Here is a 45,693-nt window from a genome sequence, read left to right as displayed (position 1 = left end):
TTTTTTGATCTCTGGATCAGGTCAATAAAATATTTAGTCTCTGTTTTTACATCGTCACTGCATACGACTGCAGAAATTGCGACCAGGCTGTCAGCTCCATTTTGAATTACCTTCTCACAGTTTTCTTTATTTATCCCACCAATAGCGACTACGGGAATCTTTATTTCCTCTTTAACGTCTCTTATCTCGTGTAAACCGATTCCGTCTCCTGCGTCTTTTTTTGTAGCAGTATCAAATATGGGACCAAGACCCACATAGTCAGCCCCGGCTTTTTCTGCCCGGATTGCTTCCTCCCTATCACGTACGCTAAGACCGATTATCTTGTCTTCGCCAAGAAGCTTTCTTGCCATTTCAATAGGCATGTCGTCCTGGCCTATATGAACCCCATCCGCATCGACCGCTAAAGCAACATCAATTCTGTCGTTTACAAGAAATATTGCCCTGCTACTGCATATACTCTTGATTTCCGAGGCTTCGTCGACCATCTCTTTAGTACTTTTATCCTTTTCCCGGTATTGAACAATTCTGCAGCCTGCCTCTACTGCCTCTCTGACATCGGATAAAGTCCCTTTCTTCGAAAGTCCGGAATCTGTTACGAGGTAGAAATCAATTTCTTTTAAAAGGGAACTTTTCCAGCTGAAGCCTTTCTGGTTCATAATGCTTATTCCATCCAGTAAACACGTTTTTTAAAAACGCTTTTTGTACTCCATATTCTTCGAGCTTAAGGTTCTTTTTACCGAATATATCATTTTCCTCTTCTGAACTCACTATTCTTCTCTTTTTCTTCGGAACTTATCGCTTTCCTTTTATTCTGAACTCACATTTTCTCAAAGTTAATCATGCTTTTTACTTTCTCATCTGAGAGGTTAAACACTTCATCATAAAGGTTAACCTTGAAACTTCCAGGCCCACTTGATCTCATAGCTGCAAGTTCCCCTGCAATTCCAAAGTAGCATAACGCTTCTCTAGAAGCTTCACAGTAATCCGGATTAACGGCAGCAAACGAACCTATTACCGATGCAGCCATGCAGCCTGTCCCGACAATCGACCCCATCAACTCATGCCCGTTCTTGACAATAAAAACCCTCTCTCCATCGCTTATAATATCTTCTTTTCCTGTCATCACAACAATGGAGGAGCTTGACTTTGCAAACGCTTTCGCGATTTTCGCAGGATCCGCATTAATTGAAGTTGCTTCAACCCCTTTTGTCTCAGCACTTTCGCCTGCCAGTTTTGCAATTTCCGAGTAATTGCCTTTTACAATATTGACACGGACAGAACCAAGGATTTTTGCAGCCATTTCATCCCTGAATTTCGTAGCCCCAACCCCAACTGCGTCAAGCACGACCGGAATTTTCTTTTTATTTGCAGCGGCAGCAGAGAGAAGCATGGAATCAATAATTTCGGATGTAAGAGTTCCTATGTTAAGCACAAGAGCCGATGAAATCCCTGTCATTTCTGCACATTCCTCAGGAGCATGCGCCATCACAGGCAGCGCGCCAAAAGCCCTTGTCATGTTCGCGCAGTCGTATATAGTTACCCAGTTTGTTATATGATGTATGAGGGGTTTTGTTTCTCTTATTGTTTTTAATGGGTTATTCATAAGATTCCTCAAGAGGCGTTTTGAATTCGATATGGTTTGAAATGATGTTGCTTTGAAATGACGAGTGATTAAAATCAGTCATAATATATTGGTTAGCAATATTTATCTGGCAAATAGTTAGAACTCATAAATAAACATTAAGGATCTGAAATTAAACATTAAGGATCTGGAATTAAGCATTAAAAACCCGGAGTTAAGCATAAGAGTCCGGAATTAAACACTAAAACTCCGAATAAGTTTACTCCGGATTTCTTATCCTTTCTGCCCCTATGTAAATGTTCATTTTCTGGCTCCGGACAAAACCAATAATAGTTAGGCCAGCTTGCTTTCCCATACTTATAGCAAGCGTGGTGGTTGCACCTCTGGATGCAATAATAGGAATATTAGCCATAAGACATTTCCTTACCATCTCCGAAGAAAGCCTTCCAGAACAGGTTACGATTGTCCTTGAGAAGTCCACACTATGTTTCAGTCCATAACCTATTGCCCTATCAAGGGCGTTATGCCTGCCTATATCCTCGATTATACAGATCTTTCCTTCAGGCCCGAAAAGCCCGACAATATGTATGCCGCCTGTCCTGGTATGGAGGTCTGAGACGAGCGTTTCTTTCATTATACTCTTTATTGTTGAGACATCAGTGACCAGATCCGACTGGATTTTCGGAAGACTATCCGCATCCACATATGAAGTGTCGCCTCCACACCCTGAAAGGACAGTTTTCCCTGAAAGCATGATTGAAAATGGATCTTTTGTCAGGACACTGGCACTGAGAGGGCTGACACCGTCTACTTTTTCTTTCTTATCTCTGTTTTCTTCTTTACTTTTTTCTATGTGCAGCGATTCGATATCCTCGAGCTTGCGGATAATCCTTTCTGTATATAAAAATCCTATTATAAACTCCTCAAGCATTGTCGGGCTTACCATAGCGGTTAGAGCATGGCGGCCGTTGACAAAGACTGCAAGAGGCAATTCCATTACGACTTCGTGAGATGATGGGACCATTAAACCGTTATCATATTTTATACAGGGGACCGTGATGTACATCCGTATATCATACTCCTTACAGCATACGAGAGATTTCTTCAATTGTTTCGATAAGCAGGTTAACCTCTTCCAAGGTATTATAGAGGTAAAGACTTGCCCTCACAGTGCCGTTTTGGAGTCCCAGGTGTTTAATTAACGGGATACAGCAGTGATCTCCAGAACGGACAAGCACTGCCGCTCTTTCGTCAAGCAAATAGGCTATCTCGTGGGGGTGAATCCTGTCTATGGTAAAAGAGACAACCCCTATTCTGTTTTTAGAGTTCCGTGGCCCATGAACGACTACATTTTCGATTCCGGTAAGCCCTGTGAGAAGATGTTCAGTCAGCTTCTGTTCGTGCCTGAATATGGAATCCATTCCCAGGCTTTCAAGATATTTTACTGCCTGCGCAAGCCCGATTGCACCTGAAATATTCGGGGTGCCTCCTTCAAAGCGCTGGTAACCGCCAGTCAAAGTATATCCTTCAGTTGTGACGTCCTCAACTGTACCTCCACCCAGTATGAGGGGAGAAATTACCTCATCTCGCATCCACAGCACGCCAGTGCCAGTAGGCCCGAGCATTTTATGACCGGAAAAACATAAAAAATCGCATCCCAAAGCCCTGGAATCCACTGAAAAATGGGGAACGGATTGAGCCCCGTCAACCAGAAAATAGGCTCCCTGCGCTTTGCAGATTTTAGCAATCTCCTTGACAGGCTGCAAGGTGCCAAGAACATTTGAGGCATGGTTTACTGCAACCAACTTTGTATCAGCAGTAATTGCTTCTTCAAATGTCTTTATATCAAAAATTCCGTTTTCACCAGGCTGAACAATGACCACCTCAACGCCTTTCTCGCGCAGTCGAAGCCAGGGAAGCAGGTTAGAGTGATGCTCTACAATTGTTGTAACGATTCGATCTCCGGGCTGCCAATCAAGGCCGGCTGCAACCATGTTGATAGCTTCGGTCGTATTTTTAGTAAAGACTGTCGTGCCCTCTTTCCCACCAATGAAGCTGCTGATTAGCTCATGTGCGTCCTGATACCTCTGGGTTGCAACCCTTGTAAGCCTGTGCATCCCCCGACCAACATTGGCACGGTACTGTCGGTCATATTCGTTCATTGCAGCGATTACAGGTTCAGGAACAAGGCTGGTTGCCGCACTGTCCATATAATGGAGGTATCTGGGTATTTGAAAGTCAGCCATGCAATCTTCAATTTTCATAGCACTTCATCCATACTTCTGTATCCTTTAAGATAGGAGGGTAATGTATGAAAAACTACAATCCTGCAATACCTCTAATATTCAACCTCGCATGTTTACTGCCTTCTCGAATTCTTCAGGTATCAACTCAATTCTTGCAATTTTACCATATTATCTTACACACAGATTTGAAAAACCCAGATCGTGCAGCAAATTCTCTGCGTTTTCTATATTTTGCAGCTTTTCAACTGTGATTTCTTCCCCATATGGAATTCGCGATGCAAGACATGAAGCTGACGGTTTGCTTCAGAAATCAAAACCGCAGTCCTGAGCTGGCTGCCGTATCTGTTTCTTTTGAATTTCAAGTGAGATGAAGGGATTAATGTTATGCTTTTTCAGCCTTTCCGGAGTTTGGAAATGTAGCATTTGTCTTTAAAGTAAGGCTGCAGCTTCTTAGGGATACAGGCACAACTATTTCTCCTTTTTAATTCATTCCTGCTACTTCAGGAACTTGAAAACCTGCTTAGGATACAGAAACACTCAGAAAATTCCCAAGGCAGCAGAATACCTCTTAAAACGTCCACAGGTCTTATGGGTCAATTACCCGTTTACCAAAGCACCCGAGTCACAAACTTGCATATAGGTATCTCAAGGCGATTACAGAAGAAGCCATGCAGGATGCAGCTGACAATTATTACTAATTTACTTGTAATTAATATAATACTGGAATGTGTAGCTATTTTTAATGTATTCATACTGGAAGTGACCGAAAAAATTAATACAGTTGAGTTCTGTAGATTTATGAGAAAGTTCTTATTTTCAGGCAAGCTGCGAATTATTCGACTAAAAAGTATGAGTTAAAAGTATTGAGTAGTAGAGATATCTAAATAAAAATAAAAAGAAGGAAAAAAATAAATGGCACGAGTTATGATCGTAGAAGATGCCGAACTTATGCGAATGGCAATTCGGGATACTCTGTTTAAGCACGGGCACGAAGTGGTTGCCGAAGTGGCTGATGAGGAAGAAGCCGTTGAGATATATCTGGAGGTAAAGCCGGATCTCGTATTAATGAATATAATGTTGCCGGATAACGTGCCAGAGAATATGAATTGGAAAAGCTTGCTGAGTAAGTTTCTTATAATAGACCACGAAGCAAAAATGGCAATGTTTTCGTCTCTTGGCCAGCAGATTCTGATAACAGAATCTCTGAAAATAGGATCTATGGGCTTTATAGTAAATCCTTTTGAACCCGGGATGCTGAACGTAATTAGAAAAATTGCCGAACCTAATTAACCTTCTTGAATAATGGGTCTTAACAAGACCTCATCAACAGAAACAGGACCTCAACGAGATCTCAATACATTTGAAGTTTCCAGATCCTTTAATTCTCGAACTTCTCTTCCAGCTTCTGTACAGTTTTATATCCAATCCAGGAAGAAAGGGCAATATTATATTCAGCAGCAGGGATTTTTTCAGATTTTCAAGTGCGTCAACCTCTCTTATAATCAGATTCGGCTTTAAATATTTTTTTATTGAGTTTCTTAATCTAATTTGCCTCGCCCTTCCAGACTATATGATGAGAAGGAACTATTCCGGATACGTTTACAAGTCCTTTTTCATATGGGGCCTTTTCGCTTTCACCTCTCCATTCGTCACTGATGGATATATAAATCTGGAATTCAGCAAAATTGTAAGCCTTTTCATAATCCGAATTTTCGCGGCAAAAACCAATATAGAAGAATTTCAAGAGAATCATTAACCTACGAAAACTAAACCTATAAGAAAGAAGTTAGCGAGGATACATATAAAAAAATTAGAGATGAAATTAGAGATGAAATTGGAGAAGAGATTAGAGAATAAATAGAGAAGAAATTGGCAAGTAAATAAGAGAAGAAATTAGCGGGGAAATAAAATGACTAAGATAACCGACGAATTTGTGATACGTGGGAATCACATTAAAAACCGAATTGTAATGCCTCCTATGGTTACTTTTTCCTTTCATGGGGAGAATGGATCTTATTATGGCAAGCAGCACATTGAACACTATACGAAGCGTGCAAAAGGCGGTGCAGGTCTTATTATTGTGCAGGCCACGAGCGTGTTTGGGGCTGTAGATTCCACAGGCAGTTGGTCAGCAGGTGATATTGCAGCTTTGAAGCAAATTGCAATCAACTGCCATGAGTATGGTGCGACGATAATGATGCAACTCCATTGCGGCAATATTGATATTAACGAGTTGTCAGCCGAAGAAATTCATTCTATGCAGATGAACATGAAACGGGCAGCCATTCGTGCCTGTGAAATGGATTTTGACGGCGTTGAATATCATTTCGCCCACGGATTTACCTTATGCAAGTTTCTTGATGCTTCATATAATCGCCGAACAGACCAGTACGGCGGCGATGCTCTAAACAGGGCAAGAGTTTTAACACAAATTCTACCGGAGATTCGGAACAATACCCGTAGAAATTTTATTGTCAGCGTGCGCATGGGCGAGTATTTACCAGAAAGCAAGGACGGCATTGAAGCAGCCAAAACCTTTGAAAAAGCTGGTATTGATTTACTGCACATTTCATTTGGCATGCAGCCCCCAACAAATCCGGTTCCGGAAGGTTTCATATGTAGTCCTATAACCTATAGCGGCTGTAAGATCAAAAAAGAAGTAAAGATTCCCGTTATTGCAGTCAACGAAATACGCACGGAAGAGCAGGTACGGTTCTTAATAGAAAATGATTATGTGGATTTTGCCGCTGTTGGGAGGGGCATGTTAGCTGATCCTGAGTTTGCCAATCATGTGATAAGCAGCGAGCCTGTAAACATGTGCTCTGGATGTGAGAGGTGTTTCTGGTTTACTGACCATACATTATGCCCTGCAAGAAATGCGGTGTACAGAAAGCTCAGTAAATCCTGATTGACCCTATATATTTTTTACTAATTCACCCGGCAGCTGATTATGAAAAACCAAGTAGTCATAAAGGGTCAAGTGGTCAGAAGGATTAATAAGCTTACTTTTTAATGTTATTTCTTTATTAATTTAATAGAGTTTAAATATTATTTTTAACGTGTTATAATTAATGTTTACATTCGTAGCTAAATGTTTATACTATCAATCAGTATTAATTATTGATAAAAGTTTTAATGTTTACTTAATGTAGGGGGTAAAAATAATGAAAAAAATTAAGAAGGAAATCAAAATGGCAGACACGCTGCCCCGTAAGGAGTCCAAGCAACATGTTATCTCTAAAGCAGAGTTGAACCCGGAATTCAAGCAAGAATTATTGGATGATCCGCAGAAAGCGATCGGACAACTGGGCCTGAAGACTCAGGCAGATGCGAAACTTAAAGCCGTCGAGGAATCTGCTGATGTTATTTACCTGGTACTACCCCAAAAACTGAAGGCAATCAATGGTGGGTGTGTTGGATGCGATGGTGTAGGAGGCTGTGGATTCTGCGAATGTAACAGCAATATAGGAGATCAGCTACAAGTAAGGCAATCAGCTACAGATAAAGCATCAGCTACAAATAAAAGACAATCAGCTGCAAACAAGGCAATCAGCTACAAATAAAGCACCAGCTACAAAACTAGGCAATCATTACGAACATGAAACCATCAATTTATAATTTTGTCTGGTCAACCGATGACCCGGAAAAGGTAATAATTTTTAACAGCCTTACTACGGCACTGGTTGAAGTGAGAAGGAGCCGCATAGATTTATTGAACGTTTCTCAGTTTGACTACGCTCTCCTGCCAGAAAACAAAAGGAAGTTTGTTGATGAGCTACGAAAGGGAGGATTCGTTGTTGATGATTCAGCTGACGAACTGAGAATGGTCAAATTTACCTATAACAGCGATAAGTATGATAGCTCTATGGCCAGATTGGTTATCGCTCCCACTCTGGCTTGCAATTTTGCCTGTTCCTATTGCTTTGAACAGTTAGACAAAAACCAGAGCAGGAATGAGGGTCAAAATGTTTTCATGCCAGATGATGTAAAGCAGGATTTACTAAACTACATCGAAAAAATAGTAAAGACAGGAAAAGATATATTCGTAACCTGGTATGGTGGAGAGCCACTCCTGGCAAAAGAGACAATTTTTGATTTATCGCAAAAAATAATTGACATCGCGGACAAAAATAAAGTTGAATATTCGGCTGGCATGGTCACTAACGGCTACCTGCTTTCAGAGGATTCTGGCATAGTTCAAAACCTTAAGAAAAACAGAATTAAGTTTATCCACGTTACCCTAGATGGACCTCGCGAAGTGCATGATAGTCGCAGAATGCTTAAAGGGAGCAACGGCCCGACATTCGACCGGATTCTTGAAGGAATTAAACTCCTGAAAGCAAACGGTATTGAGATATACGTTCGCGTAAATATTGACCGATCCAACATAGATAACATAAGCAGGCTCCTGAATGTATTAAAGGAAAATAACCTGAGTGAGATATTCATTTACCTGGGCCATGTTATACCTTATACAGCAGGATGTAAGTCGTATGAGAGTTCCTGTATATTGACGGAAGAATTCTCGAGAATAAACCAGGCTTTTTACAAAAACCTGAATCTTATGGGCTTCGAGGCAGGAAGAAAGTCCTTTTACCCAAGATTTGCTCGGGCTTGTGATGCCAATCGGACGAATGCTTTTGTACTTGATCCCGATGGTGACATGTACAAGTGCTGGACAGAAATCGGTAACAAGACCGCAAGCATCGGAAAAATTGGCGACCTGACACGGCAAGACAACGAGAAGGGAAAACACGAAATTCAATGGTTGTCCTGGGAGCCCTTCGAGTATTCGGAATGTGTAGAGTGTAAGATGCTACCTATCTGTATGGGAGGTTGTGCCCATCAGGCCACGTCCCTCAATAAGGGCCAACCCGAATGCAAGGAGTGGAAATATGGTCTGGAACATTACGTTCGGATTATGTTCTCCGATTTGAAAGCTTAGAGAGCAGACATCAATAAGTCTTGCTGATATGGCCGAAAAAAGATTATAGTCAAAAACCGCCTGAGACACGTAAGAACTAAAAATCCCAGATAGCTGATATATTAGTCCTGTAATATATTTTTGTATTCCGTATTTAAAAGTAAGCTAGATTTACTAGTTGCTATAAGATCAAAAAGAAGTAAATTTAATCCAAATTATTTTTAAAACTATTTTATTTGTATTGTACGTTATCAATTTAATTTCTATTTCTGTTATCTGATTATAGAATTTTCTTGCCCTCAGTACTTCTCCAAACTTCTTTTTAGGGTTGCACTTATTTGCTGACTCCGTTTTAGATTCAAACTTTGTTTATTGAAAAAAGTACCAAACACGTATGTAATATGTTTTTAAGACCTGATAACTCTTGAAAAACACTTTTTGATTCTACTTATAAATAGTGTATTTATAGAAAGGAATATTATATAACTAATTAAATAAAAACGTGGGCTAAAAGTCTAAACTGTACATATGGGGGTAGAGAAATTCCACTTGTTGATATCAAACTCATTGAAGGCGTATTATCCGAGGAAGAAATCAAGAAGCTTATCAAAGACGTGACAGACGTTATAGTCTCGTTCATGGGAGAAGATCTCCGTAGCTATACATTGGTAGTAGTCCAGGAAGTAAAAAGCGGAAGCTGGGGGGTAGGTGGACAGGCAATTGGATTGGAGGAAGTAAGGGCCATACAAGCAGGTACTTCAAAGAAGCCCTAAGCCACGCCCAGGAAAAAACGGAGATTAGCTGGCAGGATTTGATGTCTGCTAGCGATCTCACCGTTCTTCTCAGCTTACAGTTACCACTTCCAATTTATTGAGAAATTCAAGAATCTGAATAAGGGAAAGCCCTGGAAAGAGCAGATTAAGCCTTTTAACTTCTTCCTTGTAGGTACTCAGGCAATTAAGGAAAACGGTAAGGTTGTTAAACCTTTAGCTCCTTTCACGAAGAATTATCAGAGTATAGTGCATGAACCATTTATTGATTATGCAACAGGAGAAATTAAACAAGGATCCCAGTACTTTAAGCCTTTGAGTAGAACCATTTTACAGTACATTGAGCATCCAGAAAACAAATTTGATGGAGATATTGGAGTCTTAAAGAGAAAACATATTCAGGCTGACGGCTTGATTTACATTGGGAAGGAAGCAAATAATATTGAAGATCAGCCTTTGGATGTAGAAAAGCCACAGATTTTCCAAGATATGGGAGACATTAAGCAGAAGATTTTGGCTCTAATCCCTGAAGAAGCCAGAAAAATAGGGATTAAACACAGGAGCGAACTGAAGTATTTGAAGGGAAATACAAGGGAGGGAAAGTTAAATTTTAATACATTAGTCATGAAAAAAATAATAAAATATTATAGCTCCTAAGTATTTGAATATTGCTTCATTATTCTGAGAATATCAAACCGTCGTTAGAATTAAAGAAAAAGTTAGAAAGTCCTAGAGTAGCCGACCCGCAAATACTAGGCTTTCAGAAATGGAACTTACTCAGTAAAATATTTCTTAGTATTGAGGGTTTATTTCTGAACTTTCTGTTCAGATTCTTCACAATCTAACACATTCTCTGAAAGGATTTGTCTAACAAAATCTCCAATACGAACCTTTTTTTCTTGGATTATGTTAGATTCAAAATCAGTATTATCTATCGGTAGTTTTTTAGTAATTACTTTAGTTTTGGCTCCAAAAAAAGGAAGTTCAAGCTGATTGACAACAACAGTTTCGTGTTCATCACTTTTTGCAATTGAATACTTTTGACTAACCTGTGTGATTTTTACTTTTCCTTTTGCATATTCAAAAAAACCTAAAGAAACTTTTGAATCAGGATCTAAAATTTGTTTACCTTTTTCATAAATCATAAATCTCATATTTTCTTTAATGCCATCCTCCGATCCTTTATTTAGAACAATTGAATGTTGATTATCAATAATAAAGACGTCAGCAATCTTTCCTTCAATTGGTTGTATCCTCTCATTGTCAGTTTCCATAATTAAATCCCCAGTTTTTGATAAATTACCTACTTAATATTGGTTCTAGTTGTTAAACCTCAAAGTTCTCAATACATTTCTCAATATGTTCTTCGATTATTGGCACAAGTCGATGTTCATCTTGAGGAATATATATTTCAGATTGATTCTTAGAAAGATGAATATATATGTCTTTTAGATAAGTGTTGTTACAGTCTTTTGAATTATAAAATGAAACTTGAGCAAATCCCTTTGGGTTCGTAGAATCTACTTGTAATACCCCGATTTTTTTTTCGAAGTTGCCTTGAGATACATATATTTCAAATATAATACCTTTAAAAAGTTCTTTAGAACCACTAGTTGAGATATTTTTTGAATCGCTAATTATTCCTACTATTGTATTCCGATCCCACACAATTTCATTTATATAATAATTTTTTTCCTTAATAATTGGGAATCTTTTTTTGTAAAGTAAAATCTGTTTTGATATTTCCGCCCACAATTCCTTATCTTGGCTATGTCGGGCTAAATTATCAATGCTTATAAGAGACCTAGTCTGATTTAGTGCCTCAGAGAAACTTTCATAATATTTTTCTTCTTCGATGTTTATGTATTGTATGAATTTGATATCTGACAAAAATTCACGTTTGCCATTTAGTTTCCTAGATAATACAAAAGTAGGTTTGTTAAATCCATAAGCTAAACCTAACTCAAAAGCTACGTTTGATCTTAAAAAAATTTTTCCTTCTTGTTTTTTCGCTTCGTTTATTATATTGTATAATTCTCCGCTGACGTCAACAATACAATATTCTGATGATTTAATTTGAGAACAAATATTACAATAAAGACCTTTTAGATGCGAGTTTCTTAGATCAGATATTGTTAATTTAGGTTCTATACCAAATTTATTGTAATAAGTCTTAAGCGCTTGCCAGATACCGTTTTCTCTTTTCTCTTTTAATTCATCAAAAGGCTCAATTAAAAAATACGAATTAGGCTCTACAGGTATGTACTCATGTGAGCACTTTTCAGAAAGTGGGCAATAACTTTCTCTTCTCTCCATCAAAAGTAAAATAATCTCATTAAATATTAACTTATTTTTTGTTTTAGATTGTCATATTTTAAACCTGTTTTATTTTATATAAGCTACTAGGAATATAGCTACTTTTCTTCCTAGATATTACAATCCTATAAATGAAATTTAGTAAGATTATAAAACTACAAATTATATTAAGCTTGATAACTTTTTAACTAGTGACTTTGCGTAAACCTCGCACTTACGTATAAAAAAATTTGAGTTTATATAAATAGATAATATAAAAGTAAATACTTTCCAAAAATAATATTATAATTTGAAAAAATTAGTTTTTGAATATATAAATTCTAAAAAAACGTTAATGTTGATATTTTGCAGTAGCGTACAAAAAATTTGAGTTACCTATATCCCAAATATCTAGTGCGGGGATATATATAGCAATGAAAAAGTATACGCAACTGTTAAATATTCACAGTACCCATTTTGAAATTTATACGTTCAAAATTTAGTTTTTTTGAAATTATATTTTGTTTAATAAATAGTTAATTTAATTGTATTTATTTAATAAAGAAGTAAAATTTCTTGTACGTAACTGCTTAATACTCACAGTATTGTTTTTTAGAATTTTAATTTTCAAAATTATTCTTTTTTAAATTAAAATATTACTTTGCAGAGCAGTTAATCTTATAGTATTTGTTTAATAAAAAGTTAGATTTTTACACTATTGGTGAGAGTTTTGCACAACAGTTAATTTTCTAGATGTTGTTTAACTTGGTTGTTGTTTAACTTGGTTGTTGTTTAACTCGGTTGTTGTTTAACTTAGTGTTGTTTAACTCAAAAATACAAGGTAATTCTATACATTTATTTGAATAAATACTCAAAACTTGTAATCAGTTGTATATTACGAAATTACTTTTGGGATGTATATAGTTAAAGTTTTAAAATTAATTTTTATATATTTGTTTTCATAACTTAAGTCAAATTCTTTAAAAAATAATAAGGCTGAAACAATTTTTGTCTATTTTTTTAAGTTTTATCTTAAAAGCAAAAGATTTCGTAAATTTTCTCTGCTTTAATATCTTCAAATTTTCTAGCTATTGTAGCTTTGAAAAAGAGATGAGACTAGATAAAAGATTGAAGTTATTTTTTCAACATTATGAAATTTGATAGTCCATCATTATACGGTTGATATTTTCATGATTAATTTTCCAGTGCTAGAAAACGCCTTATGTTTCGTGCGTCAAACACGCTATTAACCTTTCTTAATTGCAAAAAGGTATGATGCGCCATTAAAAATATTTTGGAAATAACATCAACTAACTATAGTTCTCCTCTCAATTAATTACACTTTTAATTTGTGGATAAAATTTTTCTATCCATTTTTTTGCAAATGATAGCGACCCCTCTATCCTGCTAAACTCATTTTTGATTATATTTCTCAAATGTTCTTTTGACTGAATGAATCTAACCGACACTTCTCTTTTAATTGTTTTCCATATAAACTCTACAGGATTAAGATCTGGTGAGTAAGGTGGAAGAAACACAAGTTTAATTCCCAGTTCTTTTGCTTTCATTTTTGTTTTATCTGCTTTATGTGCTTTAAAATTATCAAGTATAAGTACTATGATTTTCTTTTTGTTTTCTTCCACTATTTTTTCAAGAAACTCACATATACTTTCTGCCTTTGAACTCTCTTTAAAATCAATAAGATTACTCCCATTGATTGAATAAAAGGCAAAAGCATTTGCCTTTATGTAATCCGTATTTTTGATCATTAAAGATTTTTTGAATGCCCATAAACGTTGTGTATTTGCTCTTGTTTGTGGTGAAGATTCATCGAGGAAACCTATTACATACTTCTAATGTGGATAAGGATATTTTGGAATTGCTTCACTTAGCTTTTTTTAAAATTTCTTCTGCATCCTTAGGTTTTCTGTAGTCAAGAGAATATGGCTTTGAGTGATGTATTCCAAAATTTTTCAATATAATTCCTATCCTTTTCAGTGAGTACTCTATCCCATATTCTTCCTTTATTAACTCTAAAACTTCTCTGGTAGTCCAGTAATCTCTCTTTTTCAATAAACTCTTTAATTCTATCATTTGTTCATCAGTAAGTTTAGACTTTCTTCCTCCACAAAAATGTGGTTTCAAGGCGGCATAGCCGCCTTTATTCCAAAAATCCTGCCAATAATAGCAACATTTCTTAGTTACTCCAACTTTTGTGGCAGCTTCTTCAACAGAATCTCCTAAATACCTAAATTTAATAAAATAAAGTCTTTTTAAGATTCGAGAGTTATTTTCACGTTTGATTAAGGAGTTTAGATCATCAAGACTTAGTTTCTGATCAATAGCAATTTGTTCCTTCCCCACCATAAAAGGATAATAGGAGTTAATGTGTGTAATACTTTACGTCAAGAACTATAATAGTGCACGACCTGAAATTTAGAATTTACTATAAAGCATGTGGAGATAAGCATGTGGAGATAACGAAAAGTAGAAATTAGAGAAGTAATGAATTTGGTTGGTTTTGTACTTTAAACTTGATTCTCCTTGCATGAGATTGTTTAGTAATTTGGAACTATTCAAGTAAGATAGTTAAATTTCAATTGAAATTGTGGAGTATTTGTATGATATTAAAGTTTAATAAAAACTACAGTTATAAGCAAATTTATGAATTTAAATTGAAATTAGATTCTGAAAACGTTGAAAGTTATTTGGTTAATTATAAAGATAATACAATTATTGTATGTAGTAATAATATAACAGACATACCAGAGTATGTTGAATCGAAGGATATTAAAACTCCTTATAAGCTTGCGAGTAAAGAATTTCAGGATGAAAAAACTATTGTCGATGTCGATGGAGTTAAACTAGGTGGAAAAAAAATAATAATGATAGCAGGTCCATGCGCTGTTGAAAGCCGCGAAAGTTTAATCGAAACAGCTCATTTTGTGAAATCAGCTGGAGCAGATTTTCTGCGAGGAGGAGCATTCAAACCAAGGACATCTCCATATTCATTTAGAGGATTAAAAGAGGAAGGGTTAAAGATTTTAGCTGAGGCAAAAGATGAGACTGGATTAAAGATTGTTACAGAGGTTATGACTCCAACTGATGTTAAACTTGTAGCTGAATATGCTGATGTGCTTCAAATTGGTGCAAGGAATATGCAAAACTATCAGTTATTGGATGAAGTTGGTAAATCAGATAAACCAGTAATGTTAAAACGCGGAATGTCAGCCACAGTTAAAGAGTGGCTTTTATCAGCTGAGTATATTTTGAGTCAGGGCAATCCAGATGTTATACTCTGTGAAAGAGGAATACGTACATATGAAACTGCTCTAAGAAATACGCTTGATTTGAGTGTTGTACCTTTACTTAGCGAATTAACACATTTGCCAGTAATTGTAGATCCAAGTCATGGTACTGGAAAAAGATCCCTAATAAATCCAATGTCTAAAGCAAGTATAGCAGCAGGAACTGATGGTGTAATGGTAGAAGTCCATCCATCACCAGAACACGCTTTGTCTGATGGAGAACAATCTTTAACATTTCAGCAATTTGCCAATTTGATGGAGGAACTGAAAACCGTTACAGGAGCTTTTGGAAGAGTTCTATAATAAATACTAATATTATAATTATCATATAGATTGATCTTGAATCCAAAATCCAGTAATCTTCATCTCTCCTAGTCGAAATTTGAACTAATTAACAAAATTTAGTCTTCAATTGAAGACTTTATAATTTCATTCACCAGTAGCGAATTATCTTCAACGTATTGTTCAAAGGGATTATTTTTAATTCCATTTTTATTCTGGTCCATTTCATTTATAATATTTTGAAGAGATATATGTTCTCCTAAAGATTTTTTCGTTTTTAACCCTGCTACGAAATTAGCAAATAATACACACTCTTCTATGGTATGTCCATTTAGCATTCCAATTATTAGAAAAGCATCAAAAACATCGCCACATCCAACATCTGTCTCAAAATCACGCTTATTTATCAAAAGGGGATTTATTACTCTCGGATAAATCTCTGCATTCTGGGATACTATAACCGCACCTTTTTTAGAAGCTTTAATTACAAAATTCTTACAATTAGGGTAATTTTTAACTAATTTAATATATTCAATATCTTCAAGTTCGTAGTGTATATCCCTATCTAGAATTTTACCGTCTTCTTTATTTATGTCGTATAATGCAGAGGCTGCTTCTTTAATATTTGGTAAGATGGCTTCAATCATCACGCTTCCAAATTTCTCCCAAGCATATTTTGGATCCACATATAGGGGAACTTGGTTATTTTCCGCAATTTCTGCTATTTTATTAATAACCTCTTCTGTAACCATTCCTTTCTGATGATCTTTTATAACAATACAATCTATTTCAGTAACATATTTTTTGATCTTACTAATTAAATTGCTTTGGACATTTTCACTGTAGCAATAACTTGTCATTAACTTAATATCTTCACTATCAAATCTTATAACTTTTTTAGCACCTTTTTCCGTAATGCGATGAATATAAATCTTTGTTGTTGTCTTTACCTCAGATGCCTCAATTGAGTTAAACTGAATATTATGATCATAACCTAACTTTTTTAAAGTTCTCCCTTCACAATCCGAACCGATAACACCTATCAGAGTTACTTTGGATATCTCAGAAAATGCCATAGCTATATCTGCTGCACCACCTAATGCTTTACATTCTTCACTAATCATATATACCTCACCACCTTCTGAGGTTATTTGATGTTTTTGAACGTCTTCATATTTTGCTACAGCAGCCTTTACTTTATAATCCAGCATGACATCACCAACAACTAATATTTTTTTGTCTTTTTTCCTACACTCTTCACATAAAATTTTAAAACAGCGTTTAGTTCTTTTAACAAGAAGTGATTTCTTGTCTTTTGGTTTTGGCTTATTTGTAGGATGAGAAGACTCTAAAATGCGGTCTAACTTTTCACATATAGAAGGAATAGAATCAAATATTGCATCAATTTTAATGCCATATTGGACCAGTAACTGCATAAATAAAATACTTATATCCCGATTATTCTTAATCTCATATGCAAAGTTATTACACATTAATCTTAAAATGCTATTTTCTACACTTTTCCTATAACATTCTGGTGTAGTGTCTTTTCCAATTGCTCTTTCGATAAGTTTAACTTTAAAGTTTTGGAATTTTTCTGTCGCTAAGTCTCCCTGAACTAAAAGGAACTTTATCTCCTCTAACACTTTAGTTGTTGGTTCTTCATAATCTTTCGTTTCTACCTCCTCTAGTTCTTTTTCAATTGATAATTTTTTATTCTCTAGCCACTTACGATTATCTAATAGTTGAGGGTTGCTTTTTTTGTAGGTAATTTCATGCTTTACTTTGCTCAAACAGTCGTTACAGATACTTTTAAGTGATAACTGAAAAGAGCGATTCAATGCTTTTTGTACATCATTATTAATTATCTTTCGATCTTCAAATTGCTGTGCTATTTTCTGTGCAATAGAAACGGCTGTAGCGTCAGCTCTGTTACCTATGAAACCACTAACACACGCGTTAAAAAAATATGGCAAAAATAATTCCAACATACAGATCCCTCTATTTTCATTGAGCTGAATCTAACTCTTAAGTCTATGAGAATCCAGAACATAGAACACTAATCGAATTATAAACAAAGCCTTTCAAATTATTCCAATTTGAGATAATAAGCCAACTCAAAGTTTGTAATAATGTACATAATTATTAAATTAATAATTTTGAATCAAGGAGCCGGTATGGGTATATCTACACTATTGAAAAATAAACCTGCCGAAATATACTCATTAATAAGAAAAGAGAATGAGGAAAATTAACCCATATATTGGAAGAGCCTATACCCAAAACTTCATGAATAGGGGAACATTTACTCTATTTAATTTATTTTTCTAGACTTTTTTGTTTAAATTTCTCTTTTTTCCATGGTTTTTTGCCTCTTTCTTTTCCTCCTGTTTGCCTGGGCTGGTTCCTGTCTTTGCTACCAAATTCCAAAGCTACTTCGCTTTGAGCTTGTATTCTTCGGTCAGTGGCGAGCTGTCGAAAAATCTGACACTTCACGCCTCTGGCTAGAAAGAACGTGATATTTTATGGTAGGCTAATGAACTGGTAGGTTATGCTGGTAAATAAAAACAATCTCAGAGAAACGTTTGTTATATGAGATTTATAAAAGGGAATAGAAGTCAATTACTCAAATAATCCATTATCTTCCGAATCTCCTTCGTATCCAGTTTAAAATCTCCTTCCTTCACTCTTTTTTTCAAGTCGCTCAATGTCTTTCTATACTTTATCCCAATCTCCCTTGCTTTAGCAGGAGTTAAACTAAGAATAAATTCCCTAATTTTTTCAATATCAGGGTACATCTCAACATGGTTACTCTCAAGCTCCTGCATCTCGATTTTGTTTGCTTCTTTTCCAATATACACACATCCTTTAGGCTTCAGATATTTCCTTTGTAAAACACCAATATCCCCTTCAAACTTGGCTTCAGGATGATCTATGTAATCAACAAATATGTCACTTAATGGCTTCCAGTATTCCCTTCCCTGAAGTGTATTCCCTGTATTGTAATCAATGAATTCTTTCTCAACTACGATCTGTGGGTTTTTGTTGAAAGGAGCAACAGGCTTAACCTTCTCTCCGTCTACACTAGCCTTTGCACCATTACCTACAAGCATGAAATTGAAAGGTTTAATCTGTTTATCAAACGGTTTTCCCTTATTCATTTTCTGGAATTTTTTGAGGATTGTTCCTGTCGATACTGCAAGCTTAGAAACACCTGCATAGTCTTTATACTTCTCTAATACATCAGGTAACTCTTCAGGATGGAAATGAACCTTGAGAATGTCTTCCCAAAACAGCTTATGCCATTTATCTCCTTCCTTCAGTTCTCTGCTATATGGATTTGTGATATGTCCCAATCCATGTAGCTTATAGAACAGCTTCTTACCCTCAGGAATTGTTATTTTATTTCCATCTTTGTGGAACAGACAATACCTCTTAGAACTGATCCCATAAAGCCAGATATCTTCCATTCCATCCTCTATTTCCAGAATCGGTTTATTGAAATCATATGGATTTAGAGAATCAAAGAGATGGCTCAATTCATATGCGAGATATGGAGGAACAAATATTGAATCCGTGTCCATGTAAGCATGTACCTCACCCTTATCCATCACAAACTTCTCTGCAATAGCAAGTAAAAACCTAGCTCCTGCTGTAATAATCGCTCCAATAACAGGATTAAAATATCTACCAGGATCTTCATATTTGCCTTCAGACTCGAATTGAACATTACTGAACACGTCCAATTTTTCCTTATCCTTTGGATGCATCTCAATATAGATTCCGTATGTAGTGGAATTATTGAGAATCTTTAAGGCCCTCTGCTGTGAATCCAGAGCATCATACTCATGAGAATCCTTGGGAACTTTCTTCATTTTGTCCTTTATGTCCTTCCTGCGTTCAACAAGGACTTTGATAAGATTGTGTTCCTTTGGATTTACATGAACTCCATAGACCTCAGATTCTTTTAGCCCTTCCTGTATGCCTTTATGAATAAACCGGATAGCCATCTTGATCTTGGGGGACTTGCCTGTAAGCAGCTTTGAGGCTAAAATATCTGGGAGGAAGTAATACAACGGTTCACTGTACGTTATACAGTTAATTCCGATATTGAATGTTCCATCCTCATCTGCATATTTCGCTCTAACTGGGAGAATATCGCCATCAGGCTCGATTTCAACCAAGACGTTTAATTGCTTCCAAATATCACGGTTGAGTGCATCCTCGAGCGTGAACTCATCGATTAATCTCTGTGTATTTTCCGTATCATCAATGTACTCAATTTTGTCTGCTATGACAAATTCCCAGAGACCAAGAAGAAGTGTTACTGTTGGATACATACTGAAAAAATCTAAAACCGTAATCTTAACAGGTGTTTTCCTGATTCTGCATTCACACCTTCCTCCATAGTATGCGCTCATAAGATGACCAAGAATCTCAGGAGGGAAATCAGGATTCTGTTGCATAAAAGGTTTAATGTTGAATTGATTAAGTGCCTGTTTTCCAAGAGAGGCGGCTGAATAAATGCCCGTCATTGGAATGCCCAACTGATACCTTTGATACTCTTGCCTTAATTTTTTAAATAGCTCATAAGTGGACTTTACATCAGTAATATTGTAATCAATATACCTTGGATTTATCACTCCATGCTTCTCTGCCGCTTTCTTCTTTATTGGAGTATCAAAGATCTCACAGGCTTTTTCAAGTGTAAGAGATTTGTTGTCAGTTAAAGTACAGGCTAGATTGCTTAAATCTAGGAAATTGCCTTTAAAGGTTCTCTCCTTTCTGTATTTGCCCTTTGCTCTGGTAAACTCAACATTGTATGATCTCCCATTCAGATGCTTTATACGTAAACGTGGGTAGGTTGTATCTTCAGTAAGTTTGAAGGAAAATCCATCCTTGCCTGAATACCTGCCATGACCATAATCTAGAATAATCCTTGACAGATCGAAGTTGAGATTGTAACCAATACAGAGTGTTTTTCTTTCATAGACTTCCAGATAAAAAATTTTGATAAATTCTTCAAGGGAGAATAAACGTATGTTGTGTTCTTCTGCATACTTCTTCAATTTTCCATACTCTTCTTCTGAAACGTGTCTATTATCCCAGAATAAACCTCCATAAAGGAAAATATCATTCTCATGTACCGTGAAAGAGCCAAATTTTAAATTAAGATACTCATCATCTGTTGTTTCTGTATCAAATGTAAAAACTCTAGGGAAATCTACATTCTCAAATATTCTACTAATAGTTGGTTTAATGACTGAACCCTTTTTGCGTGTAAATATCCTTAGAGCCATTCTTTCCATCTGTTTGCCTCCGTATAGAACTGATTGAGCAATTGCAATTCTGTTTCTGCCATTCTACTCCTGAGGGCTGAATGTGACAGAAAAACGTAAGGAATGCGATACTTCAAATCCATCTGTTTTGACCTAAATTTAGGTGGTATCCCGTTCTGTAATTGTGTTTCAACTGCATGACAATTAAGGCAAAGTAGACAGGTTTCGGATGAAAACCCAACAGTTGAAATATGATGATTTTCAAAAACCTTAAGAGCATAAGGGTTTATCTCTCCACAACATTCACATATCCCATTTTTTACTAGATTAGCAAACTTTGCCTGTTCTTTCAACTTTGCAAGTAAGTCATCATTACTTATCATAAAAAATTCTCCATTAATTTGTAGGGTTAGTTTCTGTCGTCGTATATCTGTAAAAACTCAGGTTCTTCAATTTGGTCAGCCAATTTATACAACTTCTCAAGATTGATTTCAAATGGATACTTCTTTCCATCTACCCCTTTAATCGTGACGTTTTTAAACTGTTCAAGTGACGTTTTTTTTCCTGTACTAAGGGCGATCCTTACAGCATTCAGGTATTTGCTGATAAGAGAAGCATCGCTTGAACTTTTGACAACAACACTAACCTTTTCGCCATTAGAATATAACCATCTACCTCTTTCTATACTGTCTGTTTTTGTAGCAATCCATTTTCCATTCTTTTTCTTTTGATAGACCGCGTTTCCAAGATGCCTCAAAGCATCCTTCATTTTGATTCCTTGCTCCTTTGCTGCCAATGTAAGGTTTTTTCCTTTTCTCAGGTAACTCAATGCGAGGAGAGCTCTCTTTCTCAGATCTTTCTCTTCATCAGAAAGTGCGTCAAACGGTTTTAGAGCAGGAGAAATCTTTGATATCCTCATTTCACGGAGAGTGCTCAGTGTTGCTGAAGGGTCAAGTTTGCGTTTCTTGATGATCTCTTTGCCATACTTGGTATCTCTGGGATAGGCTTTGAGCCATTCTCCATAGGTTCTGTATTTTTTGGAAAAGCGTGACCTGCTCACTTGTCAGCCTCCATCATTCTTATGAAAGCTGTTCTCATAACTTCAGCTTGAGAGCACCCAAATTCTTTTGCTTTCTGTGCAAGTTTCTCCTTGAGATAAGGAGATATAGTTACCAAGATTCTTTTTTTGGATTTCATTTTAATCAAAAAACCAATAGCAAACCAAACTATATATACCAATATTGAGTATACATTTGTATATGAATATGACACAAAAAAAGACAAAGAATAGGCATAAAAAACCCAAAAATGGGGTGACGTTTGAGGATGAAGTCAAGGAGATACTGGATAAAGAACATCACATATCAAAGCCGCAACTTAAGACTTACCTGTTAAAAGTTCATAAAGGAGAACTTGGGTACAGCGAAAAAACTATTGATCGTAAACTATCTCAAATGAAAAAAGAAGATCTTCCCCGCTTGGGGTACGATGATTATGAAAAATACGGAATTATAGAAAAAAATAAAAAAGTTGTAATTTATGTTTCTGAAAAATACAAGAAACTAAAAGAGGATCTTGACAAGATATTTGAGTATATCAAGTCTGATGATCCAGTTGCTCAAAAACTTGCTTTTGAAGAGATCAGAAGGCACGACGGCGAGTATTTTTTTGACCCTGAGCAACTGGATATTCTTGCTTCCCGTCTGGATTCAAAAGATAATGAATTCGTAAATAGTCTAGTGGATACACTTTGCGAATATATCCTTGGAAGAGATACTGAGCCTTCAAATAAGGATAAATTGCTTGAAATTTTAAGAAATTTACTAAATAAGTGTAATATTGGGTCTTTTGAATATCCAAATCTTAGACGGCATGTCTTGTGGTTGCTTGCACATTATAAAGATAGTACTGTTATTGACCAACTCAAAAGGGATGCAGAAAAGCTTGAAGATCCCACAAATATAGTAGCGGAGTACTGCAATGAATACGTTGCTCCTTTGATCGAAGAACATTTGTTTGAACTTTTCGATCTTCAAATCAAACTGAGACAAGAAGGAAAAGAAAAGGCTTCTCAATTTATTTCTCAGATAAAAGATTACGCATGCGACCCAAAAAATAAATTGAGGGCTTTAGAGAGAAATACCAGCCTGTATGAGAGAATAGAGAAACTTCGTGAGGAGAGAACATAAAACTTCTTGGGGAGAAAATAAAATGAAACTTCTATTATTAAATGGGTATGGTATAGATATGCGTGTTGATGGGGGTAAGCTTCACATTAAAGAGGGCAGGTCATCGCCAGATGAGGAGCCTGAAGAATATATCTTTGCCCCAAAGAGGATAGACATTGACAGCATTGTCATTTATGGTAGGAAAGGGAACCTTACTTTAGATTCTATCCGATGGCTGATTAAACACAATGTGCAGATTTCTATTCTTAACTGGGATGGCAAGCTTTTGACAACAATGCTCCCTCCTGAAAGTACCAATGTAAAAACAAAGTTTGCTCAATATCATGCTTTTGAAGACCAGGAAAAAAGAGTTGAGATAGCAAAGAAATTTATTGAAGCTAAGTTTAACAAATCCCAGGCGGTTGTTGATTATCTGAAATTAATGCATCCTGAGATTCACTTTGATGTTTCAGATGAGCTTAAAAAATTAGAAGAGGTCAAAACCATCAAAGAGCTTATGGGGATTGAGGGAGGTTTGGCCTGGAAGTACTGGAACGAATTTTCAAAAGCTATTCCAGAAAAGTATGAGTTTTGCTCGAGAATAGATCAGTACAGGCGGCCTATGGGTTCGGGGGATATGATGAATACAATGCTCAATTATGGGTATGCTCTCCTTGAAGCTGAGTGCCTGAGAGCGATAAATACTGTTGGATTAGATCCTCATGTAGGGTTTTTACATGAAATGAACCCGAGCAAAAATAGTTTAGCCTATGATTTACAGGAGCCTTTTAGGTTTCTTGTTGATTTAGCTGTTATCAACCTGATTGAAAATAACATAATGGAGAAGAAAGATTTTGTTGTAACTGAAAATTACAATTTAAGGTTAAAAGGGCCTGGGGCCAAGAAAATAGTTAATGAGTTTTCTAATATGTTAAACAAAACTGTGGGTTATGGGGATAAACAAACAACCTGGTGGTCTGTTTTACTCTTAAAAACTAGGGAGTTAAGCCATTATTTAACAGAAAAATCTAAAAAACTTGAGTTTGTTAATCCTGAATTTGGGGTTTTTAGAGTTGATTCTCAAGAACTTAGGCAAAAAATTCTTAACATTTCTTATGTTGATTGGAAAAAACTAGGGTTTTCAAAAGGAACTTTACATTATATGAAGCAAAACGCAAAGAGTGATAAACCTTTCACTCTCAACAGCCATGTTTTAGAGAGAGTTAAAGATTGGGAAAACTTGGTTTCTGGGAGTCAAGTTAAGATTTAAGAAGGGTTTTAAGTTTTAATGTTAGGGGGATGTGTTTTAAAATTTGGGAGTCACGTTTTAAGGTTTGGGGTTAAGTTTTAAGGTTAAGGAGTTAAAGAAAATTAATTATTAATATTAGAGGGCTAGGTTTTAAGATTTGGGGGGGGGCATGTTTTAAGTTTGGGGGTTAAGTTTTAATGTTAAGAGGTTAAAGAAAGAAAAAGGCTAAATGTTTTTTTCAAAAAAATCTTTTTAAACTTTTTTTAAGCTTTTTTAAACCTTTTTATTTTTTTAACTTTTTTAGCAACTTTTTTTAAACTGAGTTCTTCATAAAAGCTTTTCTCAAAAAAATCATTTTCCAAAATTTTTAAACAAATATTGTTCATGAATTCCTAAAACCAAAAAGACTACTTTTTTATAAATGAAATAAAGCATTAAGAAAAACAATAATCCTGTAGGTTTGAGTTAAACAACAACCTATAGTCAAGAGGCTAAATAATGCAACATTAGATGAGTTACAAAGTGTTTTTTTTGTTGCAGCAATTATATGCATGACTATAAGTTAAACAACAACCAAAAAAGTTAGGGTTTTCGAGGGGAACTTTGCATTACATGAAGCAAAATGCTCAGGAGTGATAAGTCTTTCACCTTTAATAAGCATCTGAGAACCATGCAGATCAACAGTTGATTGATTAATAACGATTATATCGTAACAATTTTTTTGGCTTTAGTATATATTGCTAATTCTTCATCAGACAATACGTTGTCATATTTTCCTTTGATCTTTCTGAGCTGAAGATCCTCTTCAATATCTTCCATAAACTGTTTAAAATTAGGATTCTCTTCAACTAGACGATTTATTGTGCTCCAATCAAGTTCTGGTTTTACAAAAGATTGGAACAGGATCTCACTTTCATCCGGACTGTCAATATTTATTTTAAGGATTCCAATGCCAAACGCATTATTTAAACGCCTTAACTCATCAATGAAATCCGGATCTTCTGCCATTTTTGAGATTACAAGGTATCCTTCATGCGCCCAGCTTGAATTTGATACGGCTTGGAAATAAGATTGTCGTAAATTAGAGAAGGTAAGTTCCTTTTTTAATTCGAAGGAGAACAATTTTACAGCACTCAAAGATAATGATTTCTGAAGTTTTAGCGTTACTTCGTCATAATCAGAAAATGGTAGATAAACCCCAGTAATATCGGGGTGCAGCCACTCATTAAGGCCTTTTTTTGTGTTCGATGACGATTCATGGAATATTGTTTTTGTCAACGCTTTGAAATGCTGATTTGTATTTATAAACCGACTCACAAGAGGATGAAGATCTCTTTCGTGGAACGAAGAGGCATCTTTCTTTTCTGGTGTTATAATAGTGTGTGTATAAGATAATCTCTTCAAACCAAATTTTGTGGGACGTTTGCTATATTGGTAAAAAACTGAATTTGGATTATCTCGGATATCAACGTAAATTTGAGCGCTGATAGAGTCCCAAGGTGTTTTTCCTTTAGTGTTCAGATTCTTGGATAAACCAGATTTGACAGCCTCGTCCCAGATTTCGACGTATGTTAGAGGAATTTTTGTTTGTTCAAGAACAATTTCAGCTAATTTTTGGAACGTGAGCGACTTATCCATGATTGAAATCTTCTTTTCCAATATATAAATTTTTGGAAAAAGAATGTATTCTCTTATTAATTAAATAAAGCATTAAGAGTAACACTAATTCTATGATGTTGAGTTAAACAACACCCAAGTTAAACAACAACCTAAGTTAAACAACAACCTAAGTTAAACAACAACCTAAGTTAAATAACAACCAAAAAAGTTAGGGTTTTCGAGGGGAACTTTGCATTACATGAAGCAAAATGCCCAGGAGTGATAAGCCTTTCACCTTTAACAGCCATGTTTTGGAGAGAGTTAATGCTTGGGAAAACTTGGCTTCGAAAAGTTCGTGATGTAAGATATAGAATAGACTTAAGAAAGAAAGCCTTTCATCAACTTAATGCATACTTGGTTGTGCAGGTATTGTTGGTATTCCTTTGAAGAGTCAAAGGCAATATATTCTTGATTTATTTTGTCATCTTCCGATACGATATAACCAAGCAGTTGCTTGAAATTATTATTTGTAAATTGAGGAATAATCTCAGATATTATATTTATATTGCTTAGAACTACTAACCTAAAGTCTTTCAAATCAATTTCTTTATTTATTTTTTTAATTAATTCATCTATATTTTCAGGATCTAAAAAGAAAGAACGATATGCTTCATGCAGATTTCTTTTCATGTTAGCATTATCATTGGCAGCCATATCTAACACATAATATTTCTGATTTGAGTTTTGATAGGAAACGTTTACTGAAATAGGAAATTTGTCAATATGATTAAAGAACAACTCTCTCGTATTACGATCTTCCATCAAGAAAATAAAAAAGTCTCTCATTTGCAGTTTGGGATCGATATTCTTTTGGATCCATCTTTTAAGTTTTTTCTGTTTATCTACTTCAGGGATGCTATCATAGAACTTTTCAAAGGTCAATTCTTGGTTAATTATTTGTTCTATTCTGTTTCCAAGTACATTTATCTTTGCCAATATTTTTTCTTCATATCTCTGCAACAAAAACTGAAAAATACCAAACAATAACCCAAAAACAGTGCTTATTTCAAAAAATTGTCTTTCATCAATTAATATAATTTTGTACAACCCTGTTAAATGAAAAAAGCCAAGAATACTTATCCATACTATATAAACTGAGAATAGTTCATATAAAGCATTGAAAAAAAACATCTTGAAAGCAACCAAGCCGTTTTTTACATTTACTAATACATTTCTGACCAACTTAAGACGTTTAATGACTTCTCTAATTTTATTTTCATCTTCTTTTTCATCTATAATTTTCATTTGTTTCTCTATTTTAGGTATCTTAATTTCTGATTTTTCAAACTTTACATTCAATGAAGGAGTAAGAATAAAAGATTTGATTTTAGATTTCGCTGTTTCGTATATAAAAAGCGCAACATCTAACTTTAAAACTACAAATGATAATAAGAACAAAACAAAATAGTACTCATTTGAAAGATTGGAAATAAATTGGTGGAAAAAAAGAAAACAAATATAGTTTGCAATAAAGAAGCCGACAAGTGATAGAAACCGTAGGATTAACATAATGTAAGGTAGCACTATTAAAAATAGTAGCCCATACTGTATAAATTTATCTACTCAGTCCTAAAAAACTCTTAAAAAGCTAAAAAAAAGGATTAATGCTTTTTGACAGATAATAGATAATATAAAATAAAAATAAATTTTTGGTTAGGGTAACTTTATAAAAAGAAGTTGCGAATTATCTATACAAATAGGGACAAAAATTTAACTTTTTTATTAATTGTTCATTATAAAAGAATTAAATTTGGTGAGGATAACTTTTAGAAAATGCCGTACTGTTGAAATTCTACAATAGCTTACAAAAAATTTGAGATATTTACTCGAAGAAATGTATAGAAATAATTTGTATTTTTCAAGTTAAACAACAACCGAGTTAAACAACAACCGAGTTAAACAACATTTAAAAAATTAACGTTTGTGCAAAATTCTCACAAAACATCGTATACTTTTTATTAAATAAATACTACAAAATTGATTATTTGTTAAAACAAAGTATAATTTAAAAAAACTAATTTTTGAACGTATAAATTTCAAAAAGGGCACTGCGAATATTTGACAGTTGCGTATACTTTTTAATTGTTATATATATCCCAAATATCTAGTGCGAGGGATAGGATTCGAACCCATGAGAATCTGCATAAACGCATCTTAAGTGCATCGCTTTTGACATGGCTGGGCAAGCCTTGTATGGAAGGAAATTTTAGTCTGCTCTTTGAGAACTAAGTACATCGCAAGACAAACTATAATTCGAACTATTCTCTCTAAAAACGCGCCTGGAAATATTAAAAGCATATTAAGGCGCTTCACAAGAAATAAGAAAAGAAACAAAAACAGAAAAACAGTCAGGTTAAGAGCTGTATGAGCCTGAACCTTTTTATTACCCCATCAAACGTGAACGGTACATAAATCTTTGACAATTTTCGTACTCACCTTTGCAGTACTTCAATATCACTTCGGCAGGTAACTTACCCTTTTTCGGGGAAACGTCGCATGTATAGAATTCATTACTGGAATTGGGGTTCATTGTTATAAGATAGGAACGATACATTTAAAACCGAATGTTAAGAAAAAACCAAAGAAAAAAATGAAAAATATTGCAACTACCACTTATCCAGAAGCTTCTAGTTTTTATACCCCGCCCTAAAAAGAAAAGAGGCTTTCGCCTCAGAATTTCAAGCTGAAAGATTATACAAGTATATATAATCATCTTCCTGGTCTTCGGTATCATTGCCTGAGCGGATGTATACTATTTTATCGTCATAAATCGCAGGATAACTTGCAGACATAATATAAGCTGTCTCATTAGTTGAGATATTGTACATATAAATGCCATTCGATAAGTTATTTCCTACCCAGTATTGTTTTTCCCAAATTATTCTATCACCATATATATCCGGACTGGTCGAATTGCCATCAAAAGTGACTTGGCGTGTTTCATGTTTGGCAATATCTCGCATGTAGATATCCCATGATTCATTTTTTTGTTCTACCCACACGACAATGTTTCCGTAAATTTTACCTCCCGCTGCTGTACCAGTTCGGCTGATGTCACTTACTCTTTTTGTGGGTATGTCGTATATGGAAATGTTTGTACTCCATTCGCTTGAATTTACCTGATTTGCCCGTCCCCATACAATCTTATTCCCGTAAATAGAAGGACCAAATTGAGCATGCTCATACGGAGTTAGCTGAGTTTCTTCATTGGTGCTGAGATTGTATAAATACAAACTGTTATACATATCATTTTGATAATAGGTAGGCTGACCGTCAACGGATTTTGATCTTACATATACAAGATTATCACCATAGATCGCTGGTGCGCTTGCGTTAACGATTTCAATTTTTTTGCCAGTGGAAATGTTATACACAGTTATGTTTCCATTGTCCAGCCATGTAATTTTATCTCCCTGAATGGATGGGCTATCATCCGTATGTCCTATCCATGTTATGTTTCCGGTAGTCAGGTTATACATGAAAACTCCGTTACCAAGAGTATCAGACCATGTAATAATGTTGCCGTAGATCGATGGGCTCAATGTTAGTCTCCAACCTACGATCATAGTCTCTTTACCAGCGTTTGCTATTGATGTAAAGCTTATGAGAAAAATCAAAACAAGTGCTAGATGTATTATTTTATTCCCCACATTAATCCCCATAAAGGATGTAACACTGGAAAACTACATCAACGTTACTGCTCATTATCAATAAGGGGGAAAGGGAACTAAAAACGGATATGAGAAACTGCTTACTTTTTAGCATCTCATTATTGCTCTCCGAACAGGCTCTATGTTAGGCAGGCGTTATTTGTAACTATTTCATTTCAACTATCAGTTACTGATTGTGTTTTTCATTTTCATTTGAATTATAGTTATGTTTTTGACAACTCCAAATTATTTCCATATTTCGAGTATCTAGCCTTCGAGTATCCAGCCAATTATAGTTAAAATTCAAAGAAAATATTTAAAAAATATTAGAATGTAATGAGTATTAATATTTTTTAAATGTAAGGTGGTGAAGGAAAATAAATGAAAAATTGGATAAAGTTGAATTCAATAACTTTAGCTTCAATAGCCTTAGTTTTTATGTTTTTAATTTTAATTTCATCCGTTGCGTCAGCATCACAGGTAGCGGCACAGGTGACGAGAATTGGTAATGGATCTGATCCTGCTATTTATGGCAGCAAAGTTGTATGGACAGACAGTGGCGTTATTCATGTTTATGATTTGACCTCGAAAACAGACACTACAGTTAGCTCTTCTGCAGCATCTCATCCAGCTATTTACGGCAACAAATTAGTGTGGCATGATGAAAGCAGTGGAGTGCCAAGACTTACAGTTTATGACATACCTTCGGGTGCTCGGTCTTATATTACAAAAGATGTGGACAACTACAGTATTCCTGCTATTTACGGCAATAGAATCGTTTGGAGTGCAAATTACAATGAATCAAGTTATAATTATAATGTATATATGCGGGATATATCGACTTCTACACAGACTAAAATTACGGAGGGTAATAGTCCTGATATATACGATACCAAGATTACATACGGTTATGAGGGTGAAGATGGAAGAATCATAGCTGTTTACGATATTAATACTAAAGAAACTATAGATATACACTCTTCTAGTCAGGTATTTAGTCCCTATATATACGGTAATAAAGTGATATGGTCAGACTTCTATTCCAGGGATGGATACATCCAAATGTATGACCTTGTTACTAAAAAAACTATTGATGTTACCAGTGATAATACAGGTAATACTTTGTCCATCGTCAATGAGTATGGGTATGATGTTGTTGATGCTGGAGATGACACCGGTACTCATATTAATATAAATGGGGACAAAATTGTATATTCAAAATCTGGTGACGACCAATTTGGTTATGCGGGTGTATACGTTTATGACATTCCTTCAGTAAAAAGCACTCCAGTCTATATTTATCCAAGAGGGACTTACACAACACCTGATATCTACAATGATACTATCGTATGGGGAATAGGCAGTAGTTATGGTGGGGTTAATGATACTGGCATCTATATCTGTGATCTTTCTGTCACAAACACCTTGCCACCTGTAGCTGCATTTACTGCAAATACAACTTATGGAACTGTGCCTTTAGTTGTGCGATTCACTGATCTTAGCACTGGTGGAGTACCAAATTCCTGGTATTGGGATTTCGGTGATGATACCAATTCAAAACACGCCACGAATGCAACCCACACTTTTACGAATCCAGGGGTGTATAACGTTACTTTAATAGTGGCAAATGAGGCAGGCAATAGTACGGTGAGGAAACCGAATTATATTACTGTAACTCCCCCACAGCCACCAGTGGCAGATTTTTCTACTAATGTAACCTCTGGAACAGCACCTCTAACGGTGTTATTCGCTGCTACAAGTAAAGGCGGAGCTACAAGTAAAGTCGAAGAACCTACATCCTGGTATTGGGATTTCGGCGATGGTACCAATTCAAAAGATTCGGCTACTATTCACACATTTACGAAACCAGGAAATTATACAATCAGTCTGACTGTGGGAAACATTATAGGGAACAATACGACGACAAAGCCGGATTACATAGTTGTTACTGATCCAAATGCTCCGGTTGCAAACTTCAGTAGCAATGTTACCCAGGGTTATAGCCCCCTTTCTATTCAGTTTACTGACCTTTCTCAAAATGCAGAATCTAGAAGCTGGGACTTTGGAGACGCAAATACTTCAACCGAGCAGAATCCAATGCATATCTATTCCTCTGCAGGAAACTATTCCGTAAATCTGACAGTGAGTAACGAAAACGGGACTACCTCAAAAACTACTATGATATATGTGCTTGAAAAAAGCCGTTCAAGTGATGAAAGAAATGGAAATAAAGGTGGAAGTAGTAGTGGCAGAAGCAGTGGCGGTGGTGGGGCTGGTGGTTCCCCTGAACCTGCAAGAAATGTTGAAGTCAAGGAACTTTCACAGGCACAGGTTTCAAACGGAAAGCCTGTAAAGTTTGATTTCACTAAGAACGCAACCTGTGTCGTGTACGTAAGCTTTGATTCAAAGAGGACCGCAGGTAAGACCACGGCTATTGCCGAACAGCTCAAAGGGAAATCAACTCTGGTTTCAGAATTGGACTCAGGCGAGGTCTATAAGTACTTCAACCTCTGGGTTGGAAACAGTGGTTTTGCAACTCCAAGCAATATCGAAAATCCATTAGTATGCTTTAAGGTTGAGAAAGCTTGGATACAGGATAAAAAGATCGATAAGTCTTCAATCACTCTGAGCAGGTTCAGTGACAAAAAATGGAATCAGCTTTCAACCAACCAGTCAGGAGAAAATGACAAGTACCTGTATTTCACAACAAATACCCCAGGATTCTCTCCTTTTGTAATAACAGGTAAGACTAAAGCAAATGTGAATAAAGCACAGCCTTTGACTGAGAACAAAACACATTTAGATGTTGATAATACTCAGAATAAAACTACCGCTGGAAGTAAGATCACAACCATTGAACAAACACCTGAGCAAAAACAAAGCTCAAGCACATCTGGAATAGAAAACACAAAGACATCTGGTTTTGAAATAACTTCCTGTATCTTCTGTCTACTTAGCTTATTCTTATACAAAAGAAGATAAAAAGAAGTTAATTATGCAGGTAGTTTAACCTGATCAAATCTGGCAGAAGGGCAGATGACAAAGATATAATTCGTGAAACAATATTTCCTTCATGCACAGTAAGATATGCGATAAACAGGCTGAAAGAAGAAAAGATTCTGATGGAACGCTTTTATTCCTTGATTCACGCCAGAGCCTTTATGGCATAAAAAGACCTGCAAATCAGGTTCTATCATTTGAGTAAGAAAGACTTTTCTGAGCAGAAAATATTCTTCAGAGCAAAAAAGTTTTTTGTATAATCATGTTTGTAGAAAACATGATTTCTGAACAATCTGATCAATTACAGCCTAAATTAAGGTTTTTGGGGTTTTCACCCCAAGATTTTTTCAAGTAAGTTGTGCTTTTTAAAAACAGTTGTACTTCTCTCAATTAAGCTAGAGATAATTATATTTAATTGAAAATAAATTTATGAATACTAATTTCCTGTAACTTGCTTTACATGCTATTGGCCGACTGGTTGCAGTTCAAATATACAAGTACGGAAGAGATATCATAAGATAAACTGGATGGGGAGCCGTGATATTATGGATCTCAACGAAAAGATAGACATGATAGGGCGTTTATATCTTGGGCTTGAACAAATAGAAGATTGTGCGGAATTCTCAGCTTTGATTCCCGAAGTTCGAACGAATTTTGTTTATGCATCAAAAGAGGCAACCACTCCTGAAGATGTTCTTGCAGTCGATGGGAGGATTTCCGTAGTTGATAGGTTTCCGAAAGCTATCGGAAGAATAAAATTTGGGGCTTCTGGCTATATGGCACACCTTCTGCTAGAAATTCGGAAAAAAGATCCTGAAATAAGATCTATTATAGATTTTTCAAATAATCCAGAGATTGCCGAGTTTCTGATGGCTTACTGTAAAGAAAAAGGATGGAATTTTTCAGTTGTAGATCGGAGCTTTGAGCCTGAGAATCTGAAGGATACGGAAGGAGAAGCAATTTCTTGGACTGTCGAGGAAGCTATTCGAGGCGCTGGGGGAAAGATGCCCAGAATCTTCTATGAAACAAGCGCGGTTGGAAAAGAGCCTGTGAGTATTTTTGTAGGGAAAGACCCCCTAGAGGTTGCGGAACAAATTTGTGAGCTTGCTAGAACTTACCATTCGTCAGGACAAAAAACGAGATAAAAGCGAAAAGTCCATCAGATAAAAATGGAACTGATATATGTAGTAAGGAGGAGCGGGGAAAGGATTGTAAAACCCCTCTCCTCCCGTGGAGTGAAGGAAACCGATTTTTCGGCTCTTCAATATAAACCGGCATCCTGGAGGTTGTGATTGCCGGCTTTGAAATCCGTTTTGAAATGTAAGGTTTGTTCGCTTTTACACGATATTAAATAGAATTTTAGAGTATTTATAATGTACTGTGTTAGCATACCACATGTTGACGTAACGCGCACCAATATGACAATCCTGAAAAAATATTCGTTTTCAGACCTCTCCCAAGTTTCCAAACTCAAGAGTCCTTCCCGCTCCATCAACTATTGTCTTTTTTCCATTCACATCGATAAATCTCACAGAGAGATTTCCATCCTTGCTGTATTTTGCAAGAGTCCTTCCCGCTCCATCAACTATTGTCTTTTTTCCATTCACATCGATAAATCTCACAGAGAGATTTCCATCCTTGCTGTATTTTGTCCAGATCGTAGTATTCTTATCCTCAGACCACATGTACTCAAATCTGGAGGTATTTCCCTCGGTGCCGGTTTCTACATAGGCTTTACAGATAGTTTCGTTTTCAAATTTTTCGGTTCCGGCAATTGTCAAATTCAGGATTTTTCCGGTAGCCGGGTCTTTGACCTGAATCTGAGAACCTACAGGGCACCAGCTCCCTTCACCTGATTCCGGAAGACTAACAGTTATTTCAGTCTCATTATTTGAAACCGAGAAATTTGTTCCCTCTTTATCGGTGCAACCAAGGCTAAGAAATGCCGCTATAATAAGGAGAATAATTAAAATTCGTTTTTTTGACAAAACCTACCACCTTAATTTCAGGATTTAAATTCTAAATGTTCAAGATAGTTATCCGCTTTTAAAAACTCTCATTTAAATTTCAAGGTTATACTTTAGAATATACTTAGCAAATAATATTAACTATTAGATAAAGTCTCTGATTTAAATTTTAGGTATATACTTTAGAGCATATTTAATAAGTCTAGTTAACAGCCATTTTTATACAAAACTTGTGAGATTCTAGGTACAATAAAGTATTTTGCATCAAATGCTCCCTTTTGACATTGCAGGTTTGAATATTATAGTCATGTTTTTAATTAAAAGAATAAAGGTAATATGTGTAAAAATGGAAATAAGGACATGCCTTTATCGTATTATAAAAGGGAGTGGATAGAACGGAAAAAAGTATTTTCAAAGGAATTTTGATTGCAACCGACGGCTCGAAGAATGCAGAAAGAGCGGCTTCTTATGGAATGGATCTCGCAAAGGCAGCAGGTGCTGAAGTGCAGGCCCTTTATGTAATTTCAACTCAGCATGCAGTAACTACACGGACGGTTAAGGGCTGGAGCGAAGGATTTGAAGAGTGTCTTACAAATAAGGGAAGATCTGCAATTGACAATGTAGAAAAACTGGGAAAAGAAGCCGGGGTTAAAGTTAAACCGGTATTCCTGAAGGGCATTCCTGCCGATAAGATCCTTGAATATGCAGAGGAAAGCAATATTGACCTTATAGTAATGGGTACACAGGGTTTGACAGGCATCAAAAAATTCCTGATAGGCAGCGTGGCAGAAAAAGTAGTCAGGCATTCCAGAATTCCAGTAATGGTTATTCGATGAAAGCAGGCCCTGAAGGCCTGCTAATTCTTAGTTACAATGCTGAGAAATTATTCTAAGGTTTATCCTTAGATTTATTCTAGATTTATTTCCTAGTTGTTATCGATTACAGCCTCAATCCTCAAAGATCCCTGAGCCTTTAAACACGTCTTTTGCTTCCTCAAGGCTCAGATCTTCAGGGGGTACTATAATGTCGGATTCCAGAAGTTCTTCTGCTTCAATAGGCTCTCCTTTTTCCTTTATTTCGAAGATTAATCTCGCAAGTTCACTGCTGAATTCCTCGGCTTTTCCTTCCTCAACCAGATCCACAATCCGGTTATCAATCTGGTTCAGCTCGTCACAGAGAGCTTCAGGTACCCTGTACTGGCCTTCACCCATAATCCTGATTATCAATCTTCAGACCCCCTTTCGTTCTTCAGTACCTTCTTCCCCGGTTTTAGCTTTTTCAGACTCTTTTCCTGCTTCAGCCTTAAGCCTGGCAAGTTCGGATTCTACACTGCTCTGGGTACTGATTTTTGCAAGTTCCCTATCGATTTCGTCCTTGCCGCCTGTAAAGTCTTCGAGTGTGCCAGCTTCCATAAGCTCATCAATTGCCTCAGCCCGTGCTTTCATCTCTTCGGTTTTATTTTCGGCCCTTTCGAGCGCAAGGCCTACATCTGCCATCTCTTCGCTTATGCCGGAAACGGATTCATTAATTTTTACCTGGGCCTCAGCAGCTGAGTACTGGGCTTTAATCGACTCTTTCCTGGTCCTGAAGATCTCCACTTTCGTTGAAAGGCGCTTTTCCGAAGCTACCAATTTTTCTTGCTGCTTCTCAAGTTCTGCAATTTCTCTGTCAATCCCTTCTACCTGCTGCACAAGGGCGGCTTTTCTCTCAAGGGCAAGTCTTGCAAGATCTTCCCTGCCAGCGGCAACCGCATCCTTTGCCTGACTTTCAAGCTTGTCCGTACTCTGAACCAGTTTTGCACGCTGGAGCTGGAGGCGCTTTTTTGAGCTTGTAACTTCCGCAACTCCTCTCTTCACGTTCTGGAGCAGTTCGAGCTGCCTCTCATAGGAATAATCCAGTGTTTCCCTTGGGTCTTCCATCCTGTTAAGCACTTTATTCATCTTTGATTTAAATACTGTCTCCATCCTATTGAATAATCCCATGTATTTTCCCCTTTGTTTTTTTAAAGTTCTCAAGCCGAATAAATCTGAAGATCATGTTTTCGTATTATTCCTTATAAATTCTTCCGGTACCTCATATAGTATTTCTGGTATCCTTGCTGTCTGTTTGCCTTTGCTAAAATTATATTATTAGCTTATCTACATTTCCTATAATCACCTTTCCTTTACCTATAATCTCCTTTCCTAATCAAATATTTCCTTCTTGAATCAAATATATATCTACTCAATCCAAAATTTTATATTCTAAATCAAATTTTTCATTTTCCGAATCAGATTTCTATCTTTCAGAGTTTACTTGTTAAATAAAATAATATATATGTTTATAATTATATATAATAAGAAATTATTCGCTGCTGTGCGAACGACTTATATATTCTGAATGCAACTTATCTAAAGATATTATGGCAAAACCTGAGAGTAAAACAGAATTTTTTTATAATGAAAAAGGGCTGATAGCAATAGGCAGTCCTGTTAAACTTCAGATCCTTAACTTGCTCAGGGAAGAACCCAAATCATTTGATGAAATCGTAAAATTTACAGCAAAAGCCAAATCAACTATTTCCGTACATCTCAACAATCTCAGGTCATGTGAACTTGTGGAAGAAAATTTTGACCCAAGAGACCGCCGCCGAAAGATTTATTCTCTTACTTCACGTTACATGGGCTGCTCTCAGGAGCCTTTCATTGAGCATTATAGGAGTTTGCTTGAAAAGGCTCCAGCATGTAGAAATGATAGGTTCTGCTTTGCAGAAATCCTTCTCCATGCTCTTTACTTTGGTTTTGAAGCATACGGGATTGACAATGCCCCGGTTGTAAAAACGATAGGAAACGATCTTGGAAGATCTATTTCCCCTATTTTTGAATCCGAGATCTTTGAGGAACTCTTGAAGGAAATCGGGGATTTCCTGGAATTCCAGGGGAAATGTCGTGTTAACTTGCTCGTAGATCTCCCTGGTCTTCAGATTGAAGACGATTTCAAAGCCAGTTCAATGCCTGTCACAGGACAACCCTTCTGTACCTTAAGAGAAGGTATTATTGAGGGAATTCTTAGAGAAAAGCTCAAGAAGGAGTACAGAGTTACAGAGACCGAGTGTTACGGGTCAGGGCACGAACACTGTCTTTTTAAGATAACAATATGAATTCCTTTTTTATACTCATGGTATTACATACGAATATTATTAATAAATCTGGCTTTAAGCCGCGCCCTGTTCTCAAACCAACTGGCTTATAAATTATATAAAGGTCAGCTCTTTTTCAGGCCTCAGCCTATTTTTACATGAAGCACATCTGTCAGCGAGCATCTCCAATTATGACTCCCATCTCGGATTTCAGGCGAGGTCCTATTGCTGCAACTATTCCAGGACCATCGGTTTTTTCCTGACACACGATTGCATGTTCCAGCAGTCCAAGTCGTTCGATTTCGTAAATGTCCCTTCCATGGCCTGTTTTTTTAATAGCGCTTTTGATTTCCGAGCGGGTTGCTCCGTTAACAGTTACCCTATCAGTAGCTGCCTTTTTCCAATTCCACCAGATATCAAGCTGTTTTTTGGTGAAACGAGCCTTTACATTCTTATTAGCTTGAATGATCTCTACTTCAACCGGCAAATGTGGTATAAGACCGAATCTCGAAGCAAGCTGCTTTGGCTTTCCGTTGCCCAGAGCTTTCAGCTCCTCGGCTTCAACCCTTACAGGCACCCCGATATTGACAAGAAAAGCGTCCTCTCCGAAAGCCTGGAGAAAACCAATGTACACCTTTCCAGGTTCAGCTTTTTTTGCAGGCGTCCCATATCTGGAGGTCAGCAAATTTGCAGACACTTCCTCATCCTCGCCTTCAAGAGTATATTCGGCCCAGTTTTCAGGAGTAATCGAGATCTCAACTTTTACTTCAAGGTCTTTGAATTCATTCTCAACCAGGGTTTTCAAAAGCCCAGCCATCCTTTCCCGGTTCTTTCCGTAAATATGCTGGAGGGTTATAACTTTTATCATATTCTTTCTACCATTTCTCTCTTCTGCTTTGTTTTTACCGGGAATTGAATAATTCCTCAACTCCTGAGGTAAGCTTCCAGAAGCTCTTCACTTTCTTCCAGGGCTGAGGTAACAGTCTCACTAACTGGGCTTTCTGCCCTTTCGATCTGGTTCTGGAGTCTTTTAATGTCCCTACTGTAGGGACCAAGTTTCCGGGAAATCGTATCTCTGCTATCTCCCTGCTCTATTGCGCCCTTATGGATATTTTCGATTTTACTTCTGAGTTTTTTGATCTTCTCAAGAATTTCGGCACTCAGGGGGTCAAGCTCTTCTGCCTGTTCAGGTTCTATATCTTCCTCATCTCTAGCTTCTGGACCTTTCTCTTGAGACTCATCTTTCTGGGCAATAGGAGGCTCCTCTGAGATTATATCCATGAACTCTTTAAGGGCAGTTTCGACCTCTTTTCCGTACTCCGTAAGTTCAACAAATTTTATCCGCCCCTCAAATGTGAATTTTATAAGTCCGCACTGTTCCATTTTCGCGAGGATCCTTGTTGTATGGGCAAAGGTGGAGTCTATCTCTTTAGAAATAATAGATGCATAGGTCTTTTCCATCGAGCCTATAAACAGTAGTGCACGAGTGGGTTTTTCCTGCAAAAATAACTTTTCTGCATTTTCATCGGACATATTATCACATTGGATTTTTTTAGCGGATTACTTCTGGATCTGAATGAAAGCGCTTTAAGTATTCTTTAATGGTTTATATAATAATACTGCGAGTTTCTAACCTGTAGTTTTATCTCTATTTGTACCAGAGGAATTCATCCTGAAAGCACCCTGATTATCTCTTTTATTTTTGTGATAGGCGCATCGGTTCGGAATGAGATCCCGCTGAAATGAGTTCTCGACGCTTCAAATCCATGGGCTCTAAGGGCTTCTATTAGGATTTCTATTCCGGTTGCAGAAGCTCCGAGTTCTTTACAGATTACGTGCTGATCATAGAACATCGGGATATCGAGTTCGTCCCTGCAGAAAGTAATTAACTTTTTTGCTTTATCTTTTGTGTTTAAAGGATGCACTTCAAGTTCGGAAAGAACTTCGTCACAGAACGCCTTTTCTCTGAATGGCCCAAGCCACAAAGGGCCTGCAATATGTGTAAAAGCCCCGCAAGCAGGGCATTCTTTATCGATATGTACTGCAAGTCCATATACAGAGCTTCGAAACCCACATTTCGGACAGTAAATGCTGAAGCCCATTGACTTCAGAGTTCTGTCAGTCTGCTTTGTTCCATGAAGAACTTCGAGATAAGTGCGAACATAGTGGCGCGTCACATGGGAAAGTAGGGGTACCATTCCTTTTTCATGCTTTGCAAGCTCTCTGGCACAAGCTCCCAGGAGAACTCGAAGCCCCATTTCACTGTGATATTCCGTGTTAAGAGGTACGGCCGCATATTTCCGTATCCCGGCTTTCAGGTGGGCCCCGCATAAGGGAGCTGTATCCGTTGCCGTAACCGACAGCAGATTCCGAACTGAAGCAGATGCTGCATCTAGGAAGGGCGAAGGAGTGCCAAAAGGGTCAATGTCCACGATATGGAATTTTTGCTCGTGAAGCAGAACATTTGCACTCTTGCGGGTAGCCAGGGTTTGTTCCTCAAGCCCGTTAATTTTGATATTTTCCTTTATAAGTTCAAACGCTTCAGGACTCCAGTCATTCATGGTCGCATGGATCCCGACCTCGCCTGCAATCCGAAGCCCCCTTATCCCTGACGCCGAAAAAGCATCCACATAATGGACTTCTTCCCTGAGAAGCTCTTTTCTCGAAAGAAGCCTTTCCACAAATGCAGCCGTAGCTGCAACATTAATATCGCGGTTAAGCTCCATCTCCGGATTGTAAAAAACCGGAGCTGCCGAGGGAGGGAAGGTTGCGTCCGGAGGCGGTACCGGAACTGAAACCTTGGTTGTGCCTTCGACTATAGTTTGAGATGTCATTTGAAACTGCTATACTTTGGGATCTTATTTTACAGTGATGGTCGTCTGCATTTTCTGATATCCTTTTACACTGAAATTGTAACTTCCGGGCTTATTGAACATGTACTCCATGGTATTTCCATATGCAAGCCTTTGATCCTCGAAAAGGTGCTCCCTGCTGGTCAGGGCAAGAACACTGGATTCCTGATAGTTCCTCCATATAACTGTATCTCCAACATTAATTTCCAGGCTTGAAGGAGTCATAAGATAGTTTTTAAGCCTTACAAGCTGTGACGTCGGTGCGGTACCGTTAGATGGGACGGTTCCAGTCCGTTCCACTTCTCTAGTCCAGGCTTCTGTTTGCTTCATCTCAGGCTCATCTGAAATTCTTATTTCTTTCGGCGTATTCAATTCTACCTGTGTTTCCGTTTCTGCCGGTGTTTCAAGCTCTTCCTGTGGTATCGTTTCTCTTTGTAATTCCGTTTTTTCCGGTGTCCACTTTTCTCCTTCAGTATCGGTCTCTTCTGATGTCGATATTTCCCTCTGCATTCCTAAGGGTGTTTTCACTTCTCTTTGTCTTTGTGAACCTCCTGAACTCCCGCCTGCCCCCCGGTCTGCTTCCTTCTTTTCCTCCTTGTCTTCCGAACTCAGGCAACCTGACATTAATACTGACAGGACTATAAGGAGTGAAATTATTTTGGCTGTTGCCAATCCCCTCCCCTTATTGTTAATCTACATTTTATCCTTCCATTTTAATATAAGTCATTTATAAATAATAATGTTTTCTTAGAACAGTCTTTAAAGTCGGAGTTATTTTTGAAGCACTGGCATGGATTTTGGGTAATAAGTATTGATATGATGATATAACACAGGATTAATTTTAGTGTTACTTCATACACTGTATAGAAAAGAAATTGTAGTTCTTAAGGCATAGAAAATCCTATGCATATTTCCGAAGATGCAAAATAGAGGTATTCTTATCTAGGGAAATCCTTATTTTAAAAATGTGAAAAAATAGATTTGCCAGGAAATTCATCGACTTTTCCTGCAAAATCCATATTTCTTGTATTTAAACCATCTGAGATGATTGAATTAATTAGAGTATCTGAGTAAGCCCGTTCTCTGAATTTTTGACTTCTCAGTTCTCAGAAGTTATTTTTCAGGGTTCAGCCACATTAACTGTGACATTCATTCTGGGCTGGCCGACCACATTGAAGTGATAGTCTCCAGTCTCGTTGAAAGTATATGCGAAAGCGCGCCTGTACATCAGGGTTGTATCTTCAAAGAGATTCTCTTCGCTTACAAGGGAAAAGTTTCTCTTCGGGTTGTCCTGCATATTTATCCAGGCAACAGACTCTCCTTTCTTTATTTCAAGGCTTGAAGGATTTGCTCTATTATTGATCAATCTTACAGTGTATGGAGCCTCTTTTAGATCAGGACTCGATATTTTCCCTACTGTTTCCTCGGTTTTGTTTTCTTCCGAAGTTATATTTTCTTCAGGTGCTCCGATGTCTCCAGTGGTCACATTTTCTTTCGAGGTTTCTGTTTCTACGCCAGTTAAATTTTCTCCAGGTGTTTCTATAACAGTTGTGTTTTCCACAGGAGTTACGGTTTCCTCAGGGGTTGCATTTTCTTCTGTTGAGGGCTGTTCATCCCCTGTGCATCCTGAGAGTAAAACGGCGCCAAATATAAGAAGCAACACAATTATCTTTGTTTTCATTTTATTCCCCGCATCTTGCGATTGTGAAATTTAAGAAATCAATACATCAAAGTCTCATACAATTTTGAAGCTAATATTCAATTTGAAGCTTAATCTTTTTGATTTTATAGACCTTTATTTACCTTTATTGATTTTGATATAATCTTTATTGACCTTTAGAGGGCCCAGTAACTCTTAATACTGCAGTCTTTCTTTAAGGAAATTTCGAATCTTAGTATTCTTTTTTAAAATGATCCTCATGTATAAGTATGTTTTTCACTTTTTAAGATACTTTCTACCCTATTAGTAAAGCTTTAATAAACTTTTTGATATTTTTATACATTTTTTACTTATTATAATTATTTAAAAAATAATTACTCTTTTAAAAATCCTCAATTCGCTTCCATACTCCTCATCAGTTCAAGCTTAACTTATAAATAATATATACGGGCATACATTTAAATATTAATTACGCTGTTATCGCCTCAATAATAAAATTATGAATATAGTTAAAAGATCTAAATATCAAGCATAAGATATCATACAGTGAAAATAAAAGTCCGTGTCAGACCCTGCTCATATAACATTCCATAAAAGCAGAGAGAGAACCCCAAGAATTGTAACTGCTCCGAAAGTGCTCTTTGTAAGAGAGAAAAGGCTGGGAGAGCCGGAGATTTTCGAAAGCAGGATTTTGTTAATCGTGCTGATCAGGCTTGCAAGCACTGCAGTGTTCGCTGCGGTTGCATAAGAAATATTTCCACTTACTGCAAGTAAAGTTACCGATACAATTACTCCAGAGCTGCTAACAAAGGCGCCAAGGGCAGTGATGTAAATTCCGGCAGTTCCTGCAACTTTATAGGCAAAGCTTCCGATTATGAGAATAATGGTAAAAGCAAAACCGAATTTAAATGCCTGTCCAAGCGAAAAAGGAGATTGAATTTTGAGTTCTCCCCCACCTATCGGGCAGAATTTCTTATCATTCCTGAGAGCTATTGCTATGGAAGCAAGGATAATCACTGTTTGGGGAGGAAGCATACGCAGAGTTGTCTGGCCAGTTGGGTCAACGATCAGGGCTAATACAAGATTCCTGATGAGCATGGAAATATTACATAACAAGATTCCTGTAAGCACAGGATCGGCCATTTCCTCTGCTCGTTTTGAGAGACCTGCAAGTGCGGCCGTTGTAGCTTCACTGTTCACAAAGCCTCCTACAAACCCCGAATAGCAGATCCCGCGCCTTGTACCGAACTTCCTCAGGAGCACATAACTTAAAAAACTGATAAGTGAAACAAGAATTACGATAAGAATTGCAGACCTGAAGTTTATAACTCCGAAAAACTCTCTATCCGGCATCACCGGATAAAGTATAAAAGCCACGGCAAGGAACTGTACGGCATTGTAAAGTTCCTCTTTTGTCAGGTTTCCTGCAAACTGGTGAAGTGGCTGTTTCTGGATCAGAAGAAAAGCTACAACTATTGAAGAGATAATAGCAAACATGCCGTAGTCATAGCCTACAAGGACTCCCATAACAAAAATGAAAAAGAGACTGATAGGGCTGGTAACCCCAATCCGTTTGAAGAGAAATATTTTGGCATAGGTGATTATGCAACAGATTGCTCCGAAAAAGAGCGCGGACACGTAGACAAAACCTTGCCCTGTTGCCGTACTTACAAATGCAGTTAACATACCTGTAATACAGGTTATGCTGTAGGTTCTTACACCGGCGAAAATTTCGTGCTCGATACCTCTATGCTCCCTTTCTATACCTACCATGATCCCTATAAGAAAGGCTGTGGTCAACTTTTTCATGAAATCCAGAAAAACCGGATCGAAACCGAACTCTTCAATGGTGCCCGTAGCTCAACCTCTATGATTTTTCAGTATATAAAGTGCAGAGTCAAGTTATAAGAAATCTCTATTTAAAGTTTCTATTAAACTTATTTAAGTATTATATCTGTTCATTTGCTTTGGCATCTCCATTTTATCATGTGACTTGTGTTCCTCAAACATTTTTCACAACACTGGGCTTTGTTTTTACGCCAGTAAAAAAGTGAGCGATTGTAAGTAATGTTATTCACTTTCGTAAGGTGAAATAAACGGGGAGACTTAAATATAATTAGATATTAGAAAAACAAAATATAATTAATATTAAAGATGTTCCGGGTAATGAATTTAGCCCCTAAAAAGAGAAAAAGGCCCAGATTGTGTTAAGAGCCTGTGTAATATCTTTCAGACAACTGCTGCACCTAAGAACATTTACTAAACCTAATTGAAATAATTAGAAATTTGGTTTTAGCCGTATTGACTCTGTATTTTATACCTCTAATTAACTCTGTATTTTATACCTCTCTAATTTTATATCTCATATCTCTATAAATTCAACCTCAATGGGTTTGTTTTTATCCTTTTCCTCGATAGTTATCAGAGTGCAAGAACCTTTACAGGCTTCGCCTGGATTTACTACTACAGTCTTTCCTACCTGCTCCAGGCCTTTTGCTTCATGGATGTGACCGCAGACAATCAGGTCAACCCTGTCAAGGAATTTCTGGATAGCCTTGCTGCCAACGTGCCCGAAAGGAAGTTCATCCCTTGCACCGTAAGGGGGGGCATGAGTCAGAAGCACTATGGTACCGCAACCATCATTATTTTCGGCAGAGCAGACCATTCCTTCGAGAGTCTTTTCAATTTCTTCTTCGGATAGCTCAAAAGGAGAATTGAAAGGAGTGGGATTTGAGCCGCCCAGTCCTATAAACCTGATATTTCCTATCTGTTCGGCTTTTCCGTGCAGGTTTGTGGCCTTTGAAGCATCAAGAGCTTTTAAGATGCTCCTGTAGTCGCAATTACCCGGGATTGCAAGTACAGGTCTATCAAACATTTCCATCAGTTCTTCGACCTTCTCATCGGGCCCGAAATTGGTAATATCCCCGACAATAACTACAAGGTCAAAATCGCCTGCCTTTTCAATCATTTCCTTTATCTTTGAATAATCCCCATGGGGGTCAGAAATAGCCAGTATCTTCATCCTTATCCTGTCCTGTTATTCGTAACTATCAGTAAGGGTTCTATTATTCACGTTTATCTGTAGAAGTATTATTCATAATTATTCGAAAAGTTGCTGTCATATCGAGTTATTTGATAAACCTTTTATCCAAAAAGTTTTACGTACATCTTTTATATCCCTTGTGTAAATATAGTGCCCATGCGCGATATTGTTGTTATAGGGCACAAAGCAAACACGAGCGGCGACTTTACCTTAAATGACCTTCCAGGTTCTGCAGGAAGAATGGATATCCTTTGCCGCTGCGTGAGTTCTGCCCTTTTTCTCTCTTTCGGAATGCGCAGGGATGTAAACGTACACCTGCTTCTTCTGGGAGAACCTGATCCCGGAAAAATCCTCAGATTTGAAGGACTCCACCTGAGATATCTCAACCCGGACGAGCGAAGCAGCGGCTCGCTTATCCAGAAAGCACTCCAAAAGGATGCAAGTGAGCAAGATGTCCGTTCCACTCCAGGCGTATGGGTTCACAGGGGAGACCTTGACTCCCTGCTCTCGAAATTTGAGGGGCGCACCCTGCTCTACCTGAGAGAGGATGGAGAGGATATCAGGGAAATTGCAAGTGAAATTAGAGACCCGGTCTTCATCCTGGGAGATCATGTAGGAGTTACCGAAGAAGAGGAAGAACA

Annotated in this window: 42 protein-coding genes and 1 pseudogene; 16 read left to right on the top strand and 27 right to left on the bottom strand. The window is 36.9% G+C overall.

Annotated features, from left to right (window positions below):
- The 5 genes from thiE to BP861_RS03230 all read right to left on the bottom strand — a co-directional run.
- The coding region (gene thiE, locus BP861_RS03250) for a thiamine phosphate synthase (RefSeq protein ID WP_292372528.1) at nt 1–656 on the bottom strand (656 nt) is incomplete at its 3' end.
- Nucleotides 607–768, bottom strand: a complete 162-nt coding sequence (locus BP861_RS03245) for a hypothetical protein (protein ID WP_292372526.1) — start codon at nt 766–768, stop codon at nt 607–609. The genes thiE and BP861_RS03245, both read right to left, overlap by 50 nt.
- 49 nt (nt 769–817) lie before the next feature.
- Nucleotides 818–1,603 carry a hydroxyethylthiazole kinase gene (gene thiM / locus BP861_RS03240; protein ID WP_292372524.1) on the bottom strand — a complete coding sequence of 262 codons (786 nt, stop codon included), beginning with the start codon at nt 1,601–1,603 and terminating at the stop codon, nt 818–820.
- Between the two features lie 238 nt (nt 1,604–1,841).
- Entirely contained in the window at nt 1,842–2,648 is an 807-nt protein-coding gene (gene fdhD, locus BP861_RS03235) for a formate dehydrogenase accessory sulfurtransferase FdhD (RefSeq protein ID WP_292372522.1), read from the bottom strand.
- A gap of 16 nt (nt 2,649–2,664) precedes the next feature.
- Nucleotides 2,665–3,846 (bottom strand): aminotransferase class V-fold PLP-dependent enzyme, encoded by a 1,182-nt coding sequence (locus BP861_RS03230; protein ID WP_292372520.1) that lies wholly within the window; start codon nt 3,844–3,846, stop codon nt 2,665–2,667.
- Between the two features lie 894 nt (nt 3,847–4,740).
- Here BP861_RS03230 and BP861_RS03225 point away from each other — a divergent pair.
- Nucleotides 4,741–5,118, top strand: coding sequence for a response regulator (locus tag BP861_RS03225; protein WP_292372518.1), 378 nt, complete (start codon nt 4,741–4,743; stop codon nt 5,116–5,118).
- Between the two features lie 253 nt (nt 5,119–5,371).
- Here the strand turns inward: BP861_RS03225 and BP861_RS03220 are convergent, their stop codons facing one another.
- Nucleotides 5,372–5,581, bottom strand: coding sequence for a hypothetical protein (locus BP861_RS03220; protein ID WP_292372516.1), 210 nt, complete (start codon nt 5,579–5,581; stop codon nt 5,372–5,374).
- A gap of 156 nt (nt 5,582–5,737) precedes the next feature.
- Between BP861_RS03220 and BP861_RS03215 the strand changes: the two genes are divergently transcribed.
- The 5 genes from BP861_RS03215 (at nt 5,738) to BP861_RS03195 (ending at nt 10,179) form a co-directional block, all read left to right on the top strand.
- Nucleotides 5,738–6,736: an NADH:flavin oxidoreductase gene (locus BP861_RS03215; RefSeq protein ID WP_292372514.1), complete on the top strand. Its 999-nt coding sequence runs from the start codon at nt 5,738–5,740 to the stop codon at nt 6,734–6,736.
- Between the two features lie 256 nt (nt 6,737–6,992).
- The gene (locus tag BP861_RS03210) at nt 6,993–7,391 is read left to right on the top strand and encodes an NHLP leader peptide family RiPP precursor (protein WP_292372513.1); all 399 of its coding nucleotides are present in this window, start codon (nt 6,993–6,995) and stop codon (nt 7,389–7,391) included.
- A gap of 35 nt (nt 7,392–7,426) precedes the next feature.
- The gene (locus BP861_RS03205; RefSeq protein ID WP_292372510.1) at nt 7,427–8,773 is read left to right on the top strand and encodes a radical SAM/SPASM domain-containing protein; all 1,347 of its coding nucleotides are present in this window, start codon (nt 7,427–7,429) and stop codon (nt 8,771–8,773) included.
- Between the two features lie 473 nt (nt 8,774–9,246).
- Complete coding sequence (locus tag BP861_RS03200; RefSeq protein WP_349680989.1) at nt 9,247–9,525, top strand: 4-oxalocrotonate tautomerase family protein; 279 nt, start codon at nt 9,247–9,249, stop codon at nt 9,523–9,525.
- A 246-nt stretch (nt 9,526–9,771) separates the two neighbouring features.
- The gene (locus BP861_RS03195; protein WP_292372508.1) at nt 9,772–10,179 is read left to right on the top strand and encodes a hypothetical protein; all 408 of its coding nucleotides are present in this window, start codon (nt 9,772–9,774) and stop codon (nt 10,177–10,179) included.
- 149 nt (nt 10,180–10,328) lie between these two features.
- Here BP861_RS03195 and BP861_RS03190 read toward each other — a convergent pair whose 3' ends face one another.
- From BP861_RS03190 to BP861_RS03180, 3 genes and pseudogenes are all read right to left on the bottom strand, one after another.
- Complete coding sequence (locus BP861_RS03190) at nt 10,329–10,796, bottom strand: hypothetical protein (RefSeq protein ID WP_292372506.1); 468 nt, start codon at nt 10,794–10,796, stop codon at nt 10,329–10,331.
- Between the two features lie 52 nt (nt 10,797–10,848).
- Complete coding sequence (locus BP861_RS03185) at nt 10,849–11,838, bottom strand: hypothetical protein (RefSeq protein WP_292372504.1); 990 nt, start codon at nt 11,836–11,838, stop codon at nt 10,849–10,851.
- Between the two features lie 1,307 nt (nt 11,839–13,145).
- Nucleotides 13,146–14,184 (bottom strand): annotated as a pseudogene (locus BP861_RS03180) (IS630 family transposase).
- Between the two features lie 254 nt (nt 14,185–14,438).
- Here BP861_RS03180 and aroF point away from each other — a divergent pair.
- Entirely contained in the window at nt 14,439–15,428 is a 990-nt protein-coding gene (aroF, locus tag BP861_RS03175) for a 3-deoxy-7-phosphoheptulonate synthase (protein WP_292372502.1), read from the top strand.
- Nucleotides 15,429–15,526: 98 nt separating this feature from the next.
- Here the strand turns inward: aroF and BP861_RS03170 are convergent, their stop codons facing one another.
- From BP861_RS03170 to BP861_RS03150, 5 genes are all read right to left on the bottom strand, one after another.
- Entirely contained in the window at nt 15,527–17,398 is a 1,872-nt protein-coding gene (locus BP861_RS03170; protein ID WP_292372500.1) for a PfkB family carbohydrate kinase, read from the bottom strand.
- A gap of 627 nt (nt 17,399–18,025) precedes the next feature.
- Nucleotides 18,026–20,716, bottom strand: a complete 2,691-nt coding sequence (locus BP861_RS03165; protein WP_292372498.1) for a DNA polymerase — start codon at nt 20,714–20,716, stop codon at nt 18,026–18,028.
- Nucleotides 20,698–21,069: a hypothetical protein gene (locus BP861_RS03160; RefSeq protein WP_292372496.1), complete on the bottom strand. Its 372-nt coding sequence runs from the start codon at nt 21,067–21,069 to the stop codon at nt 20,698–20,700. The genes BP861_RS03165 and BP861_RS03160 overlap by 19 nt, the downstream gene beginning before the upstream one ends.
- A gap of 26 nt (nt 21,070–21,095) precedes the next feature.
- Entirely contained in the window at nt 21,096–21,746 is a 651-nt protein-coding gene (locus tag BP861_RS03155) for a hypothetical protein (RefSeq protein WP_292372494.1), read from the bottom strand.
- On the bottom strand, nt 21,743–21,883 hold the full coding sequence (locus BP861_RS03150; RefSeq protein WP_292372492.1) for a hypothetical protein: 141 nt from the start codon (nt 21,881–21,883) through the stop codon (nt 21,743–21,745). Before BP861_RS03150 ends, BP861_RS03155 begins: the two co-directional genes overlap by 4 nt.
- A gap of 68 nt (nt 21,884–21,951) precedes the next feature.
- On the opposite strand from BP861_RS03150, the gene BP861_RS03145 reads away from it, so the two are divergent.
- Together BP861_RS03145 and cas1 are read left to right on the top strand one after the other, a co-directional pair.
- A complete protein-coding gene (locus BP861_RS03145) occupies nt 21,952–22,875 on the top strand; it encodes a hypothetical protein (protein WP_292372490.1) in 924 nt (307 codons plus the stop codon).
- A 22-nt stretch (nt 22,876–22,897) separates the two neighbouring features.
- Entirely contained in the window at nt 22,898–24,124 is a 1,227-nt protein-coding gene (cas1, locus tag BP861_RS03140) for a CRISPR-associated endonuclease Cas1 (protein WP_292372616.1), read from the top strand.
- 681 nt (nt 24,125–24,805) lie between these two features.
- Here cas1 and BP861_RS03135 read toward each other — a convergent pair.
- From BP861_RS03135 to BP861_RS03125, 3 genes are all read right to left on the bottom strand, one after another.
- Complete coding sequence (locus BP861_RS03135; protein ID WP_292372488.1) at nt 24,806–25,741, bottom strand: HTH domain-containing protein; 936 nt, start codon at nt 25,739–25,741, stop codon at nt 24,806–24,808.
- A 339-nt stretch (nt 25,742–26,080) separates the two neighbouring features.
- Nucleotides 26,081–27,061 carry a hypothetical protein gene (locus BP861_RS03130; protein ID WP_292372486.1) on the bottom strand — a complete coding sequence of 327 codons (981 nt, stop codon included), beginning with the start codon at nt 27,059–27,061 and terminating at the stop codon, nt 26,081–26,083.
- A 1,379-nt stretch (nt 27,062–28,440) separates the two neighbouring features.
- Entirely contained in the window at nt 28,441–29,412 is a 972-nt protein-coding gene (locus BP861_RS03125) for a hypothetical protein (RefSeq protein WP_292372484.1), read from the bottom strand.
- A gap of 438 nt (nt 29,413–29,850) precedes the next feature.
- Here BP861_RS03125 and BP861_RS03120 point away from each other — a divergent pair, with 438 nt between their 5' ends.
- From BP861_RS03120 to BP861_RS03105, 4 genes are all read left to right on the top strand, one after another.
- Nucleotides 29,851–32,394: a PGF-pre-PGF domain-containing protein gene (locus BP861_RS03120; RefSeq protein WP_292372481.1), complete on the top strand. Its 2,544-nt coding sequence runs from the start codon at nt 29,851–29,853 to the stop codon at nt 32,392–32,394.
- 91 nt (nt 32,395–32,485) lie between these two features.
- Complete coding sequence (locus tag BP861_RS03115; RefSeq protein WP_292372479.1) at nt 32,486–32,617, top strand: hypothetical protein; 132 nt, start codon at nt 32,486–32,488, stop codon at nt 32,615–32,617.
- Between the two features lie 340 nt (nt 32,618–32,957).
- A complete protein-coding gene (locus tag BP861_RS03110; RefSeq protein ID WP_292372477.1) occupies nt 32,958–33,557 on the top strand; it encodes a thiamine-phosphate synthase family protein in 600 nt (199 codons plus the stop codon).
- Between the two features lie 24 nt (nt 33,558–33,581).
- Nucleotides 33,582–33,704 (top strand): hypothetical protein, encoded by a 123-nt coding sequence (locus BP861_RS03105; RefSeq protein ID WP_292372475.1) that lies wholly within the window; start codon nt 33,582–33,584, stop codon nt 33,702–33,704.
- A gap of 153 nt (nt 33,705–33,857) precedes the next feature.
- Here BP861_RS03105 and BP861_RS03100 read toward each other — a convergent pair whose 3' ends face one another.
- Entirely contained in the window at nt 33,858–34,400 is a 543-nt protein-coding gene (locus BP861_RS03100) for a hypothetical protein (RefSeq protein ID WP_292372473.1), read from the bottom strand.
- Nucleotides 34,401–34,765: 365 nt separating this feature from the next.
- Between BP861_RS03100 and BP861_RS03095 the strand changes: the two genes are divergently transcribed.
- Nucleotides 34,766–35,215, top strand: coding sequence for a universal stress protein (locus BP861_RS03095; protein ID WP_292372471.1), 450 nt, complete (start codon nt 34,766–34,768; stop codon nt 35,213–35,215).
- Nucleotides 35,216–35,326: 111 nt separating this feature from the next.
- Here BP861_RS03095 and pspAA read toward each other — a convergent pair whose 3' ends face one another.
- Both pspAA and BP861_RS03085 read right to left on the bottom strand, forming a co-directional pair.
- The gene (gene pspAA, locus BP861_RS03090) at nt 35,327–35,605 is read right to left on the bottom strand and encodes a PspA-associated protein PspAA (RefSeq protein WP_292372469.1); all 279 of its coding nucleotides are present in this window, start codon (nt 35,603–35,605) and stop codon (nt 35,327–35,329) included.
- 3 nt (nt 35,606–35,608) lie between these two features.
- The gene (locus BP861_RS03085) at nt 35,609–36,361 is read right to left on the bottom strand and encodes a PspA/IM30 family protein (RefSeq protein WP_292372467.1); all 753 of its coding nucleotides are present in this window, start codon (nt 36,359–36,361) and stop codon (nt 35,609–35,611) included.
- 419 nt (nt 36,362–36,780) lie between these two features.
- Here BP861_RS03085 and BP861_RS03080 point away from each other — a divergent pair, with 419 nt between their 5' ends.
- Entirely contained in the window at nt 36,781–37,518 is a 738-nt protein-coding gene (locus BP861_RS03080; RefSeq protein ID WP_292372466.1) for a V4R domain-containing protein, read from the top strand.
- A 151-nt stretch (nt 37,519–37,669) separates the two neighbouring features.
- Here BP861_RS03080 and BP861_RS03075 read toward each other — a convergent pair whose 3' ends face one another.
- The 7 genes from BP861_RS03075 to BP861_RS03045 all read right to left on the bottom strand — a co-directional run bounded on the left by BP861_RS03075 (nt 37,670) and on the right by BP861_RS03045 (nt 45,031).
- On the bottom strand, nt 37,670–38,365 hold the full coding sequence (locus tag BP861_RS03075) for a DUF2110 family protein (RefSeq protein WP_292372464.1): 696 nt from the start codon (nt 38,363–38,365) through the stop codon (nt 37,670–37,672).
- A gap of 56 nt (nt 38,366–38,421) precedes the next feature.
- Complete coding sequence (locus tag BP861_RS03070; protein WP_292372462.1) at nt 38,422–39,030, bottom strand: MarR family winged helix-turn-helix transcriptional regulator; 609 nt, start codon at nt 39,028–39,030, stop codon at nt 38,422–38,424.
- Between the two features lie 134 nt (nt 39,031–39,164).
- On the bottom strand, nt 39,165–40,331 hold the full coding sequence (locus BP861_RS03065) for a tRNA (guanine(10)-N(2))-dimethyltransferase (protein WP_292372460.1): 1,167 nt from the start codon (nt 40,329–40,331) through the stop codon (nt 39,165–39,167).
- Between the two features lie 24 nt (nt 40,332–40,355).
- Complete coding sequence (locus BP861_RS03060) at nt 40,356–41,021, bottom strand: cell surface lipoprotein (protein ID WP_292372459.1); 666 nt, start codon at nt 41,019–41,021, stop codon at nt 40,356–40,358.
- Nucleotides 41,022–41,469: 448 nt separating this feature from the next.
- On the bottom strand, nt 41,470–42,030 hold the full coding sequence (locus tag BP861_RS03055; RefSeq protein WP_292372458.1) for a hypothetical protein: 561 nt from the start codon (nt 42,028–42,030) through the stop codon (nt 41,470–41,472).
- A 555-nt stretch (nt 42,031–42,585) separates the two neighbouring features.
- Nucleotides 42,586–43,818: an MgtC/SapB family protein gene (locus BP861_RS03050; RefSeq protein ID WP_292372457.1), complete on the bottom strand. Its 1,233-nt coding sequence runs from the start codon at nt 43,816–43,818 to the stop codon at nt 42,586–42,588.
- Nucleotides 43,819–44,371: 553 nt separating this feature from the next.
- Nucleotides 44,372–45,031 carry a metallophosphoesterase gene (locus BP861_RS03045; protein WP_292372456.1) on the bottom strand — a complete coding sequence of 220 codons (660 nt, stop codon included), beginning with the start codon at nt 45,029–45,031 and terminating at the stop codon, nt 44,372–44,374.
- A gap of 177 nt (nt 45,032–45,208) precedes the next feature.
- Between BP861_RS03045 and trmY the strand changes: the two genes are divergently transcribed.
- On the top strand, nt 45,209–45,693 hold a 485-nt coding region (gene trmY, locus BP861_RS03040; protein ID WP_292372455.1), incomplete at its 3' end, for a tRNA (pseudouridine(54)-N(1))-methyltransferase TrmY.

The organism is Methanosarcina sp. UBA411, from assembly GCF_002495725.1.
Classification (GTDB): domain Archaea; phylum Halobacteriota; class Methanosarcinia; order Methanosarcinales; family Methanosarcinaceae; genus Methanosarcina.
The sequence above is the reverse complement of the archived record's forward strand: the minus strand, read 5'-3'. Positions and strand labels throughout refer to the sequence as shown.

Coding starts and splice junctions, on each gene's coding strand:
- thiM (WP_292372524.1), bottom strand. CDS start 1,603: ATGAATAACCCATTAAAAACAATAAGAGAAACAAAACCCCTCATACAT.
- fdhD (WP_292372522.1), bottom strand. CDS start 2,648: ATGTACATCACGGTCCCCTGTATAAAATATGATAACGGTTTAATGGTC.
- BP861_RS03230 (WP_292372520.1), bottom strand. CDS start 3,846: ATGAAAATTGAAGATTGCATGGCTGACTTTCAAATACCCAGATACCTC.
- BP861_RS03225 (WP_292372518.1), top strand. CDS start 4,741: ATGGCACGAGTTATGATCGTAGAAGATGCCGAACTTATGCGAATGGCA.
- BP861_RS03220 (WP_292372516.1), bottom strand. CDS start 5,581: ATGATTCTCTTGAAATTCTTCTATATTGGTTTTTGCCGCGAAAATTCG.
- BP861_RS03215 (WP_292372514.1), top strand. CDS start 5,738: ATGACTAAGATAACCGACGAATTTGTGATACGTGGGAATCACATTAAA.
- BP861_RS03210 (WP_292372513.1), top strand. CDS start 6,993: ATGAAAAAAATTAAGAAGGAAATCAAAATGGCAGACACGCTGCCCCGT.
- BP861_RS03205 (WP_292372510.1), top strand. CDS start 7,427: ATGAAACCATCAATTTATAATTTTGTCTGGTCAACCGATGACCCGGAA.
- BP861_RS03190 (WP_292372506.1), bottom strand. CDS start 10,796: ATGGAAACTGACAATGAGAGGATACAACCAATTGAAGGAAAGATTGCT.
- BP861_RS03185 (WP_292372504.1), bottom strand. CDS start 11,838: ATGGAGAGAAGAGAAAGTTATTGCCCACTTTCTGAAAAGTGCTCACAT.
- aroF (WP_292372502.1), top strand. CDS start 14,439: ATGATATTAAAGTTTAATAAAAACTACAGTTATAAGCAAATTTATGAA.
- BP861_RS03170 (WP_292372500.1), bottom strand. CDS start 17,398: ATGTTGGAATTATTTTTGCCATATTTTTTTAACGCGTGTGTTAGTGGT.
- BP861_RS03165 (WP_292372498.1), bottom strand. CDS start 20,716: ATGGAAAGAATGGCTCTAAGGATATTTACACGCAAAAAGGGTTCAGTC.
- BP861_RS03160 (WP_292372496.1), bottom strand. CDS start 21,069: ATGATAAGTAATGATGACTTACTTGCAAAGTTGAAAGAACAGGCAAAG.
- BP861_RS03150 (WP_292372492.1), bottom strand. CDS start 21,883: ATGAAATCCAAAAAAAGAATCTTGGTAACTATATCTCCTTATCTCAAG.
- BP861_RS03145 (WP_292372490.1), top strand. CDS start 21,952: ATGACACAAAAAAAGACAAAGAATAGGCATAAAAAACCCAAAAATGGG.
- cas1 (WP_292372616.1), top strand. CDS start 22,898: ATGAAACTTCTATTATTAAATGGGTATGGTATAGATATGCGTGTTGAT.
- BP861_RS03135 (WP_292372488.1), bottom strand. CDS start 25,741: ATGGATAAGTCGCTCACGTTCCAAAAATTAGCTGAAATTGTTCTTGAA.
- BP861_RS03120 (WP_292372481.1), top strand. CDS start 29,851: ATGTTTTTAATTTTAATTTCATCCGTTGCGTCAGCATCACAGGTAGCG.
- BP861_RS03115 (WP_292372479.1), top strand. CDS start 32,486: ATGCACAGTAAGATATGCGATAAACAGGCTGAAAGAAGAAAAGATTCT.
- BP861_RS03110 (WP_292372477.1), top strand. CDS start 32,958: ATGGATCTCAACGAAAAGATAGACATGATAGGGCGTTTATATCTTGGG.
- BP861_RS03105 (WP_292372475.1), top strand. CDS start 33,582: ATGGAACTGATATATGTAGTAAGGAGGAGCGGGGAAAGGATTGTAAAA.
- BP861_RS03085 (WP_292372467.1), bottom strand. CDS start 36,361: ATGGGATTATTCAATAGGATGGAGACAGTATTTAAATCAAAGATGAAT.
- BP861_RS03080 (WP_292372466.1), top strand. CDS start 36,781: ATGGCAAAACCTGAGAGTAAAACAGAATTTTTTTATAATGAAAAAGGG.
- BP861_RS03075 (WP_292372464.1), bottom strand. CDS start 38,365: ATGATAAAAGTTATAACCCTCCAGCATATTTACGGAAAGAACCGGGAA.
- BP861_RS03070 (WP_292372462.1), bottom strand. CDS start 39,030: ATGTCCGATGAAAATGCAGAAAAGTTATTTTTGCAGGAAAAACCCACT.
- BP861_RS03065 (WP_292372460.1), bottom strand. CDS start 40,331: ATGACATCTCAAACTATAGTCGAAGGCACAACCAAGGTTTCAGTTCCG.
- BP861_RS03055 (WP_292372458.1), bottom strand. CDS start 42,030: ATGAAAACAAAGATAATTGTGTTGCTTCTTATATTTGGCGCCGTTTTA.
- BP861_RS03050 (WP_292372457.1), bottom strand. CDS start 43,818: ATGAAAAAGTTGACCACAGCCTTTCTTATAGGGATCATGGTAGGTATA.
- BP861_RS03045 (WP_292372456.1), bottom strand. CDS start 45,031: ATGAAGATACTGGCTATTTCTGACCCCCATGGGGATTATTCAAAGATA.